The organism is Sphingopyxis sp. 22461 (genome assembly GCF_052044915.1).
Lineage (GTDB): Bacteria > Pseudomonadota > Alphaproteobacteria > Sphingomonadales > Sphingomonadaceae > Sphingopyxis.
Genome location: NZ_JBQENY010000005.1, coordinates 280,143 through 333,166, shown reverse-complemented (window position 1 = coordinate 333,166; position 53,024 = coordinate 280,143). Strand labels below are relative to the sequence as shown.

General features: G+C 62.4%; 38 protein-coding genes and 5 pseudogenes (1 of these 43 only partly in view). 13 read left to right on the top strand and 30 right to left on the bottom strand.

All coding sequences use genetic code 11. The features are described from left to right. Positions 1–13: 13 nt before the first annotated feature. The 3 genes from tnpC to ACTJI5_RS10990 are packed head-to-tail and all read right to left on the bottom strand — an operon-like array spanning position 14 to position 2,341. Positions 14–1,537, bottom strand: a complete 1,524-nt coding sequence (tnpC, locus tag ACTJI5_RS11000) for an IS66 family transposase (protein WP_440859285.1) — start codon at positions 1,535–1,537, stop codon at positions 14–16. A gap of 31 nt (positions 1,538–1,568) precedes the next feature. Beyond that, on the bottom strand, positions 1,569–1,895 hold the full coding sequence (tnpB, locus tag ACTJI5_RS10995; RefSeq protein ID WP_440859286.1) for an IS66 family insertion sequence element accessory protein TnpB: 327 nt from the start codon (positions 1,893–1,895) through the stop codon (positions 1,569–1,571). A gap of 26 nt (positions 1,896–1,921) precedes the next feature. Then, the gene (locus ACTJI5_RS10990; RefSeq protein WP_440859287.1) at positions 1,922–2,341 is read right to left on the bottom strand and encodes a transposase; all 420 of its coding nucleotides are present in this window, start codon (positions 2,339–2,341) and stop codon (positions 1,922–1,924) included. Between the two features lie 59 nt (positions 2,342–2,400). Between ACTJI5_RS10990 and ACTJI5_RS10985 the strand changes: the two are divergent. Beyond that, a pseudogene (locus ACTJI5_RS10985) lies at positions 2,401–2,586 on the top strand (integrase core domain-containing protein); the annotation flags it as partial. A gap of 13 nt (positions 2,587–2,599) precedes the next feature. Here the strand turns inward: ACTJI5_RS10985 and ACTJI5_RS10980 are convergent. The 4 genes from ACTJI5_RS10980 to ACTJI5_RS10965 form a co-directional block, all read right to left on the bottom strand. Continuing rightward, entirely contained in the window at positions 2,600–4,687 is a 2,088-nt protein-coding gene (locus ACTJI5_RS10980; protein ID WP_440860324.1) for an oxidoreductase, read from the bottom strand. Between the two features lie 46 nt (positions 4,688–4,733). Then, positions 4,734–6,032, bottom strand: coding sequence for an NAD(P)/FAD-dependent oxidoreductase (locus ACTJI5_RS10975; protein WP_440860323.1), 1,299 nt, complete (start codon positions 6,030–6,032; stop codon positions 4,734–4,736). A gap of 66 nt (positions 6,033–6,098) precedes the next feature. Next, positions 6,099–6,515 (bottom strand): RidA family protein, encoded by a 417-nt coding sequence (locus ACTJI5_RS10970; RefSeq protein ID WP_440860322.1) that lies wholly within the window; start codon positions 6,513–6,515, stop codon positions 6,099–6,101. 60 nt (positions 6,516–6,575) lie between these two features. Next, positions 6,576–7,715: a tyramine oxidase subunit B gene (locus ACTJI5_RS10965; RefSeq protein ID WP_440860321.1), complete on the bottom strand. Its 1,140-nt coding sequence runs from the start codon at positions 7,713–7,715 to the stop codon at positions 6,576–6,578. A 1,626-nt stretch (positions 7,716–9,341) separates the two neighbouring features. Between ACTJI5_RS10965 and ACTJI5_RS10960 the strand changes: the two genes are divergently transcribed. The 10 genes from ACTJI5_RS10960 to ACTJI5_RS10915 all read left to right on the top strand — a co-directional run bounded on the left by ACTJI5_RS10960 (position 9,342) and on the right by ACTJI5_RS10915 (position 19,270). After that, positions 9,342–10,550, top strand: coding sequence for a hypothetical protein (locus ACTJI5_RS10960; RefSeq protein ID WP_440860320.1), 1,209 nt, complete (start codon positions 9,342–9,344; stop codon positions 10,548–10,550). After that, positions 10,547–10,951 (top strand): RidA family protein, encoded by a 405-nt coding sequence (locus ACTJI5_RS10955; protein ID WP_440860319.1) that lies wholly within the window; start codon positions 10,547–10,549, stop codon positions 10,949–10,951. Before ACTJI5_RS10960 ends, ACTJI5_RS10955 begins: the two co-directional genes overlap by 4 nt. A gap of 108 nt (positions 10,952–11,059) precedes the next feature. Further along, a complete protein-coding gene (locus ACTJI5_RS10950) occupies positions 11,060–12,460 on the top strand; it encodes an aldehyde dehydrogenase family protein (RefSeq protein WP_440860318.1) in 1,401 nt (466 codons plus the stop codon). 67 nt (positions 12,461–12,527) lie between these two features. After that, positions 12,528–13,973: a flavin monoamine oxidase family protein gene (locus ACTJI5_RS10945; protein ID WP_440860331.1), complete on the top strand. Its 1,446-nt coding sequence runs from the start codon at positions 12,528–12,530 to the stop codon at positions 13,971–13,973. Further along, a complete protein-coding gene (locus ACTJI5_RS10940) occupies positions 13,966–14,463 on the top strand; it encodes a c-type cytochrome (RefSeq protein WP_440860317.1) in 498 nt (165 codons plus the stop codon). The genes ACTJI5_RS10945 and ACTJI5_RS10940 overlap by 8 nt, the downstream gene beginning before the upstream one ends. A 135-nt stretch (positions 14,464–14,598) precedes the next feature. Further along, positions 14,599–14,982 (top strand): nuclear transport factor 2 family protein, encoded by a 384-nt coding sequence (locus tag ACTJI5_RS10935; RefSeq protein WP_440860316.1) that lies wholly within the window; start codon positions 14,599–14,601, stop codon positions 14,980–14,982. 133 nt (positions 14,983–15,115) lie between these two features. Further along, positions 15,116–17,143: a 6-hydroxypseudooxynicotine oxidase gene (gene ndpC / locus ACTJI5_RS10930; RefSeq protein WP_440860315.1), complete on the top strand. Its 2,028-nt coding sequence runs from the start codon at positions 15,116–15,118 to the stop codon at positions 17,141–17,143. A gap of 66 nt (positions 17,144–17,209) precedes the next feature. Further along, entirely contained in the window at positions 17,210–17,956 is a 747-nt protein-coding gene (locus ACTJI5_RS10925; protein WP_440860314.1) for an electron transfer flavoprotein subunit beta/FixA family protein, read from the top strand. After that, positions 17,956–18,900 (top strand): electron transfer flavoprotein subunit alpha/FixB family protein, encoded by a 945-nt coding sequence (locus tag ACTJI5_RS10920; protein WP_440860313.1) that lies wholly within the window; start codon positions 17,956–17,958, stop codon positions 18,898–18,900. Before ACTJI5_RS10925 ends, ACTJI5_RS10920 begins: the two co-directional genes overlap by 1 nt. 73 nt (positions 18,901–18,973) lie before the next feature. Beyond that, complete coding sequence (locus ACTJI5_RS10915) at positions 18,974–19,270, top strand: putative quinol monooxygenase (RefSeq protein WP_440860312.1); 297 nt, start codon at positions 18,974–18,976, stop codon at positions 19,268–19,270. Between the two features lie 141 nt (positions 19,271–19,411). Here ACTJI5_RS10915 and ACTJI5_RS10910 read toward each other — a convergent pair. From ACTJI5_RS10910 to ACTJI5_RS10825, 18 genes and pseudogenes are all read right to left on the bottom strand, one after another. Then, a pseudogene (locus ACTJI5_RS10910) lies at positions 19,412–19,580 on the bottom strand (IS3 family transposase); the annotation flags it as partial. Further along, positions 19,574–20,048: pseudogene (locus tag ACTJI5_RS10905) on the bottom strand (TrbI/VirB10 family protein). The pseudogenes ACTJI5_RS10910 and ACTJI5_RS10905, both read right to left, overlap by 7 nt. A gap of 181 nt (positions 20,049–20,229) precedes the next feature. Then, entirely contained in the window at positions 20,230–21,606 is a 1,377-nt protein-coding gene (locus tag ACTJI5_RS10900; RefSeq protein WP_440860311.1) for an amidohydrolase family protein, read from the bottom strand. Between the two features lie 97 nt (positions 21,607–21,703). Further along, positions 21,704–25,321: a hydantoinase B/oxoprolinase family protein gene (locus ACTJI5_RS10895; protein ID WP_440860310.1), complete on the bottom strand. Its 3,618-nt coding sequence runs from the start codon at positions 25,319–25,321 to the stop codon at positions 21,704–21,706. A 40-nt stretch (positions 25,322–25,361) separates the two neighbouring features. After that, the gene (locus ACTJI5_RS10890) at positions 25,362–26,381 is read right to left on the bottom strand and encodes a DUF2891 domain-containing protein (RefSeq protein ID WP_440860309.1); all 1,020 of its coding nucleotides are present in this window, start codon (positions 26,379–26,381) and stop codon (positions 25,362–25,364) included. Further along, a complete protein-coding gene (locus ACTJI5_RS10885) occupies positions 26,381–27,325 on the bottom strand; it encodes a DUF979 domain-containing protein (protein WP_440860308.1) in 945 nt (314 codons plus the stop codon). The genes ACTJI5_RS10890 and ACTJI5_RS10885 overlap by 1 nt, the downstream gene beginning before the upstream one ends. Beyond that, positions 27,322–27,975, bottom strand: a complete 654-nt coding sequence (locus ACTJI5_RS10880) for a DUF969 domain-containing protein (RefSeq protein WP_440860307.1) — start codon at positions 27,973–27,975, stop codon at positions 27,322–27,324. Before ACTJI5_RS10880 ends, ACTJI5_RS10885 begins: the two co-directional genes overlap by 4 nt. A gap of 42 nt (positions 27,976–28,017) precedes the next feature. After that, entirely contained in the window at positions 28,018–30,009 is a 1,992-nt protein-coding gene (locus ACTJI5_RS10875) for a S9 family peptidase (protein WP_440860306.1), read from the bottom strand. 78 nt (positions 30,010–30,087) lie between these two features. Then, positions 30,088–30,639 carry an FKBP-type peptidyl-prolyl cis-trans isomerase gene (locus tag ACTJI5_RS10870; RefSeq protein ID WP_440860305.1) on the bottom strand — a complete coding sequence of 184 codons (552 nt, stop codon included), beginning with the start codon at positions 30,637–30,639 and terminating at the stop codon, positions 30,088–30,090. Between the two features lie 38 nt (positions 30,640–30,677). Then, positions 30,678–32,888 (bottom strand): TonB-dependent receptor, encoded by a 2,211-nt coding sequence (locus ACTJI5_RS10865; protein ID WP_440860304.1) that lies wholly within the window; start codon positions 32,886–32,888, stop codon positions 30,678–30,680. Between the two features lie 187 nt (positions 32,889–33,075). Next, positions 33,076–35,454, bottom strand: a complete 2,379-nt coding sequence (locus ACTJI5_RS10860; protein ID WP_440860303.1) for a TonB-dependent receptor domain-containing protein — start codon at positions 35,452–35,454, stop codon at positions 33,076–33,078. A gap of 143 nt (positions 35,455–35,597) precedes the next feature. Beyond that, a complete protein-coding gene (locus ACTJI5_RS10855) occupies positions 35,598–36,563 on the bottom strand; it encodes a FecR family protein (RefSeq protein ID WP_440860302.1) in 966 nt (321 codons plus the stop codon). Continuing rightward, complete coding sequence (locus ACTJI5_RS10850; protein ID WP_440860301.1) at positions 36,556–37,149, bottom strand: RNA polymerase sigma factor; 594 nt, start codon at positions 37,147–37,149, stop codon at positions 36,556–36,558. Before ACTJI5_RS10850 ends, ACTJI5_RS10855 begins: the two co-directional genes overlap by 8 nt. A 339-nt stretch (positions 37,150–37,488) precedes the next feature. Further along, on the bottom strand, positions 37,489–37,758 hold the full coding sequence (locus tag ACTJI5_RS10845) for a transposase (protein WP_440860300.1): 270 nt from the start codon (positions 37,756–37,758) through the stop codon (positions 37,489–37,491). Between the two features lie 75 nt (positions 37,759–37,833). Next, on the bottom strand, positions 37,834–39,048 hold the full coding sequence (locus tag ACTJI5_RS10840) for a PepSY-associated TM helix domain-containing protein (RefSeq protein ID WP_440860299.1): 1,215 nt from the start codon (positions 39,046–39,048) through the stop codon (positions 37,834–37,836). Between the two features lie 23 nt (positions 39,049–39,071). Further along, positions 39,072–41,213 carry a TonB-dependent siderophore receptor gene (locus tag ACTJI5_RS10835; protein ID WP_440860298.1) on the bottom strand — a complete coding sequence of 714 codons (2,142 nt, stop codon included), beginning with the start codon at positions 41,211–41,213 and terminating at the stop codon, positions 39,072–39,074. A gap of 345 nt (positions 41,214–41,558) precedes the next feature. Beyond that, positions 41,559–41,887: pseudogene (locus ACTJI5_RS10830) on the bottom strand (transposase); the annotation flags it as partial. A 642-nt stretch (positions 41,888–42,529) separates the two neighbouring features. Next, positions 42,530–43,747 (bottom strand): methionine gamma-lyase, encoded by a 1,218-nt coding sequence (locus tag ACTJI5_RS10825; protein WP_440860297.1) that lies wholly within the window; start codon positions 43,745–43,747, stop codon positions 42,530–42,532. A 120-nt stretch (positions 43,748–43,867) separates the two neighbouring features. On the opposite strand from ACTJI5_RS10825, the gene ACTJI5_RS10820 reads away from it, so the two are divergent. Continuing rightward, positions 43,868–44,317 (top strand): Lrp/AsnC family transcriptional regulator, encoded by a 450-nt coding sequence (locus tag ACTJI5_RS10820; protein WP_440860296.1) that lies wholly within the window; start codon positions 43,868–43,870, stop codon positions 44,315–44,317. Positions 44,318–44,326: 9 nt separating this feature from the next. Here the strand turns inward: ACTJI5_RS10820 and ACTJI5_RS10815 are convergent. The 5 genes and pseudogenes from ACTJI5_RS10815 to ACTJI5_RS10795 form a co-directional block, all read right to left on the bottom strand. Next, positions 44,327–44,473: pseudogene (locus ACTJI5_RS10815) on the bottom strand (IS66 family transposase zinc-finger binding domain-containing protein); the annotation flags it as partial. A 106-nt stretch (positions 44,474–44,579) separates the two neighbouring features. Beyond that, positions 44,580–44,804 carry a hypothetical protein gene (locus tag ACTJI5_RS10810; RefSeq protein WP_440860295.1) on the bottom strand — a complete coding sequence of 75 codons (225 nt, stop codon included), beginning with the start codon at positions 44,802–44,804 and terminating at the stop codon, positions 44,580–44,582. Between the two features lie 97 nt (positions 44,805–44,901). After that, the gene (locus ACTJI5_RS10805) at positions 44,902–49,188 is read right to left on the bottom strand and encodes a strawberry notch-like NTP hydrolase domain-containing protein (protein WP_440860294.1); all 4,287 of its coding nucleotides are present in this window, start codon (positions 49,186–49,188) and stop codon (positions 44,902–44,904) included. 135 nt (positions 49,189–49,323) lie between these two features. Next, positions 49,324–51,339: a ParB/RepB/Spo0J family partition protein gene (locus ACTJI5_RS10800; RefSeq protein WP_440860293.1), complete on the bottom strand. Its 2,016-nt coding sequence runs from the start codon at positions 51,337–51,339 to the stop codon at positions 49,324–49,326. A gap of 32 nt (positions 51,340–51,371) precedes the next feature. Beyond that, on the bottom strand, positions 51,372–52,283 hold the full coding sequence (locus ACTJI5_RS10795; protein ID WP_440860292.1) for a DUF7146 domain-containing protein: 912 nt from the start codon (positions 52,281–52,283) through the stop codon (positions 51,372–51,374). 427 nt (positions 52,284–52,710) lie between these two features. Between ACTJI5_RS10795 and ACTJI5_RS10790 the strand changes: the two genes are divergently transcribed. Continuing rightward, a protein-coding gene (locus tag ACTJI5_RS10790) for a response regulator transcription factor (RefSeq protein ID WP_440860291.1) crosses the window boundary here: on the top strand, positions 52,711–53,024 show its 5' portion. It continues 193 nt past the right edge of the window; the window shows 314 of its 507 coding nt (coding positions 1–314); it begins with the start codon at positions 52,711–52,713; the stop codon falls past the right edge of the window.

The following is a 53,024-nucleotide window of genomic DNA, read 5'->3' as shown; positions in this document are numbered from 1 at the left end:
GTAAGCGATGTTTTCAGGCCACGGCGGTCCAGGGCATGAGGTTGCGGACGGCATTGGCGGGATGCCCGTTGGCGAGCTTGGTCAGTATTTCGGTCAGCCAAGTGTGGGGGTTGAGACCGGAGAGCTTGCAGTTTTCGATGAGCGTGGCGATGACGGCCCAGTTGTCTCCGCCTTCATCAGAGCCTGCGAAGAGGGCATTTTTGCGGTTCAAAGCGAGGGGGCGGATCGACCGCTCGACGGCATTGCTATCGAGGTCGACCCGGCCATCGTCGAGGAAGCGGGAGAGCCCGTCCCAGCGAGTGAGCGCGTAGCGGATTGCTTCACCGATCTTCGCTTTGGCGCTGACCTGACGGCTGCGGGCTTCAAGAAACCGACGCAGATCGTCGATGATGGCGCGGCTGCGCTCGCCCCGGGCTTGTTGGCGCTGTTCGGGCGGCGCACCTCGCACCTCGTCTTCGATGGCATAGAGCAAGGCGATGCGGCGCAGCACCTCGGTGGCGACCGGCGATGTGTCGGCGAGCTCGTAGAACTTGCGGCGCACATGGGCCCAGCAGAAGGCGAGCCGAATCTGCTGACGCCGCTTCGCCAGCGCGGCATAGCCGCCATAGCCGTCGACCTGCAGGATGCCCGCGAAATCGCCGAGATGGGCTTCTGCCCGCTCAGCCTTGCGGTCGGCGGCATAGACATAGGCGACCATCGGCGGATCGTTGCCGCCCCAGGGGCGATCATCGCGTGCATAGGCCCATAGCTGCCCGGTCTTGGTCCGCCCGCGTCCGGGATCGAGCACCGGCGCCGTCGTCTCGTCGGCGAACAAGCGTTCCGATCTTCGCAATCGCTCGAGGATGTGATCGCGCAAGGGGCGCAAATACCATGCCGCCCGGCCAACCCAGTCGGCCAGCGTCGAGCGATCGAGCTGGATACCTTGCCGGGCATAGATCTGTGTCTGCCGGTATAGCGGAAGATGGTCGGCATACTTGGAGACCAGCACCTGCGCGATCAGCGCTTCGGTCGGGATACCGCCCTCGACGATCCGCGGCGGTGCCGGGGCCTGCACGACCGCACCCTCGCATGAACGGCAACCGTAGCGCGGGCGGCGGGTGACGAGGACACGGAAGGTGGTCGGCACGACATCGAGGCGCTCGGCGACGTCCTCGCCGATCTGATGAAGCGCGCCGCCACAACAGACACAGGTCTTCGTCTCGACATCGACGATCTGTTCGACCCGCTCCAGATGCGTCGGCAGCGAACCCCGGTTGGTCTTCCGCGGCCGCTGTGCCGGAGCCCCGCTTGCCTTGTCGCGAGCGTGTTCGGCCGCGGCCAAGGCCGTCTCGACTTCCTCGAGGGCAAGCTGGAACTGATCGGGATCGAGCTGTTCGGACCGGCGGCCAAAACGGTGACGCTGCAGGGCGTCGATGATCGCTTGTAGACGCTCGACCTCGGCTTTGAAAATCTTGAGCGCATCGAGCTCGCGAGCCTGTTCGAGGACGAGCGCGCGAAGCGCTTCAACGTCATCGGGAAGGTCGGCTTCCATGAGCATGGAAGCAGTGAATCAGCATGGGAAGGCCGCGTCAACCGGCAATCTGCGGAGCGATCGGGCGGCGTCCGCCATGCACTCGGCGCCAGTCCAGACCTTCCAGCAGAGCGCCAAGTTGTGCCGCCGTCACACGCATCACGCCGTCCTGAATCCCCGGCCACTTGAAGCTCCCTGACTCCAGCTTCTTAGCCATCAGGCACAGGCCGGTTCCATCCCACCAGACCAGCTTGATCCGGTCGGTCCGCTTCGCCCGAAAGACGTAAATCACCCCGGAAAAGGGATCGCCGCCATACTCGGCACCGACCAACGCCGCCAACGCGTCCGGCCCTTTGCGGAAATCTACGGGCCGCGTTGCGATCATGACGCGGGCGCCAGCGCCAGGCCCGATCATCGAGCCGACCGAAGGGCTTGCACCACGGCAGCAGCCAGATCGGCCTTGGCCGTTCGCCCAATCCGGATCACGGCACCATCGATCTCCACTTCTATCGCGACATCGCTGCGTCGGGCGTTGTCGGCGACCACCGGCACGAACATCGGCTCCGCATCCATCGAGCCACGCTGGGCTTCCAGCGCGTAACGAAGCTCGCGGCGCCAGGTGTAGAGCTGGGAGGTCCGGATATCGTGCCGCTGAGCAAGCGCCGTCAGATTATCGCAATGCTGCGCTTCTGCGACGATCGCCAACTTCTGCTCCACGGTCCACGATCGGCGTCGACCGACCGTCCCACTGAACACCTCGAGGCGCCGGGCCGGCTCCGGACTAACTCCAGTGCGCGTGTCCAGTCCGGTCGTTAGCGTCGCGTCGTCCATATCCCCTCTGGTCTGCCTCAATCACGAAACCAAACAAGGTGGGGCCCGAACATCGCTTACGCACGATCCTTGCCCGCTGGGTCGAAGATTACAACACCGAGCGGCCGCGCTCCTCGCTCGGCTACGCCACCCCGGCGGCGTTCGCCGCCGAACTCGAAAAGCAACGGGCGGGGTTAACCCCGCCCGTTGCTTCGCCTGCGCTTATGCGCGACAACACCCCTCGGCCTCTAGTTGCAGCTGGATGAAAGATGGGTCAGGTCAGCGCCCGCTAGCGAGCCGGTCCCAGGCGGTCGCATCGCGGACGAAAGGCTTTTCGATCAGGTAGTTGATATCGCCGATTGGCGTTTGATCCATCTCTCGGCCCACCCGATGACCTGAGTGGACGGCATCGGCAATCGTGCCCGGGGCGAAGCAGTCACCGATCGCGTGGACGGAAAACTTTGGAGGCGTGTCCGCAGTAACTGTACGCAAATCGTGAAGCAAGCCGTCGTTCGGTGAGCGCAGACAGACCATAACCACCGTCACAGCGGGCAATCGAGTTGCTTGGCCGGTATAGTTACAGCGAACCTCCACCTCTTCAGCGCCGATCTCTACCAGATGTTTGGCTGTAACCAGTTTCACGCCGACGTTAAGCAGCGTCTGGTGGACCGTCTCTCGCTCCGATGTATATTTAAGCAGCGGGGAAGGTTCTGGATCAGGTGTAAGAAGTGTAACGTCCAGACCTTGCTTGGCTAGCTTCTCAGCGATGACACCTCCAAGATAATAGCCTTCATCGTCATAGATAACGACCGGTCCTTCAATCGCGTGTCCCGCTATCACCTTGTCGGGAGTGATGACGTGCGACTGGTCCCAACCGTTGACGGGAAATCTGTTTGCTTTGCCGATTCCGTCGCGGTCCCATGTCGATCCTGTTGCGACGACTATTGTTGTGAAGTCGAAATCGCTCACATCAGAAGCCTGAATTTCGCTTCCCATGTAAATGTCGACATTCGCCAGCTTATGAAGCTGACCAATTCGATAATCGGCGACGCGCCGGTAGGTGGACAGGCCGGGCAGCGTCGATTCAAGCACGGAGCGTCCACCCAGAAAATTGCTCCGTTCAGAAAGCGCAACAGAATAGCCGCGCCTTCCCAGCGTGAGAGACGCCTCGAGTCCTGCCGGGCCGCCCCCAATTACGAGGATGCGTTCATCGGACATTTTCGCCGGAACACGCTCCGGGTGCCAGCCACGCCGCCACTCTTCGCCGGTTGTCGGGTTTTGTGTGCAACGAATTCCGCCGCCCATATATTGCATCGAAAGGCAGGTGTTGCAGCCTATACACTCGCGAATATCGTCGATGCGGCCTTCTTCAATTTTCCTTGGCAGAAAGGGGTCGGCAATCGACGGACGCGCTGCGCCAATCAGATCGACCAACCCATTTTTGATGAGCGACACCATGCGATCAGGCGACGTGTATCGCCCGACAGCAACCACCGGCTTGGTTGTCACCTGTTTCACAAAGGCCGTGAAAGGCTCCTGCCACCCTTCGTCGGCAAACCGGGCAGTCATCACATCGAGATTGATGTTCTGAACATTGACGTCCCACAGATCGGGCAATTCAGCCAGCATCTCAACGACCCGCCGACCGTCGCCGCTACAGGTGTAGCCCGCATCGCCAATGCCTTCATCCACACCAAAACGGACGGCAACGGCACAGTCGGATCCGATTTCGTCTTTGGTATCCTCGATCAGCTCGCGCAAAAGTCGGGCGCGATTCTCGATGACGCCGCCATATTCATCAGTTCGCCGATTGACACGCTCCGTAATAAAGTCGCCGGGCAAGCCCATCATGTGGCTTGCGTAAACATATACGATGTCGAATCCGATATCGCGTGCGCGCCGGGCAGCCGCGCGGTGCCATTTTCTGACATCGCTAATATCCTGCTTGTCCATCTGCCGGACGATGGCCGGTACATCCATTGCCGGCCGGGGTGAGGCCGACATCGGGCGCTCTCTGGACATGCGGTTTCCGGCGAGGGCTCCCTGATGGGTCAATTCGCACCCTGCAAGGGCGCCGTGCTTTTGAACCGCCTCGACCATAAGCCGAAGCCCAGGCTTGTCATCGTCGGACCAGAGCCGCTCCCCACCACTGGGGGAAGAATCCGATGACGGATGGATCATACAAAGCTCGGTGTTCACGACACCCCATCCGCCCTCCGCCTTTATCTCGCGGAACTTTGCAGTTGCGTGCGGAGAATAAGTCCCTAGCGCAGTACAGTGCGGAACCTGGTAGAAGCGATTTTTAGTCGTCTTGGGTCCGATTTTTACCGGCTCGAAAAGAATGTCGTACCGTGGATCACATGCCATGCTAAGGTCCCTATTTTCGGTTCGAACTTCGCGCAGATCAGCGGCCCTACGGCTCAAAACGCGCGAAACGATAGGGCTTCGGATCGATGATCGGGGTCGAACCCGTCAGAATATCCGCCGCAAGCTCGCCCGCCGCCGGCGCGGTGCCGAAGCCGTGCCCCGAAAATCCGGAGCAGACGACTAGTCCCGGTATGCCCGAAACATGATCGATTATCGGCAAGGAATCGGGCGTAACATCCACTGTTCCTGCCCAGACTTCAGCGATTTCGGCGTCGTCGAACACAGGCCAGGCCGCGCGGAGGGCGACGAAGGCTTCATTGATTGCGCGCTGATCAGCCGCAGGGTCCTTCGTCCTCATACGCTCAAAGGGTGAAACGCCTTTGGATTTCCAGCGACGAGGCAAGGCAAGGTCGTCAATGAAGTCACGCCCGAACGCGACACGCAGATAACGACCTTGCGACCGGAGAGAAGAGAAGTATTTATGCCCGATGAGCAAATGATCCAGCGTGATCGGTGCTTTAACAGCGCTGCGCTGGGTAATCACAAAACCGCCGTCCGCGCGCTTGCGAAACGAAAAATCCGGTCCGCCAACCGCTATCTCAGTGGGCCCTTCCATGGGAGCGGTGCGGGACACCGAAACGGTAAGCGGCAGTGTCGGAAAGCCGATGCCGAGGTTGCCCAAGAAGCGTCGCGACCACAAGCCGCCCGCCAACAGGACCGTGTCGCAGCTGATTTCGCCGCGTTCGGTAACGACTCCCGTAACCCGCCCCGCAGAGCGGACGAGCGAGCGCACCGCGCAATTCTCGACGATGACCGCCCCCTTGGCCATCGCGGCGCGCGCAATGGCTGACGCCGCGAGCGACGGCTCAGCGCGTCCATCGGATGGGGTATAGATGCCACCCGCCCATTTGGCCCGTCCCCCAGGAACCAATTGATCGATATCACCCGGGGACAGAAGGCGCGAGTCGAGATTGAGAGGTTCCACAGAGCGGATCCAGGCCTCATGAGGCTCCATCTCCGCCTCGCTTCTGGCCAGAAAGAGAATGCCGGCTTCCCGATAGCCGACATCTAATCCCAATCGCTGCGGCATCCCCGCCCAGAGGTGGTCGGATGCGACCGCCAGGGGCACATCGGCCGGAGCGCGGCTCGTCTTGCGGATCCACCCCTGGTTGCGCGACGATTGCTCACCGGCGACCACTCCCTTCTCGAGCACGACAACCGGAATACCGCGCTCACTGAGCGTCAGTGCGGCGACCAGGCCGACAATCCCGCCCCCGATGATGACTACAGGAGCCGAAGACGGGAAGTCGTCACAAGTTAGAACAGGCGCGATATATGGTGCCACGAGGCTATCCTTGATGTGAACCGAAAGATGATAATATCAGCAGCGCGACGGATAACCGAATAAATGCTAAAGATTCTTCACTTTTACATTGCCATTCGAAGCCCCTCGATAAGCGGTGACTTCAATCTCGACCTTGTAAACTGTCGAACTGAGCGGCGGACAGCTTAGGGTCATCGCGGGATCGATACCGCGGAAACGCTCGCCGACCTTGGCCATGACGGCGGGCGTGTCGGAAGGGTCCTGAATGAAGATACGCGAGGCCACGACGTCGCCCAAGCCGGCGTCGACCGCCTGCAGCGCCCGTTCGATATTCGCCAGGACCTGCTCGGTTTGTTCCTTGGCGTCCTCGGGAATCTCCTGAGTCAGAGGATTGCGCCCGGCGGTGTTTGAAACGAAGATCCAGTTATCGACGGATACCAGCCGCGAGTAGCTCGCCACGTCCTCATATCGTGAACCCGTTTTGAGCTTTACAATCTCAACCATATTATCTCCAACTCAGAGCAGAGGCCTTGGGAACCAAAAAGGCGCATTCAGTCCATTGCGTCACCGCAGAACGGGCGTGTCCCAAAGATTGAGCGACTGGCCGATGCCGCGCGCGACTGCGTTGCGATAAACGACGGTGCCCCAGGCAACGTCCTCGACGGGCATTCCGCCAACAGACAAGATGATGATTTCATCGTCATTCTGTCGGCCGGGGGCCTGGCCGGCGACGATGCGACCAAGATCCTCCAGATCTTCTTTCACCATCCGACCTTCGGCGATCATATCCATAAACTTGACGCCGATCATTGGCACCGCGTTATGGGCCGGCTTGGGCAGTTCATCAAACCAGGCTTCGTACAGACCGGTGTTATCGAGAACCTTTCGGATGTCTTTGGCCTCCATTGCCTCGTCAATCTCACACGTTGATGGCATGGCCAGAAACGCCCCTGGCTTCACCCATTCACGCTTGACGATAGGATAGGTCGAAGGATCACCTGCTACGCCTGTATTGCAGTAACTGACCACATCGGAACCGCGAACGACGGCCTCAATCGAGTCAACCACTTCTATGTTTTTGATCTGAGGCATGTCGGCCTTTAGCCAATCGAGAAAGCTATCAAGGCTCGATTTACCGCGCGCCTTGATCTTGATCGTGTCAAGTTCGGGGCAGACAGCAGACACTGCCATGAGCGTTGTTTTGCCCATGACACCTGGGCCGACCAGCCCGAAAACCTTGGAGTCCTTTCGCGCAAGATGCCGCGCCCCCACTCCCGGGATCGCCCCGGTCCGGTATGCCGACAGGAGATTTGCGGACATGAAGGCAAGCGGCGCAGCAGTATCGGCGTCGTTGAGCACAAACATAAGGATCGACCGCGGCAAACCCTTTTCCCGGTTTTCGACGTTAGATCCATACCATTTGACACCGGTAGTCCGAAAGCGGCCGCCAAGATAGGCGGGCATCGCCATGAAACGGCGGTCCGCGGTCGGCTTTGGCATGTCTGGAAAAGGCGAGTTCTGCGGAAACAAAATTATCGCCCCGTGGGAATCGTTGTTTGATCCCGACATACGATAGTCTCCCTGCCACAACAGGCCGAACATTTCCTCCATCGTATCCACACACATGGCCATATCGGTAACGCCGGCCTTGATCATGTCTTGCTCTGACAGATACAAGAAATCTATTTTTGCTGATCCGGTCATGAGTCCACCTTCTTAACTGTCTAAATTGTCATTCGAACATCGGCCCAGAGCGAACATCACTTCCCTGACCTTCAACAACGGCCCCAAGCAATATTCATGCAAGCTTGCGTTGAACAAATTTCCCTAACTGGTGAATACCGCCGAGCCAGCCCAGCCTCTGCACTCCATGATCGGGTAAGCGATTAAACCGTCGGGTATCGACGCCTTAAACCGAGAGCCAGACCAGCCGGCATGAGCAACCCTCCCCTTTTCCGCGCAAAGCGTCTGTTGTTACAGGAAACAGGGAGCCGACGGCATAGCCCTGAATCTTCTGATTCATCGCCTCGTCCGTGCCCAGCGTCGGATTACAACGGGCTTCGCTATTACCCTCAATTGGAGCTAGACGTTACGATGAATCAACGATTGCCATAGACCTGCATATAAATGAGCCGCTTGGCGTAACGACCAACCGGATTCTCAGTTTATTATACAAACGACGAATTTCGAAGCCTGTCAATCTAAAAGTCGACGCTCGACCGGTAGGCGGCCTGCGGCATCCCCTTGGCATGGCTGCCGCATGGAGCAGCAGACGGCCGACCTTATGCCTCCGACGGCGAGCTCACGCGTAATAGGAGGAAAGATTGGGATGAGCTGCGCGAACTCCTGAAAAGCCGCAACACCGTTGTTCGGCAAAGCCATGGATCTGAATTGTGATCCCGGTCAGCGTTTCTCGCGCCGCTCCGACCATCGTTGCGTGATGACGATCTGCGCGGATTTGCTGCACAACTTTTGCGTACAACCAAGCGGAGCCCATTTCTGGAGTACGCATCCAAGGACCTGCCAAAATCAGGATGCGCCTTCCCTGACAATCGGGAGGGCGGTCCGCCAATCCGAGGGCGACCTGCTCGCGTGGCCAAGGCGCATCCTCACCCCTTGGGCCCGCCCTCGCGTCGCGGCAAACGCAAAAGCGGCAAATGAAGTTTACCGCACAGAGAAGTCCAGCCGAACAAAGACGCAATAAATTATCTTTTGACAGAATTATGCTAGTTTTTTTCGGCCTCATGAGACCGTGAGAACAAACCTGTTGCTGCAAATTTCCGGGCACCTCAAAAACGTATATTAATAGTGTTATTTCATATAGTTAGTCCAGATTTAAGATCGCGCCAGCCTCGCCGGTCGCGCCATATATCTTCCCGATAGAAAAATCATCAATCGCATAAATTAGTTGCGAACAGTGACGAAATTGCTACGAATTCAAGGAGCGTGCGGTCGATTCGATTCCACAGTGAAGCCGCAACCGATCTCGCGCACGACCTAGGGAGAACAAATGTACGCCGCGACCGGCCCCATAGACGTCCTGACGAGCGGTTCGCGGCCTCATGCGGACAAGTCTCGTTGGCCCGGGCGTGGCGGCCACAGCGTCGGCGGGATCGGCTGTGGACGGGCCGTCACTTATCCCCAGACTGGCCGCGCGAACAATTCATTTGCCCAACCGCCGAGCTGCAAGCAGTTCGCTGTCCACTATCTGGTCGAAGCCTGGCCCGGATCAAACTGCGACGGGATAGAATCCGACGTGTTGGCGGCTGCCGAAGTCGGTGCTGCTGTGCCGACTCAGGCGTGAACGAGATGGGGGACAAGGCGAACACGATGTCCGGACTTGGCGATAGTCCACAGCAAACGCTCGTAATCGCAGGCCTACTCTACTCTTTTTCGCTCATACTTATCAACATCGCCCCCTTCTTCGTTGGCATGTATGTGGTCCATTTTCAGGTGAGCCTGAGCGCAGCGGGCGTCGTGCAGACGGTGGATCAGGCCGGCGGCTTGCTGGGTGCAGCCGTCGGCTTCGTCCTGATGCCCCGTTTTGGCTGGAAGGGCCTTGTTCTCATCGCTTTGCTCATCGCAGCAGTGAGCAACGCGTTTACCGCGACGGCGGATAGCTATGCCGTGTTATGCGCGGTCCGATTCCTTGCGGGTTTTGGCGCTATGCTGAGCACCACCGTGACAGCCTGCGTTCTTGCGCAGGCGACCGTCCCTTTGCGAGCCTATAGTGCGGGCCTGGCGGCAGGCATGCTCTTGTCCGCGGCGGCGGTTTGGCTGCTTGACGCCCTGCGCATTGCTTACGGCGATGCCATTGCGCTCGGTTCGGGCGCATTGTGGCTCGGCTTCGGCGGACTGCTCGCGCTCTTTCTGCCGCGCCAACTGAGCGGGCCGGTCAATCCTCACGGGGAGGCAGTCACGCCTCGCGCGCCCCACTGCCCGCAGACGGTCGGCAAAACCGCCCTGATCGCGCTTCTCCTTTTCAGTGTGAGCATCAATGTCATATACGTCTTTATCGAGCACTTTGGCTTCGCGAACGGGCTTGCTCGGGGCGATGCCACTAATGCGCTGGCTCTGGGTTTCCTCTTCGCGGCTGCCGGCAGCCTGATTCCGACCATGTTCGGCGTCGCTGGTGGCCATCTCAAGTGGATCAGCATGACAACCCTGATATTCTTTGGTTCGCTGGTCGGCATCTATAGTGCACAAACGACGGTGCTGTTCGCCTTGGCCTTTGGAGTCTGCGCCTCCGCCTGGTGCATGGGCCTCGCATATTACATGTCGTTAATCGCCCAGAACGACCCCGAACGACGATACACGAGAATGATATATATCGTGAACGCTGCTGCACAGTCGATCGGTCCAGCGATTGGTGTGCTGGTGCTAACCCGCGCCACGCCGCCTGCTGTCTTTGCCGTGCCCCCAGTCCCTGCACTGCTCGCGGTGCTACTTGTCGCTATTGCGTTGTCGACCTCGTCCTTCCTTCCCCTTCGTGTTCACTCCCGACCACAAGAGGACTTGTACCCATGGCCTCTGCCATGAAACCCCAGTCGTTCCACCTGATCCCCGACATGGAAAAGGGATATTGCATGTCCGTCGGCGTGCGCGCCGGAGACTTACTGTTCATCGGTGGACTCTTTGCCGTGGACGACGAAGGCAACGCCCTCCATCCCGATGACGCCGCCATGCAGTTCAAGGTCGTCTACGAGCAGATGAACCGTGTACTCGCGGCCCACGGCGGCACGGCCGCCGACGTGGTGAGCGAAACGATTTATTATGGCTGCTCGGCCGAGGAATACAGCGAGCGGCTGGTTCCATACAGGCAGGCCTTCTACCTGGGCTGCAATGGTCCATCGGTGGTTGGTGTGCAGGTCGCCGGCTTCATCGAGCGCGCCATCCAGGTCGAGGTCACGGCCATTGCCTATCTGCCAGTTCGTGCATGAGGGGTGATGATGTCAATCGGTCTGGCCCGAAGCGGCCCGGAAGGCGGCCCAAGAGTCTAGGGTTCGCGCATGCGATCTCGTGTAATTGATATATGAATTGAGTGAACCATGAACGCTTATAAAATGCTCATCGATGGACAACTGGTGGCAGGCGCGCGGACGATTGATGTCGTCAATCCCGCGACGGGCCAACCGTTCACGGCGGCCCCGGTTGCGGATGAAGGCCAGCTCAATGCCGCCGTGGCGGCGGCGCGCCACGCCTTTCCCGCTTGGGCAGCAACATCCTGGAGCGAGCGTCGGGATTGCCTCCTGTTGTTGGCGCAACGGCTTGAGGAAGAGGCCGAGGACTTTGCGCGCTTGCTCGTCAAGGAACAGGGCAAGCCCTTGCCAGAGGCGCGGTTCGAAATTGGCGCCACGGTGCAGGGGATGCGCTATTACGCCAGCGTCGAACTGCCTGCCGAAACGCGAAGCCATGTCAATGGCAGCTACCAGATTGATCGCCGCCCGCTGGGCGTCGTCGCCGCGATCACGCCGTGGAATTATCCGTTGATCTTGGCAAGCAACAAATTCGCTCCTGCCCTACTGACGGGGAACACGGTGATATTGAAGCCTGCGCCGACCACGCCGCTGACGAGTCTTGAGCTGGGCCGACTGGCATCCGAGATATTTCCACGGGGCGTGTTCAATGTCATTGCCGACGAGAATGATCTCGGCCCAAGTCTTACCGGCCATCCCGACATTGCCAAGATTTCCTTCACCGGATCGACCGGAACCGGCAAACGCGTCATGCAGGGCGCAGTCGAGACATTGAAGCGGGTGACGCTGGAATTGGGCGGCAATGACCCGGCCATCGTCCTCAAGGACGCCGATGTGGAGCGCGCGGCCCAAGGCCTCGCCGCTACCGCCTTCCTCAACGCGGGTCAGATCTGTGCAGCGCCCAAGCGTCTTTATGTCGCCGACGAGATTTACGATGACTTTTGTGAGCGGCTGGTCGCGGCGGCCAGAGCATTGAAGCTCGGCGCGGGGGACGAGGACGGGGTCACCATCGGTCCCATCCAGAACAATATGCAGTTCAACAAGGTCCGCGAGATTATCGAAGAAGCGGCGGCCCAGGGCAGGGTTTTGACGGGCGGTCATATCGCCAATCGTCCCGGCTTTTTCATAGAGCCGACGGTGATCGCCGATCTCGACGACGAGGCCCGGTTGGTCGCCGATGAACAATTTGGCCCCGTCGTGCCGGTGCTTCGCTTTTCGGATGAGAGGGAGGCGATCTCGCGGGCCAACACCGGCCCTTACGGCCTCGGAGCTTCCATCTGGTCGCGCGATGTCGATCGGGCACGCACGCTCGCGCGCGATCTTGAAGCCGGAACGGTGTGGATCAATCAGCACGTCGCCATTCAACCCGACATTCCCTTTTCGGGCGCGAAGCAGTCTGGTGTCGGAACCGAAGGCGGTATTGAAGGCGTCCGTGAATTCACGCGCCTTCAAGTAATCAACGCGGCGGCCTGACGAAATTGGCTATCGGATAAGGGAAGAGGGAAATGTCGTGACCACGGATCCAGATAAGAACAATGCCATGGCGAACCAGCCTGTCGACAGACGTTCGCTAATGAGGCTCGGCGCTGCGGCAGCCGGCGCAGTTGCGCTGGCGAGCTGTGCAAAGGAAAATCCCGGACGCGAGGCACGCGACGGCGGCGGCGAAGGCGGCCCCTATGATGTCGCCGTCATCGGCGCGGGTTTTGCCGGCATCACGGCCGCGCGCGACCTTGCCGCCAAGGGCTGGCGCGTGGTCGTGCTGGAAGCGCGCCCGCGCATCGGCGGGCGCACGTTCACCAGTGAGTTTCTCGGCCGCCCAGTGGAATTGGGAGGATCGTCCGTCCATTGGGTACAGCCGCATGTCTTCACGGAAATGCAGCGCTACGGCTTCGACTTCGAAGAAGTGCCTCTCTACGATCTCGACGCATCCTATATCATGACGTCGGATGGAGCCGTCCACAATGTGCCGCCCGCGAAGTTCGACACCCTTTACAACGACGCGTTCAATAGATTCTGCGCCAACTCGCGCACATTGTTTCCACAACCATACAAGCCCTTCGCTAACCCCGAAGTGCTGAAGATCGATGACATCTCGGCGGCTCGGCACCTTGCATCGCTCGGCCTCGATCCGCTGGCGAAAGCGGCATTGAGCGCGGAACTCGTACTCTATGCCGGTGGTCCGCTATCAACATTCAGCTATGCGAGTTTCGTCAAACTTTTCGCTCTCGCAGCGTGGGATCCTTTCACCTTCACTGACTCGGAAAAGCACTGGCATATCGCCAATGGCGGAACGGCGGCATTGGCCAAGGCAATCCTTGACGACAGCAAGGCCGATGTGCGGCTCGGCACTGTGGTCAAAGAAGTCGAACAGAGCGACAAGGGCGTCACCCTCAGGACTGCCGACGGACAAACATTCGAGGCAAGAGCTGCTGTCTTCACTCTGCCTACCTCTGTCTATCCAGACATCAACTTCAAGCCAGGACTGTCGTCCGCCAAACGGGAATTCATCACCCATGGCGATAGTGCCGACGGCGCCACGATGTACATGAAAGTAAAAAAGAACCTCGGTAACACCTTTGCCTTTTGCGATGATCCAAACCCGTTAAACGCAATCCAGACCGAGGAATTCGGTGACGACGGCACGATCCTGAAGGCGACGCTCGGCCGGCAATCGCTGATTGACATGAACGATCTAGACGCTGTCGGTGCGGAACTGCGAAAGATCCATCCCGATGCGGAAATCACCGACATCGCACCATATAATTGGGTCAAGGATCCGTTCTCGAAACAAGCATGGCCAGCCTACAAGGTCGGATGGTTCAAAAAATTCAAAGACATGGCAAAACCCGAAGGCCGCCTGTTCTTCGCCGGCTCCGCTACTGCCGACGGCTGGCACGAGTACATAGACGGCGCGGTGGAAAGCGGAATTCGCGCCTGCCGGGAAGTGACCGAAAAGCTTGCAAGAGAGGATGCGAAAAATGGATAATGCTCATATCGGCAAATATCGACTGGCGTTCTTAGCCGGCCTCGTCCTGGTCGGGACGGCTGCCTGCTCGAAGCCATCCGAACAAAGCGACAGCAGCGGCGCGGAATCCGGCGTCGGGACACCCGCCCCTACCCCGGCCGCCGCGACCGACAGCTATGCTGCGCTGGCCGCCGATGCGGGCCAGGTCGAGGCGGGCAAGAAATTGTTCAGCAACTGCGCCGTCTGCCATTCGGTTGACCCTGCGACGCCATCACCGGCAGGACCGCAACTCATTGCGGTAGTTGGCCGCAAGATCGGCGGCGCGGCGGGCTTTCCCTATTCGCAGGCGCTTGCAAATGCCGACGGCACTTGGACGCCCGAAAAGCTCGACGCATTCTTGAAGGACCCCATGTCGGCTTACCCTGGTACCTCGATGGCCTTCGGCGGGCTCGCGAAGGAAACCGATCGCAAGGCAATGATCGCATATCTCGCGAGCATTCCAGCGAAATAACGCCTCCCCCTTCGCGCAACGAAGCTCCCCCGTGCCAATAGTTGCGCGATCGGGGGGGCGTTATCCCGATCCGTAGATTCCGAAGAGAATCTTCAGCTCCTCTTATGGTAGCGCACCGACAGGAATTTTTTGAGCATGAAAAGCCTATCAGAAATCGTCAGCTCCTTCATGGGAACATTCAACGTCGGGGATTATGAGGCGATGTTGGAATTCATTTCCGATACTGCCGTCTATATCGACCCCAACGGCATCGAACATAAGGGACGCGCCGCCGTTGGCGAGGCACTCGCGCCCGGATTTGCAGTATCGGATAGCAAATCGCACTATGAGGTCACGGCGACGATGATCGACGAAGATCAATCGATGGGACTGGTAACCTGGACTCTGCTCATGACTGCGCCAGACGGAACACAATCGTCGATCGACGGACTGGATATACTCCATGTCCGCGACGGAAAAATCATACTGAAGGACGCTTTTTGCAAGGCGAACGAAATCGCAGTTCGGCAGGTCGCCTGAACCTGCCCAACTGCTCGACGGGAAACATCCCGGAGCCGGGCTATTTTAATTCGCCGATCCCGTTCAGGGCGGGGTTGGTTGTCGGAACGCCGGAAACCGGCATCCGGGCGATCCCTGACTGACCAACGCGCCGATGGAGCGACTTATGCGAGATCCACGCTACGATATCCTCTTTGAGCCGGTACAGATCGGACCGGTCAGGACCAAGAACCGGTTTTACGTCGTTCCGCATGCGATCAGCATGGGGATGTCGTCGATGGACGAGATGGTCGCCTATCGAAAAACGCGGGCCGAAGGCGGCTGGGGAGTCATCTGCATCGAAGAGACGATGATCCACGAAACGTCGGATCACGCCCCCCTCCCGGACCCGTGCCTGTATAATGACAAGCATATCGCGCCAATCGCGCGCATCGTCGCGGCGGTGAAGGAACATGGTGCGCTGGCCGGGGTCGAGCTGGCTCATGCCGGCGCGTCGGGACCGGCAGCCTATTATCGCGAGCATCCGCTGTCTCCAACGGCCAAGTTCCCGCATTATTTCAACAATCCGATTTCCGCTAGAACGATCGACAAGCAGGATATCGCCGATTTCCGGCGCTGGTATCGCGATGCCGCCGTCCGCGCAAAGACGGCGGGATTCGACATTGTCTATGTCTATTGCGCGCATAATCTGTCGTTGTTGCAGGATTTTCTCGACACCCGAACGAATAAGCGAACGGACGAATATGGCGGCGTGTTCGAGAATCGTCTGCGCCTGCTCCGCGAAACGCTGTGCGACGTGAAGGACGCGGTCGGAGACAGCTGTGCGGTCGCGGTTCGTTTCGCCGTGGAGGATCGGCGAAGAGTATCGAACATCACAGCGCAGGAAGACGGCCGCCGGGTCATCGAAGCGCTAGCCGATGTTCCCGATCTTTGGGATGTCAACGTCAGCGATTGGCCGTGGGACAGTGGCAGCAGCCGCTTCTTCGAAGAAGGCCAGCAGGAACCGTTTATAGACTTCGTCAAGAAGGTGACGAACAAGCCGGTGGTCGGTGTCGGCCGCTTTACGTCCCCCGATGCCATGGTAAGCCAGATCAAGCGCGGCGTTCTGGATCTGATCGGCGCCGCCCGCCCCTCGATTGCCGACCCATTCTTGCCGAACAAGATCGATGAGGGGCGCCACGACGATATTCGCGAATGTATCGGGTGTAACGCTTGCACCGCAGAGGTCATGACGTCCGTGCGGATCCGCTGCACGCAAAACCCTTCAGCAGGCGAAGAGCATCTGATGGGCTGGCATCCCGAAAATGTGCCCCCCGCGGACGATCCCGACAAGAACATTCTGGTTGTGGGCGGGGGTCCGGCCGGTCTGGAGGCTGCCCACACGCTTGCCAAGCGCGGTTACCAGGTGTCGATTGCCGATGCAGGATCCGAATGGGGCGGACGCCTTGTGCGCGAGCGCAAGATGCCCCGCCTGAGCGCCTGGGGGCGCGTGGTCGACTATCGCGTCGGGCAGCTTCAGACGATGGCGAATGCGAACATGTATCTCGACAGCAGGCTAACGGCAGAGGACGTCGCCGGATTCGAGGCCGACCACGTCATTGTAGCGTCAGGGGCAACGTGGCGCAGCGACGGAGTTGGCCGCAATCACGACGAGCCGATACCGGGATGCAATCTGCCCCATGTTTTCAATCCCGAAGATATATTGAACGGCAACCTGCCAGCCGGCAAAGTCGTCGTATATGACGAAGATTATTTCTACATGGCCACGGTCGTCGCCGAACGCCTAGCCTTGGCCGGCTGCAAGGTTACTTATGTGACGACTGCGAGCGATCCCGCGCCTTGGACCTTGAACACGCTGGAACTTGTTCACGTCATTAATTCGATGAACGAAATCGGCATCGAAATTGTCGTCGGCACTGCGATCGTCAGCATTTCCGAGGGTAAAGTCACAACCAGCCGCCTGCTCACCGGTGCCGAGGAGGCCCGATCTGCCGATGCGGTGGTGTTGGTTACCGGCCAGGTTTCCGACGACAATCTCTATCACGAACTGGTCAAAAAACGCGACGCCGGGGAAATACCGTCCGTGGAGCGCGTCGGCGATTGCCTTGGCCCCGGACAGATCGCTCAGGCCACCCGCGATGGGCGAAAGGCCGGCATGCAGTTTGGCGTGCATGCACACTGAATAGGCCGACTGAACCCGGTTCAACATAATCCGGGACGTGTAAGCCGCAACATATTGGAGACTTCGATGAAAATCCTCGTACCCGTGAAGCGGGTGATCGACTATAATGTAAAGCCGCGGATCAAGGCCGATGGCACGGGCGTTGACTTGGCCAATGTCAAGATGAGTATGAACCCCTTCGACGAAATCGCGGTCGAAGAAGCGATCCGCCTGAAGGAAAAGGGCGTGGCGAGCGAGGTCGTGGCGGTCTCCGTCGGCCCGGCCAAGGCGCAGGAAACGCTGCGCACGGCATTGGCCATGGGAGCGGACCGGGCGATCCTGGTTCAAACCGACGATGCGGTCGAGCCATTGGCCGTTGCAAAGATCCTCAAGAGCATTGCTGACGAGGAACAGCCCGGCCTCGTCATCCTCGGCAAACAGGCAATCGACGACGACTGCAACCAGACCGGCCAGATGCTCGCAGCCCTGATGGGGCGTCCGCAGGGTACCTTCGCCAGTGAGGTCGCCTGTGAGGACGAACATCTGCTGGTCACGCGCGAGGTCGATGGCGGTTTTGAAAGCGTTCGCCTCGCACTGCCTGCCGTCGTCACCACCGATCTGCGCCTCAACGAGCCGCGCTATGCCTCGCTGCCCAATATCATGAAGGCGAAGTCCAAGCCGCTGGCCACCAAATCGCCCACTGACTACGGCGTCGATACCGCGCCCCGCCTCAAGACCGTCAAGGTTTCCGAGCCGGCGGTACGCCAGGCGGGCATCAAAGTGCCCGACGTCGACGCCCTCGTCGCCAAGCTCAAGGAACTCGGAGTAGCCTGATGTCGAAAATTCTCGTCTGGGTCGAACACGACAACGCCTCCATTAAGGATGCGACCCTCGCCGCCGTCACCGCCGCGTCGCAGATCGGTGAAGTCCATCTGCTCGTCGCCGGATCGGGCTGTGCTGCCGCCGGCCACGCCGCGTCGCAGATCGTCGGCATCGCCAAGGTCTATGTTGCCGATGACGCCGCCTATGCCAACGCGCTCGCAGAAAATATCGCGCCGCTGATTGTGGGTCTTATGAGCCAGCACGACGCCTTCGTGGCGCCCGCCACCTCCAATGGCAAGAATATCGCGCCGCGCGTCGCCGCGCTGCTCGATGTCATGCAGATCTCCGACATCCTCTCGGTCGAAGGCCCCGCGACCTTCACCCGTCCGACCTATGCGGGTAACGCCATTGCGACCGTCGAAAGCTCCGACGCCAAGCTGGTGATTACCGTGCGCGGCACCGCCTTTATCAAGGCGGCGCCGGAAGGCGGCTCGGCCCCGATCGAGGCCGTCGTCGGCAGCGGCGATGCCGGCCTCTCGAGCTTCGTAGGCGCCGAAATCGCCTTGAGCGAACGCCCGGAGCTCACGTCGGCCAAGGTCATTGTCGCGGGCGGTCGCGCCCTGAAGGATGCGGACACCTTCCAGGCGACGATCTTCCCGCTGGCCGACACGCTTGGCGCGGCGGTCGGCGCCAGCCGCGCAGCGGTCGATGCGGGCTATGTGCCCAACGACTATCAGATCGGTCAAACCGGCAAAATAGTCGCTCCGAACGTCTATATCGCCATCGGAATATCGGGCGCCATCCAGCATCTTGCAGGGATGAAGGATTCGGGAACGATCATAGCAATCGACAAGGACGAAGACGCGCCGATATTCCAGATCGCCGACCTTGGCCTGGTTGCGGATTTGTTCGACGCGGTTCCCCTTTTGACGCATACACTCCAGGAAACGAAGTGATCTGGCCGCGATCCGCGAATTTCGGGGATCGCGTCTAGCACTGCAAACTGCGTTCGGATCGGAAGGGGCTGCCATGTCGAAACAGACCAAAATCGTGGCACTGCTGACCGCTCGCCCTGATCGGCTTGAAGATTTAAGGTCGCTCCTTGGGCGCATGATCGAACCCAGCCGGGCGGAAAAGGGAAATCTCCGCTATGACCTATGGCAGGATCAGACGACCCCGCTGCGGTTCGTGCTCGATGAACTTTATGTCGATGAGGCTGCGGTCGCCGCGCATCGCCTGACCCCGCATTTCAAACATTATCTCTCGGTAATCAACGAACTCGCCGACCGCATATCCGTCGTTCTTGAACCAGTCCGGGTGGATTAACCTGGCGCCACTCAATTCTCGGCGTCTCAACCCCAGCGCCTCTATAAACCTGGGGGAGCCTCAACGAACTTGTCTTGCTGCCCACTCACTGATGGGATGGATGTTTCGACATTCACCTGTTGTTGAAGCAGTAGCTCATGCGAGCGTGGCATATTCGACAGCTTCAAAGGATCGCCACGGACCTCTCCGGTGCATCGCCTCGGCCTTGTAAAGGCCATTGATCGTCTCGGCCAAGGCGTTGATGTAGCTGTCGCCGGCCCTGCCGTCCGATGGTGCACCCCTCGGCGAGGCGCTCGGCATATGTTAATGAACGCCGTACGCAGCATCCCCCCGGCGATTATCGACCCGATCCTCGATCCCTGCCCTCGTTGCTTGCACGCCCTGCATTCGATCGAGGCCAATCGAGCGTCCGCCAGGCAATATCAGGCGATCCCAAGCGAGCAGCACACGGATCTGACCCGCCACGACCTCGCCGTCACATTCGCCGAAGAGACGGGCGCCTTGCGATTAGACAGATGCGTCCGGTCGGACTGTCGAACACATTCTGCGAAACCTGAGCGGTGATCCGGCCCGACAAGTCCGAGCGGATTCCCGTGATCAGCGCGGCAGGAATGACCGAGTTAGCCTGGAGGATATAAGGCGAGCCGGGTTCGACGACACGTTCGCTGCTTCCAAGTGAACGCGCGCTACTGCCTGCAAGGACTCTGCATCTGGCTGCCGAGACCCCGTTGGGCGTTGGATTTCGCCGCTTCGGGTTGCCGCAGGGTTTCGGGATCATTGGCGCGGAGGGGCGGATGCGCTCGCTCCCAATAAGATGCGGCTGTGTCGGCAGCTTCGCGCTCCCGCTGCAGACGCAGACACGCCTGCTCGAAATTGGCACTTGATCGTCAGCTGGGCCGATCGTGGCTTGGTTGAAATCGCATCATCTGCTCCCTTCCCAGCCGCCTCGAGCTAGCGTCTTACATCAGACCAACTTTACCGCGCACGGAATTCCGCAACTTCGCAGGGTCGTATCCAATCCCCTGTTTGAATACGACAACCACGTTGCGGATATCCGATATAATTTTTGATGGGTCACCGCTAACAACCAGCAGGTCCGCCTGCTTGTTCGGCGCGATCGAACCGATGCGCTTGTCCCGACCGAGGTAGATGGCCCCGTTGAACGTCGAAACGCGGATCGCTTCGAGCGGCGTAAAGCCGAACTCGACCATCAGCTCGAGCTGACGCGCGTTGCTGTAGCCGGCGACCACGCCTGCCGACGGCACTGCGGGGTCGGTTCCCGCGACGAGCAGGCCGCCCGCCTTCATGAACTGGCGTTCCATGACGGCCGTCTTGCGGAGGCTTTCGGCGGGCAGAACCGGCGCCTGCCCAGCGGGAGTGCCCATCCGGGCCCGATATGCGCGGTGATATTCCTGAATCTGCGGTGCCAGCATGTCGATGCCCGTCTGGGGCGGAATGTCGCGGACCAGGTCTTCCAATGCGGGCAGCGTGGAGGTGACCGCGACGTTGCGCGCGACGAGCGTATCGATCAGCGCCCTCGCCTCGCGGCCGCGCGGATCGACCTTCGCGAGACCGGCAAGCGCGCGCTCGCCGCAGTCGCGTTCGGCCTTGACGTCTACCGTCCCCGCAGGAACCGTCTTTCGCGCCGACTGGGCGGACACAAAATCGGGCACCATGGCAAAACCATGCTCGATATCGTCGATGCCGAGTTCGGCGGCTTCGCGATAGGACACCATGCACAGATGCCCGGTGACCTTCACGCCCTGGGCATGGGCCAGCGCAATCGCGGCCTCGAGCGCGACGCGATTGGTGTAACCATAGGCCTTTACCGAGGTGAAGCCGCTATCGAGCCAGAAATCGAGATATTTCCTTGTGCTTTCGGCGTCGTTCAGACGCGGCGCGCCGAAGAGGTCGAGATAGATGGAAAGATCCATCCATGGCCCGACGGCTTCGCCCTTCTCGATCCGCTCGCGCGCCCTGAGGTCGACATAGGGATTATAGGAGCCCGCGGTGCGGATCGACGTTACGCCGGCGGCGAGATACAGTCTCGGGTAGGAATCGCTGGCGCCGAGCACGGCATTGCCCCCGAACATCCAGAGATGCTCGTGCAAGTGCACCAGTCCGGGAAGGACCGTCTTGCCCGTGAGATCGATGATCTTCGCGCCGGGCGGGATATCGACTTCGCCGTCGTTGCCGACCGCTTCGATATTGCCGTCGCGCAGGATCAGCGTGCGCCCCTCCTGCGCGGGGGCGCCGGTGCCATCGATGACGCGCGCATGGACCAGCGCGATGACCGGGGCGTCTTCGCTGACATAGGGTCGCATCGCTTCGGTCACTTGCGGTCGCTCTGCCCGCAGCGGGGTCATGGGCGCCAGGACCGCCAACAGTGCGATTAATGTCGCGCGACGAAACATCTTGTTCCCCTTTTTTCTGTCATTGCGGGAGGGCATCGGCCGGCCGGCCGAAGCCGCCCCCGCCAGGCGTCTCGATGGTGATCGCATCGCCGGGATCGAGTTCGACCTGATCGGTGCCCGCGAGGTCCATCCGGCTGCCGTTCGCGCGTTCGACCCACTGGCGGCCCGGCTTGCCCGCGTCGCCGCCTTCGAGGCCAAACGGATTTTCGGTGCGCCGCGAGGAAACGATGGTCGCGGTCAGCCGGCCGAGCGCGCGAATGGTCCGGATTGCTCCGTTGCCGCCGCGCCTCTGTCCTTCGCCGCCGGATCCATGCCGAATCGCGAAACGATCGAGCCGGACCGGGTAGCGCAATTCGAGGATCTCGGGGTCGGTGATACGCGTGTTTGTCATGTGCGTCTGCACCGCCGATGCCCCGTCGAACCCCGGCCCCGCGCCCGACCCGCCGCCGATCGTTTCGTAATATTGGGTTTCCGCATTGCCGAAGAGGAGGTTGTTCATCGTCCCCTGCGCGCTCGCGGCCGCCCCCAGCGCGCCGAACACGGCATTGCAAATCGCCTGGCTGACCTCGGTATTGCCGGCGACCACCGCAGCGCCGGGCCGCGGCGCCAAAAAGCTTCCTTCGGGCACCACGATATCGAGCGGCGCCTGGCATCCTTCGTTGAGCGGGATGTCATCGTCGATCAGGCAGCGAAAGGCATAAAGCACCGCGGCGCGGGTCACCGCTGGCGGTGCGTTGAAATTGCCCGGCCGCTGGGGGCTCGTGCCGGAAAAGTCGACGCGCGCAGAGCGCTGCTTGCGATCGATCGTGACCGCGACGCAGAGCAGGGAGCCGTCGTCCATGCGATAGTCGAAACGACCGTCCTCGATCCGGTCGATTACGCGGCGCACATGCTCCTCGGCATTGGCCATGATGAACTGCATATAAGTCTGCACCACGGCCCAGCCGTAACGCTCGACCACCGCCTCGATCTCGCGCATCCCGGTCTCGTTCGCGGCGATCTGCGCCTTGATGTCCGCGACATTGACGTCAGGGCTGCGCGCCGGCCAGGGTCCGCTCGCCAGCAGCGCGCGAAACTCCGCCTCGCGAAAGGCCGCCCCGTCGCGCAAGAGGAAGTCGTCGATCACCACGCCTTCCTCGGCGAGCGCAACCGAAGTCGCCGGCATCGAGCCGGGCGCGGTCCCGCCCACGTCGGCATGATGTCCGCGATTGGCGACGAAGAAACGGATTTCCCGGCCATCCGGCGAGAATATCGGCGCAATCACCGTGACGTCGGGCAAATGCGTGCCGCCGCGAAACGGATCGTTGAGCGCGATCATGTCGCCCGGCTTGAGCGCTCCGCGCCGGCTGGCGATCACCGTGCGGACGCTTTCGCCCATCGCGCCCAGATGGACCGGCACATGCGGCGCATTGGCGACGAGATTGCCCGCGCCGTCGAACAGCGCGCACGAAAAATCAAGTCGTTCCTTGATGTTGACGCTGGTCGAGGTGCGCTGCAGCACCGCGCCCATCTGTTCGGCGACGCTCATGAAGATATTGTTGAACAGTTCAAGCATCATCGGGTCGGGCGCATCGCCAATCTCGACCCGGCGCGTTCCTGCCGCACGCTCCATGCGGCGGAGGATGAGGTTGCCTGCCGCGTCGACTGCGGCTTCCCAGCCTTGTTCGACCACCGTGGTGGCAAGCGGTTCGCGTATCCGCGCCGGCCCGGCGACGATATCGCCGGCGAGCAGCGCTTCGCGGTCATAGACCGGCGCGTCATGCGAAGCGCCGCGGCTCCACAAGGACGCGCGCCCCGCGACGGGGACAGACGCGCCCGCCGCGCGGCGCGCCAATGGCGTGCTGGCGACGGGCTGACCCGCCAGCACGGCCTCGACTTCGATGCTTTCGATGAAGAGACCGCGTTCGGGCGTAGCGAAGCCGAAGCGCCGGCGGTGCGCGGCCTCGAATTCGGCCCGCATCGCCGCGATCGATCCGAACGCCACGTCGAGCGCGGTATCGGTGCCGGCATAGCGCAGCAGCGCGCGGCTGGTCATGGTCACGTCGGCCGCGCCCAGTTCGCGTACGAGCATGGCGCGCGCCTCGTCGGCAAGCGTTTCGGCGAGGACCGTAACATCGGCATGCGAGGCCGCATCGAGCGCCCGTTCGACACCGCTGCGGCGCAGTTCGCGCTGATCGGCAAGTCCCATGCCATAGGCCGAGAGCACGCCGGCGAACGGATGGAGCAGCACCTGGGGGATGGCGAGTTCCTCGGCGACGAGGCAGGCATGCTGACCGCCCGCGCCACCAAAGCATTGCAAGGTGAAGTTCGCGGCATCGTGGCCGCGACTGGTGGACACTTCCTTGATCGCGCGCGCCATGTTGGCAACGGCAATCTGCACGAAATCCTCGGCCAGCGCGCGCGGATCGACCGGACTGCCCGTCGCGGCGGCGACCTCTTTCGCCAGTATCGCGAAACGCTGTTCGACCGCCTCCCGATCAAGCGGCTCGTCGGCGTGCGGGCCGAAAATCGCGGGGAAGCTATCGGGGCTGATCTTGCCCAGCATCAGATTGGCGTCGGTGATGGTGAGCGGGCCGCCACGGCGGTAACAGGCCGGCCCGGGATTCGCCCCCGCGCTTTCGGGTCCGACGCGCAGGCGGGCGCCGTCGAAATGGAGGATCGAGCCTCCGCCCGCCGCGACGGTGTGGACCGCGATCATCGGCACGCGAACGTGCGCCCCCGCGATCTCGGCATCGATCACCCGCTCGAGCGCGCCGGCATAGAGCGCCACGTCGGTGGAGGTTCCGCCCATGTCGAACCCGATGATGTGGTTAAAGCCCGCCGCTTCGGCGGTGCGGGCGGCGCCAACGACTCCGCCCGCCGGGCCGGAGAGGATGGCATCCTTGCCGCGGAAGCGATCGTGGCCGGTCAGCCCGCCATTGGATTGCATGAAAAAGAGCGGGGTGTCGCCGACCTGGCCCGCGATCCGGTCGACATAGTCGCGCAGCACCGGAGACAGATAGGCGTCGATCACGGTCGTCGAACCGCGTGCAACCAATCCGGCGAGCGCGCTGACCACATGGCTCGCCGATATCTGTGTAAAGCCGGCCTGCCGAGCGAGTTCGACCAGCCGCAACTCGGTGGCCGGATATTTCCAACCATGAATGAGCGCGATCGCGCACGCCGTCAGGCCTTCGTCGCGGTGCCGCGCCAGCATCGCCAGCGTGGCCGCCTCGTCGAGCGGTACGATGGTGCGTCCATCGACATCGATGCGTCCACCGACTTCGGCGACCCGATCGAACAGCGGCGTGGGCAAGCGGATGTCGAGATCGAACAGGCGCGGCCGGGTCTGGTTGCCGATGATCAGCAGGTCGCCCAGGCCCTGGTCGACGAGAAGCAGGACCGGTTCGCCCCGGCGTTCGAGCAGGGCGTTGGTGGCGACGGTCGTGCCCATGCGGATGGAATCGATGGCGTCCGGCGGTAGCGGCGCGCCCTCCGGCAGCCCGAGCAGCTGCCGGATTCCCGCGGTCGCGGCGTCGGCATAGCGCTCGGGATTCTCGCTCAGCAGCTTCGCCGACGCGAAGCCGCCGTCCGGGCGCCGCGCGACGATATCGGTAAAGGTCCCGCCGCGATCGATCCAGAACTGCCAGTTGGTCATGATTTGGTTCCTGCAAGAATTCGCGCGTTGCCGATCGCGGTCATGCCGACGCGGCGCCGTTTTCGACGGCTTCGAGCGCGAGAAGGGCGAAGGTGGCGAGCCAATGTTCGCCCATATAATCGGCCGCCAGATAGGGGAGCGCCGCCGCGAGATGGCCGTTGGCCGCGGCATGTGCGCGCGCGATGATCCTGTGATCGCGCGGCAGGCGCCCTGCGAGCGTGCGCCAGCACCAGGCACGGCTGAGGTTGAGCCCGTCGAGATGCGCGATCTTGCCATCGCTTCGGTCCGACACGATGACCGGCGTGAGCAGCACCGCCGGTTCGCCGTCGCCGATCGCCGGCAGGAAGCCGTCGAACCAGCGCGCGAACGCGTCGGCGGGCAGGACTTCGCTCATCAGCAGCGCTTCGGTCAGCGCCGGCGACAGGAACTCGTCGCCGCCGGGCTCCCAGGCCTGGCACGCCCGGTCGGTCGCAAACCAGCCGTGCGCCCGCTCGTCAATCAGTGCCGCAAGTGCGGGATCGTGTACGATTGCCCAACGCCGGGCGAGAATGAGCGCGAAGGCGATATTGTAATGCGTGCCCACGCGCAGCGGATAGGTCAGCCGCGGCAGGAAATCATGGAAGCGCTGCGCGAACGCCCGCGCCAGCGGCTCGAGCGCCGCCGCCCAGGACTGGCCACCATGCAAAGCGAGTTCCTGATGCAGCGCCAGAAGCCAGGCCCAGCCATAGGGTCGTTCGAACCCCTGCGCGCCCGGCCGGTCGAGATAGGCCAGTTCGCCGGCTATCTTTTCTGGCACGAGCATCGCATCGGCCCGCTCGCGGATTTCGGATGCTTGCGGCATCGCCGGAAACAGCCGCAGCAGGCGCATCACCTGCCACCAGCCGTGGACGCAGCTGTGCCAGTCGAAGCTGCCGTAAAAGACAGGGTGCAGGTGCGACGGCGGCTGCAGGTCGGCGGGGCCGGTCAGCACCTGGTCGAGCTTGCTGGGATATTCGCGGCCGAGATGGCCGAGCGTGAGCCCGGCGAATTGCGCGGCGCGATCGATCGTAAGCTTGTCCATCAATGAGGGAACCCGAGCGCATAGAGGATGAGGATGTTCGCGGCGAGCATCGCGAGTGCAGTCGGGACCTGAGCGCGGATCACGCCATATTGGTCGCGCAGTTCGAGCAATGCCGCCGGAACGAGGTTGAAATTCGCCGCCATCGGGGTGAGCAATGTGCCGCAAAATCCGGCGAGCATGCCGACGGCGGCGACCGCGGCGGGATTGCCGCCGTCGGCATGGACCAGCAGCGGTGCGCCCATCGCCGCGAACATCACCGGAAAGGCAGCGAGCGCGTTGCCCATCAGGATGGTCAGCACCGCCATGCCGATCGAATAGATAGCCACCAGCGCCAAGAGGCTGCCGCCGGTCGGGACATAACCGATCAGCTCGCCCAGAACCTCGCCCATGCCGGTCAGCGCAAAGACGGTGCCAAGGCTGGCGAGCATCTGCGGCAGAAGCGCGGCCCAGCCGATGCCGTCCATCAGCCGCAGGCCCTCGCGAAGCGGGGTTATCGGCCCCGCGCGAAACCACGCCATGCAAAGCACGAGCGCCAGGACGGCGCCGAGCGCGAGCGCGACGATCGTTTCCTCTCCCGGCCGGACGAGGTGCGGGACGTTCCAGAACAGCAGCGTTCCCATGATCGCAACAATTGGGATCAGCAGCGCCGGTCCGAACAACCGGTTGCCGTGCCGCACGGCCTCATGCTCGCGCACGGCGCGATCGACTTTGACCTGGCCGGCGGGCGCCGTCAGGCCCAGCCCGCCAACCGCGGCGATCGCGACCGCGAGCACGCCGTTGGAGGCATCGCTAAGATAGTCGCCGAGCAGAAAGCTGGCGCCGAGCAACGCCCAGAGGAGCGCCGTGCCGAGCCGCTTGCTATCCCGCCGGTCGATGAGCGTCAGCGCCGCATAGCCGGCGAACATCAGTCCGGTCATGACATAGACATGGGGCAAGCCGATCATTTGCGGCGGCCTTTGCGATCGAGCAGGAGCAGCCGTCCGCCATGGATGATCAGGGCGGCGATCGCCGTCGGAATAGCCCACATCGAAAGCGCGAGCGGTTCGACTTTCAGGCCATAGCCCTGCAACACGCCGACCATGAGAAGGATCGAGCCGATCGCGAGGAAGATGTCCTCGCCAAAGAACAGCCCGATATTGTCGGTCCCCGCGGCCATCGCCTTGGCGCGGTCGGTGTCCGCCTCTTCCCCATCCTGCGCCAGCGCGGCTTCCTCCACCATCGGCCCCAGGATCGGGCGTACCATCGTGACCTGCCCGCCCAGCTGGGTCAGGCCGACGGCGGACGAGAGTTGCCTCGCGATGAGGTAGAAGAACAGGAGCCGGCCCACGGTCAGTCCGCGCAGCCGCGCCACAATCTGACGCGCGCGCTCCTGGATGCCATGGCTTTCGAGCATGCCGATCACCGGTACGACCAGAAACACGATCATGACGAAGCGGTTGGTGTTGAAAGCCTTGCCGAAGGTCGCGAGCAATTCGGCGGGCGGCAGGCCCGAGGCGGCTCCGGCGGCGGCGGCCGAAACGAGCACGACGAGCAGCGGGTTGAACCGCAAGACGAGTCCCGCGACGAGCACGGCGATGGCGAGGAGCACAAGCATCGTGTCAGTTCGTCATCGGCAGAGATAGCGTCATTCCGCCCATCATTTCCGGCCCATATGACGGTCGAACCAGGCGATCGTCCTTTCGAGCACGTCGATCTGGTTTTCGCGTTTGGCGAACCCATGGCCTTCCCCGGGATAGAAATGCGCGTCGACGGCGCTGCCCTGACGCCGGAGGACGTCGACGACCTGCCGCGCCTCGATCGCGGGAACCAGCGGATCATTCTCGCCGTGCAGGACCAGCAACGGCGCGCGGACCTGGTGAAGATAGGTGAGCGGGCTCGCGCGGTCATAGACCTCCGGATTCTTTGCCGGATCTCCGATCAGCCCCTCCTGATACCGCCGGTTCTGCGGCGCGCCCTGCTCCCACATGGTCCGCCAGTTGACGATGCCGAACAATTCCACGGCCGCCGCCCAGCGCATGGGCGTCTTCGCGATCGCCATCATGGTCATGGCGCCGCCATAGGAGCCGCCAGTGATGCCGACCCGCTTCGGATCGACGTAGCCGGTGCGGATGAGGAAGTCGGCTCCGGCGACGACATCGGCAAGATCGCCGCCGCCAAGGTCCATGCGGTTGGCATCACGAAAGTCCCGGCCGTAGCCCGTCGAGCCGCGGAAGTTCGGCGCCATGACGATATAGCCCCGCGAAGCCAGCGCCGCGGCGGTGCGATCGAATGCGTCGGTGGCCTGGCCGGTCGGACCGCCATGCGCGATGACGACCGCGGGGTGGGTTCTGTCGCGCTTCAAATTGTAGGGCATCCAGAGCACCGCACTGATGACGGTGCCGTCGCTGCCTGGGTAGCGAATGATCTGCGTCCGCGGCAGCCCGCTCAGCGCGCCGCCGAGATCGGTCACGCGTCTGCTGCGGTTCGCCTCCAGATCATAGATCCAATAGTCCATCGGGTCAGAGCCCGACGTATGCGCAAACAGCAGGCGGCGCCCGTCGGGCGAAAAGCGCGGCAGGCCGGTCGTATAGCCTTGCGAACTGCTCACCCCGCCGGGCAAGCGCAAGGTCCGCGATTGGCGACTGGCGACATCATGGAGCGAGACGATGTCGCGTCCATCGGCATTGGTCGTCACGATCAGCGATCGGCCGTCGGGCGAGAATCGGCCCGCGGTCTGCTCCCATTCGCTTTGGGGCAGCGCGATCGTCTTGCGTGCCGTCACGTCGATGATGATCGCTTGCCTGACGCCTGCCTCGTTTTCGAGCGAAGCACTGACCAGGCGGCCGTCGGGGGAAATGTCGCCGGCGCGGGCATAGCGGCCGGGCGGCGTCAGGCGCGTGGCCTCGCCGGTCGCCACGTCCACGAGATACAGTTCGCCAACGGTCAGGCTCCAGTCGAAGCGGTTGGCGAGAATATAGCGATTGTCCGGGGAGACCGCGACCGGCATCCACTGGACACCTTCGGTCGTTTCCTTCGTCAGCGACCGCACCTCGCGGCTGGCAAGGTCCAGGACTGCAATATCGTAGGAAGGCGATTTCGCGGGGCGCCGTGCAAAGGCGACGAAGCGACCATCGGCAGAGGGCAGCCCCGCGGTTTCGCTGATATCGTCGGTCGCGGTGAGGTTGACCGCATCGCCGCCGCCGACGGACAGGCTATAAAGGTCGAAGATCTGGCGGCCGTCCTTGTCGCCCGCGAACAGGATGGTGCGGCCATCGGGCGCTGCCTCGACGCCGCCCTCGCGCATGCCGCTATCCGACAGCTTGCGCGGGAGGCCGCCATCGACCGGCCTCGACCAGATATTCATGCGTCCTTCGCGGTCGCTGTTAAAGATGATCGACTTGCCGTCGACCGACCACACAGCGGATTCCGACCGCGCCGTGGTGAACAGATCGTCGACCGAAACAGGCTTCGCGTCGGCGCTGCGAGGCGATTGAAGGCTTCGCGGGGATGTCAGGGCGCGCTGCGGACCCGCGACGGTCTCGGCGATCGAGGCCGTGGCGGACAAAGCCAAGACCAGAGCAATGCCGGTCCGCAATATCCGGTTCGACACCCTGCGGGATGGCCGAACCGGAGCGAGATGGTCGATCATGTTCTTCAACCCCTTTTGAATATCAATATCGCCAAGACCCGGATGCAGGGCGCCGGCGATCTCTGTCGCGCGTCTGGTTCAGCCTCGTTCGGGAGTCTCGGCGGCGACCAATATGATGTCGAAGATCATCACCGCGCCGCCGGGAACGGGCCCCCTGCCTTTGTCGCCATATCCCAGCGCGGACGGGATCACGAACCGCCAGGTTTCGCCCGTTCGCATCATCGCCACGCCTTCCCGCCAGCCCGCCACGACACCGGAAAGCGGCACTTCGACCGGCGCGTCGCCGGGCGAGCGGTGGAATAGCGTTCCGTCGGCAAGCCGCCCGACATAGCGGGCCTTGACCCACGATCCCGGCGCGGGTCGTTCGCCGTCCGTTGCGGAGCTTTCGCGGCGAAAGCGCAGCCCGCTGGCGTTTTGATGCCAGCCAGGCGTTGCGTCGATCTTGGCCAGGAAGTCTCTTTGCTCCCGAAGCCAGCCGGCGCCGCGCTGTTCGCCTTCCTTCAGCCATTCGGTATCGGGTTTCGGTATCTCATGCGTGAACTCCGCCGGCTCGCCCGCCGCCTGCGCGAGGGAGGAAGCGGCGAAGACGAGCGACAGGGCCATCATCCCCGCAAGGAGACAATGTGCCACCCCGTTCGCATTGCGTCCCCCTCGCGCCCTTCGCACGATCAAAAACCGATGCGCGTCGTCAGCCCGATCGTGCGCGGCTGGCCGGTGACGTCATAGGAGGTGCCGCCGAGCGAACGGAAATAGACGATGTCGGTGTCGAAGAGGTTGGTCGCGAAGAGCGCAGCAGACCAATTGTCGCCCTGCACGCCGATCCGCGCATTGGCGGTAGCATAGCCGTCGAGCACCAAGGCGCGCGGCCCAACCCCCGAAAAGCCGTTCCAGCGCTCGCCCACATAATTGACTTCGCCGCGCACGAAACCGCTCATATTTCCGCCGAGCGGCCGCTCATATTGGCCGCTGACGTTCCACGACCAGTTCGGGCTGAGCGGCAGGCGGTCGTCATCCCGCGCCTGCGTCGCCGGGGCGGCGTCCTTGATCCGCGCATCGGTGTAGGAGAGTGAAGCGTTGAGCGTGAGCCCTGTAACCGGACGCACGGCGGCCTCGAGTTCGAACCCCTTGCTCGTGGCCTTGCCGGCATTGGCGATGAATCCGAATCCGCAAGTGAGCCCGACCGAGCTCTGGATGTCGGTCCAGTCGATATAATAAGCAGCGGCATTCAGTGTCACCCGTCCGTCGGCGAGCGTGTTCTTGGTGCCAATCTCGTAGTTCCACAGCCGGTCGGGTCCATAGGAGGTCGGCGCCGAGCTATACCCGAGAGCCGCGAGATCGGCGCCGCAGGCAGCCTGCGACAGCGTATAATTGGGTCCGCCGTTGCGGTAGCCCTCGACGGCCTGCGCATAGATCAGGTTGTCGCGCGTCGGCTGAAATTTGAGCAGATATTTCTGTGTGAACGACGATTTGTGCGCGCGCAGCACCTGGCTCGTCGTCGTGCCGCCGTTGAGAAGGCCGCTCGCGGTGCTCAGGGTGTTCTGGTCGACGTCGAACACCCGGATTCCTGCCGTCGCCGCGAGGCGATCGGTGATGTTGTAGGTGAGTTCGCCGAAGCCCGCGATCTGCCGCGTCCGTGGCTCGGTTCTCGAAATATAGAATTCGTCGGCGGTGATATTGCCCATCGTCGAGGGCGCCTGCGAGAAGTCGAAACTTTGCGGGATATCCGTCCTGGCGTCAGAATAGAAAGCACCGACCAACCACTCGATCGGGCGATTGCCGGTCGAGGACAGCCGCACCTCCTGCGTGAATAGCCGGAAGTTCCCAGGCGTGGTAACGGCGAGACCTTCGTCGGCGCCAAGCGTTATCCCGCCGAAAAAATTCACCAGCGGTCTGAGCGCTGTGGTTGCGTCGATGTTGTTGACGCTATCCTTCTTCAGATAGTTGGTGGCCGACACCAGCGACATAGCGTCGAAGTCCTGCTGGATCGCGAGGCTATAGAGTTGCGATTGGGACTCTCCGTTCTGGCGGAACACCCGCCCGGTTCGGAATTTGCCAAGCAGGGTATCGGCGAAGGCCGGGATCCCAAGATTCTCTTTCTGGTAGAGGACGCCAAAGGTGATCGACGTGTCGGGTCCGGGCCTAAGGAGAAGCTGCGCGCGCGCGTTGATCTTCTCGACCGTGTTTCCGTCCTTCTCGTTCCGGATGACATCGTCGATCCACCCGTCGTCCTTGCGATATCCACCCGATACGCGCAGCGCCACCAGGTCCTGTGCAATCGGAACATTGAGCATGCCGTCGACGCGGCGATTCCAGCCGCCGTAGCGAGTGTCGGAAATCGTCGCCTGCGCCGATGCCTCGAAGACATCGAGACGGGGCTTCTTCGTGATGACGCGCACGGTGCCGCCCATCGAGCCCGAGCCGTAGAGCGTGCCCTGTGGCCCCTTGAGCACTTCGACGCGCTCGACGTCGTACAATGCGGGGTCGAGGGTCGGCTGGCCGCCCTCGGTGATCGGCGCTTCGTCGATATAGATGCCGGTCAGCGGATCGGTCGCGCCGAAACCGTCTGAAATGCCGCGAATGATGATGCGGCTGGAGCGATAGCCATTATCGCTGAAATTGACCCCCGGCACGGTGTTGAGATAGTCGCGATAGTCCTGCGCCCCCTTGGCGGCCAAGGCGTCGCCGTCGAGCGCGGCGATCGCAGCCGGAACGTCTTGCAGCCGCTGTTCGCGGCGCAGCGCGGTGACGACGATGTCATTCTCGCCGTCGGTCGCAGCTGCTTCCTGCCCCTCCTGGGCAAAGCTTTGCACCGGCGCGAGAGCCAAGGGGATGGCGACGCTTGCAAGCCACGCCAGTTTCCACATTTTTCGGTCCGTCATTCAGTCCCTCCCTTGCCGCCCGTCGGTCGCGCGCCTTCCGCGTGCCGACCGGTCGTTCAGAGTCCATGACGAACGACGTCAGGATTTCCGTCGGGCGGAGGGAAATTTATTTCGGATTTCGCTGGGCGGCTGCCGGGAGCTACCGAAGGCGCTGCTCCCGGCCCATCCGGAGGGCGTCCACCAGACCTCAGAATTTACGCGAGATTCTCACCGCGAGCGTGCGCGGCGCACCGACATAATCATAGACCGGGGTACGCCGATAGATTGTGCGCGTGTTGGTGAAATTGTCGACGAGGAATGTGGCGGACCAGGTCGCGATGTCGATGCCCGCGCTCAGGCGCAGCGTCGTGTAGGCGGGCATTTCGAGGAGTTCGGTGCTCGCCGGCGCGGGCGGGCTCCAGCGCCTGCCGACGTGATTGACTTCCAGCCGGGCAAAGGGCGTCGCCTGCGCCGCGCGCCATCGGTAGGTAGCCGACAGATTCCAAGACGACCGCGCGACGAAAGGGAGCGGATCGCCGACACGGACTTCCGCGAAGGGGATCGACCGCGTGCGGCGCGCGTCGAGAAAAGAAGCCGACGCATCGAACCGCAAGCCCGGCAAGGGTTCGGACGCGATTTCGATCTCGGCACCCTTGCTTGTTGCCCGCCCGCCATTGATCGTGAAGGGAAAACCGCAAGGCAGCACCTGCGCGGCTTGCATATCGCGCCAGTCGGCGAGATAAACAGCGCCGTTGACGATCAGCCGTCCCCCGAGCAGGCGGTTGCGGATACCGATTTCATAGCTCCAGAGGCGGTCGGGTCGGTACGAGACCGGCGCCGTGTTCAGTCCGATCGCCGCGAGATCGGCGGCGCAGAGATCGAAAGGGACATTTCCGGCCGGGCCGCCGTTGCGATACCCCTGCGAAGCCTGGGCATAGACGCTGCGGCCTTCCGCGGCTTCGAAGCGAAGCTGGTATTTCTGGACGAGCGACGAGGTCGAAACCTTTTGGCGAAAAGATAAGGGGCCGCCGTTGAGCAGACCGCCGGCAATGCCAGTGCCGGTCTGGCTGATGTGCGCAAAGCGCAGTCCGGCGACAGCCGACAGCCGCCGCGACAGGTCGAAGCTCACCTCCCCGAACAGGGCTTGCTGCCGCGCGCGATAGGTTTGGGCTAGCGAGAACAAGCCTGCGTCCCCCGCTGCGGCTGCGAGCGAGGGCGCCTCTGACAGGTCGAAAAATTGATCGAAGCGGAGGCGGTCGTCGGCATAAAAAACGCCCGCGAGCCACTGTAGCCGTCCCTCGCCGCGTGACACGAAGCGCATTTCGTGCGTGAAGCGCCTTGATAGTCCCGCGAAATCGACCCCCGCGCCCTCGCCGGGGCCCAGCGTTACGCCGATCGCGGCCGCAAGCAACGGCGTCAGCGTATTCGCCGTCCGGCTAGCAGTGCGCTTGCGCAAGAGACTGCTCGCCGAAACGAGCGAGACGCTGTCCCAGTCGCGGGAAAGAACAAGACTATAGAGATCGGCTCGTGATGCCTCGGCTTGCCGGAAATTGCGAAATGTCTGCCCCTTGGGGAGATCGCGGTCCTCGAACGACGGGGCGTCGGCGTCGCGTTCCTGGCGATGCATCGCGAATGTGGCCCGCAAATCGTCGCCGGGTGCCCACAGGAGTTGCACCCGCGCCTGACGGATGTCGACGGTGTTGGCGTTGCGATCGCCGCGCGCGGTCTCGTCGATCCATCCCGCGTCATGGTCGCTGCCGACCAGCGCCCGAAACGCGAGCCGTCCCGACACAATCGGGAGATTGATCACACCATGCGCGCGATAGCCCATCCCGCCGCCGCGCGTCGCATCGGCCACCGCCTCGACATAGCCTTCGGCCTCGTCGAGATCGGGCTTTCGCGTCACCAGCCGGACCGTCCCGCCCATCGCGCCCGCGCCATAAAGGGTGCCCTGCGGCCCGCGCACCACCTCGATGCGTTCGAGATCGAGCGCACCGGGATCGAACGATGCCTGGAATGTCTCGGTCACTGGAATTTCGTCGAGATAGATGCCGGTGACGGGATCGCCGGTGCTGATCCCATCGGACACGCCGCGCAGGAATATGCGATTCGCGCGCAACGTATTTTCCGTATAGCCGATACCGGGGATCGTCGTCAGATAGTCGCGCGTGCCGCTGCGAATCCCCGACTGCAGCGCATCGCCCTGCAAGACGGTTATCGCCGCCGGAACCTCGCTCAGCCGGTCCTCGCGCCGTAGCGCGGTGACGATGATTTCCGCGGGCGGGCTTTCAGCCGGGGGCGGGGCACGCGGCGGAGCAGGCGCGCGGACGACCGGGCGGCGCGGCGGCGGCTTGCGCGCCGCGCGCGGACGCAAAGCGGCAGTACGTCCGTCGTACGACGCTATTTCGAGGCCCGTACCGCGCAGCAGCCGGACAAGTGCGGCCCGAACTGGCATCGTACCGCGCACGGGCGCGCTCCGTTTGCCCCGCGTCGCGGCCTCGGCAACCAGTATCTGGATACCGGACTGGCGCGCGAAGTGGCGAATGGCGGCCGCCGCGTCCTGCGCCTCTATATTAAAGCTGCGCATGTCCTGCTGCTGGGCGGCGGACGGGACGCCCGGCGTGATGCAAAAAGCTGCGACCGCGATTGACCAGCGCCTCGCCACCGATTCCGTCCATCCTTTCCGGTCACCGCGACCGACGGCCCGGCGACATTGCCCGTTTCGCGGACTCACCGCGTCGTTTCATGCGCCCCCGGCCCATAGATGCGCAAGGTCGCTCCCGAATCGACGACGCGCGCACCAAGCGCGTGGCGCACCGCTTTCGCGAATGCCGCGGGCTCGCGCATCCGAAACTGCCCGACCATCCGCTCCCTCGCGAAAGCGGGATCGGCAATGACAATCTTGCGCGCGTTGTACCGGTTGAATTCCGCCGCGGCATCGCCGAGCGGCATGCCATCGAGCATGATTTCGCCGCGCCGCCACGCCAGCGCGTTTTCAACGTCCTGCGGCGCCGCGATGACTTGCGGCGGCCGGCCCGCGGCGGCGACGACCCGGGTGCCCGCGGACGCCTTCACCCGTTCGCGCTCATATCCCGCGACCCAGCTTTCGACGGTCCCGTGGGTGACGAGTATCTCGACCTCGCTTCCCTTACGCCGCACCGAAAAGGCCGTGCCCAAGGCGCGAACCCGCACATCGCCGGCTTCGACCTCGAATGGCCGCGCGGCATCCTTCCTGACCTCGAACCATGCTTCGCCGCGAGCGAGACGCAGATGGCGCGCGCTCTCCGTCATCGCCACGCGCAGCTCGGTATCGGTGTTGATACTCGCGGTCGATCCGTCGTCGAGCACCACCTCGCGCACTTCACCGAAGCCGGTCAGGTAATCCTCGCCCGCCGACCCGAAAAGGAACAGGCCTGCGACGCTCGCAGCCAGTGCCCCTGCCCCGCCGCCGATAAAAAGCTTCCGCCGCGAAAACATCGTCGGCGCACGGGCGTCCGCTTCTTCCTCCAGCTCGTCCGCAGTTCCCGAGAGCGCCCGGCCGCGATTGAGAAAGCTTAAGGTGGCTTCGGCCTTCAGGAAGTCGCCGGGTCGCCGAGAATCCTCGGCGAGCCAAGCGTCGAGTTCGGCCTGAAACGCGGGGTCGTCGCCCATTCTTTCCCGGCGCACCGCCCACGCGGCGGCATCGTTTTCAGTCATGCCGCTCATGCCGGGCCTTGTCCCCGCCGCGTAGCTTGAACGGGCGCCGGGGCGCGACGTCGGTAGCGCCCTCATCCTCGAGCGCTTTCATGACCAGGCGCAGTCCGCGGATCGATTGCGCTTCGACGACATTCTCGGTCACGCCCAGACGTTCGGCGACCTCCCTTTGAGGAAGGCCGTCGATCCTGCGCAATTCCATAACCCGTCGACATTTGGCCGGAAGTTCCTCGATAAGCCTACGGACCCGTGCCAGATCGCGCCGGGCCGAAACCACGCGCTCGGGCGATGGTTCCTCATCTACGACGTTCAGCACTCCGATTTCCGTCACACTGTCGATCCGAACGACGCGCGCGCGCCGCAACTGGTCGATGAAGATGCTCGATACTGCGCGAAAAAAATAGGCGCGGCCGTTATCGATGTGCGCGATGCTCGAGAGCGCCGCGACCCGGCAATATGCCTCCTGGACGATGTCGTCGATCGCGGCGTCGGACGGCACCCGCTTCCGCAGCCATCTGCGGACATCGCTTTCGTGCGGCAGCATCTGGCTGCCGACCCAGGCGACGATCTCGGCACGCCCCTTGTCCAATGCATCTCTCCATATCGAGCGCGGAAGGGTGACATAGCGCCGCACGGCTTCCCGGAGCAAGCCCCCGAGGGGCGATAGGGTTACGTCGAAATGCGCCTCGAACCCGCGGGCGCTACTGACTCCTGATCATCTCCCGAAATCGATCAGCGATCATCATCGCTGCTACATTCGATATGACTAAGTGTTTCGTCCCGGGATGTGGTTATGTAATATTGTCATCATCGCAGTGGAGGAACTCATTGGACAGGTTCTACATGGGTGCGCCTAGACGCACGCGATTTGAGGCGAGCTACAGCGACCGCAAGCTTCGGTCGCGAGCTTCTTCATTAACTCGATGAGTCAGATTCGCCCGTGCCGGTTGGCATGGTGGATTACTGCCATCGCGTCGACGATGAGCATCCGATGCAGATATCGGTTACCCGCACGCAAGAAGCCGTCAAGCCGTTCCTTGCTAATGTTGGAGTTCTGGCACGGGATCAAGCCGATCCACGCAGCAAGGTCGCGGCCCGTCTGGACCATGCTCAGGTCGGCGACACTGGCAGCGAAGGCGCTGACGAACAGTGACCCGACACCGGCATACACGACGGCTTCGCGGACTGGCGCAAGCATCGAGGTAAGGCCGTCCAGCGAGCGCCGCGCCCGGATTGAACGCCCGCTGCCTTAATCAATGGGTGATCAAGCCATTTAACCCTTGTAAAACATCCAGCCGATCATCGCCGCGCCAGTCGAAACGAGCAATGACGAGAGCCATCGCCAGCTACTCATTCCTAGCCATACTCCGGATACAATCGGCCTCCTTGCAACCGCCACGCGGGCGCTGTGGGCGACGCGATGCGAGTAAATGGCCGCGCCCGACAAGGCGAGGCCGGTCATCGACAGCCCAAACAGGAACCAGGGAATGCGCGTCCAATAGCCAGCAAATGTTCCGAAATGCAGCGGATCGGCTAGTTCGGAAACGCGCTGATGGACACCAAGATCGCTCCCGTCGCTCGTCATGGCCACGCGCGCCGACGCCGCATCGACCCACACGGCATTTGCGCGAGGCCGTACCAGCCATGCGCTTCGCTGACCCTGAAAGATGAAGGCTCCCGATTTGTCATCGGGAAACTGCACGGACTCGATTACGAACATGGGGTCGGCGCGCCGGGCTGCCGTGAGGCTGGCACTCAACCGACCCGCCGCATCGGTCGCCACACCCCCCGACGGCAAAGCGGCAGTCTTGCTCGCGGGTTCGGGTAGGTCGGGCGCGTCGCCGCCGAGTTGCTCGACGAGATACCAAAAGCCGGTAAGCGCGATCAACGCGACAAACCAGAGACTCCACACTCCCGCCAGACGATGAAAATCGCCCCATGAGGTCCGCACATCGCGCCAGCGGATCGGTTTGAAGAAGCCGCGCCACCATTTGCGATAGACAACGAATGAGGTGACGAGGCTGATCATAAGCAGGATCGACAGCGAGCCGACGATGGGCACACCATATTTGACCGGCAGGTTGAGGTGTCGGTGCAAGTTGCGGAGTACACGTTGGGCGTCGACGAAACCCTGCTCGCCTTGCACTTTCCCCGTGGTCGGATGCACATGGAGATAGCCGCGGGTGTCGTCGGTGCGCTCGATCGCCACCCTGACGGCAAACGCGCGCGCAGTTGGCCGGGCGATATAGTTGATCGTCGCGACGCCGGGATAGCGGGCGGAATTCTCGGCGATCAGATCCCACCGCGGCGGCCCCTCAACCGAGGACGGCGCCACGCGCAGCGTCGGGTGGAGCAGCCAGTCGATCTCGGCGCTGAGCACAGCGAGCGTTCCGGTGAACAGGATAAACGCGAGGAACAGCGAGAGCTTGAGGCCGACCCATTGGTGCACCACCCACCATAGCCGCCGACCGCCGGCCTTCTTCTTCACGAGGGGGACGGCCGCTGCGGCGGTCAGAATTTATACCCCACTTCTACAAAGGCGGATCGCGGCTCGCCCGGGAAATGTCCGCCGCGGTCGTTGAAACCCGAGGCGGCGTATGTTTTGTCGAGGATATTGTCGATGCGCAGCCGTACGTCCCATGGTCCACGGCTCCAGGTCACCGATCCATCAAACACGAAATAGGGATTGATACGCTGGTTCGAGAGGCTGATGCGTTTCGACACATAGTCGCCACCGAGCGCGAACGCCAACCCCGTGCTCGGGATCTGATAGCGCGTCCAGAAGCCAAGCTTGTTCTTCGGCGCATTGGCGAAGCGGCCACCCGGGACGACGTTGGAAATGCCGCCGTTGGCACTCGTCGTCGACTGGGTGACCTTCGTGTCATTATAGGCGTAGGTCAGGGTTAGCACCCAATTGTCGGTGATATCGGCAGCGATATCGACGTCGATGCCCTTAGAAACGACTTCACCGAAGGCGACGCTGTTGTCGATTCCATCCGACGGCGTGTTCGTGTCGCCCCCCGGGTCGGCCTGCAGCAGATTCTGCCGCTTGATCCTGTATGCCGACAGGCTGCTCTGGATTCGTCCGGCCAGCAGCGCTGTCTTGATCCCGCCCTCGATCATGTCGCCGGTAGTCGGCGGAAACGGCCCCCCTGCCCGCGGATCCTGCGCCGAGGCCGATTGCGGCTCGAAGCTGGTCGCATATTGAGCGAACAGCGACAGATCGTCGCGCACGCGCCAGACGAGTCCGGCGCGGTAACTTTCGTCGCGATCCTTGAACCGCGTCCGCGTGCCGCTCGCTGCAATGCTGACATCCTCGAAGCTGTCGGTGCGAATGCCGGCGACCGCGACCAGCCGCCCGATTGTGAGTTCGTTAAGCAGGTAGAAGCCGTTGCGCTTCGTATCGGTGTAGGTGGTCGTCGGCGCCTGCAGATCATATGCTGCAGGATCGCAGGCACGATAGACGGGATTCACGAAATCGAGCGGGCACGGCAGCCCGGCGACTGCCGTGGCCCTGCCTGTCAGCGACGTCGCGGTCGAGGTCGCATCTTCGCTGCTATAGTCGAATCCCGCCAGAATGCGGTTGGAGACGCGGTCCGAAATCTGCGCCGACCAGACCGCGTTACCGCCGAACGACCAGCTCTTTGTCCCGCGATACTGGTCGCGATATTGACGCGCGACCGCGTCAAAGCGCCCGTCGGTATCTCGGTCGAGCAATGCGATCGGCTCGTGATATTTCTGCTTCTCCGACGCGTCGATGTGGCGGCCCGCAATATCGATCTTGAGATTGTCGGTTGGCTCGAACTCGAGCTTCGCCTGGAGCGCGGTCGAACGAAGATCGAGGAAGTCGCTCGGCTCGTTATGGTTCCAGCGCCGGTCGGCGAGGAAATGACCACCGGCATCGACCGCGATGCCGCGCAAACGATTGGCTGCCAGATCCTGCTCGATCCGCCATGCCTGCGTCGTAAGCTTCGCGATGCCCAAATCGAAGGTCGCTCCGGCATCGAGCAAAAGCGACTTATTGTCCGCGAACTTGCGGGGCAAGTCGCGATCCTCGAAGAAGGCACCGCCGCGCAGCGAAATTGCGTCGTTTACCGGACCCGTCACCTCGACCTGCCCGCCATAGCGGTTCTCGGTTCCGGCGACGAGCTTTGCCGACGCCGAGAAGATCTGTGACGGCTTCTTGGTTACATAGTTGAAAAGGCCGCCCGGCGCGGTTTGGCCGTAGAGCATGCCTGCGGGGCCCTTCAGAAATTCTACGCGCTCGATGTTGAAGAGCTGCGGGACCGCGAAGCCGATATAAGGATCGCCGCGCAACCCGTCGTAGAAATTCTCTTGCTGGCGGAAGCCGCGGGCAGTCACGCCAGCGTAGGAAAAGACGCTGACGCCCGAGATGTTACGATAAAGATCCTGCGCGTCGCGTGCGCCCTGATCCTCGATCAACTCGGCCGTCAGAACGGTGATGGACTGCGACGACGCGAGAGGTTCGGTCGGCATCTTTCCGCTTGCCGTCTCTTCGACGCGGTAGAGCTTCGCCACGCGCCCGGTAACGATGATCTCATCACCCGCGTCGTCAGCAGCTTCCTCGGCAAACGCATTCGGCGCCAGGGCCGCGGCCGAGGCTGACAGGCCCAGCGCAATCTTGCGAATCATTCTCACTTCCCCTTTTCGGCTGCGCCGGTAGCGCAGTTGAGAATGGTTCGCAAGATTGCGAAGCTGCTGGCGCAATTGGACACTTCCAAACAGGCGGCTTCTACCGCTTGCGGACTGTGGTCTGTGGATGGCTCCCGCAGGTCGGACGCAGTCGTCTGTCCGGCCTGTTGATGCAGTCAGTGCAGACTGCTGACCCTGACGGGGTCGGCGCACGAGGTCTGATCGGCTTTGCAGGCTTTTACGCCTATGACAGAACTTGAGTTGTCCTTGTTCCGGGTCCGACCGATTTTGCCATCCTCGCGCTCACAACTTCGTGAAGCTGATCTTCTCAGCTAAGCTCCTGATCTATGCTGCCGCCGACATAGGCGCATGCCCGCGTTCGGAGACGCCGCCGCCCGCAATGACCTCGCGTGCGATCCGCGCCATTTTGTTAGCGATAGCGACCGAAACAGCGCGCGCCGGCTTTCTGACGAGCAGTTCGACAAAGCCCGGATCGACCGTGCTGGGTTTCTCCTTGGCGTATCGGACCAGCGCGCTCGCGGCGACGATCAGGAGCTGCCACAGATACTGTCGCCCATCTTGGTAATGCGCTCTAGGCGTTCCTTGCCACCACTGGAACTCTGCCGCGGGGCAGCCCCAGCCCAGGCGGCGAACTGGCGCCCTGACGAGAACTGCCAGCACGGCGACGACGTCGGTCGCCTCGGCCGGCAGATCGAGCCTGGACTCGCCGTCGACGATCCGGCGGCATCCATGGCGCCTTCATGCGGCGATACAAAGTCCACTTCGAACCCGTGCATCACAAATATATGATAAGGCGGCGCAACCTCCCATAGATTGTTGCGCGCATCGGTCTTGTCCATATCCGCTGCATCCTGAACATTGGAGGCTATGATCAAGATTTTCTTCGGCTTTTCGGCCGCAAGCGCAGGCGTCGTGGACGATATGATTGCCAGAGATAGGGTTAGTTTGCGAAAAGTCTTCATGGCGTGCGCCTGAGCGGCCCGAGTTAGGCAATTTTGGCGAAGACTGGCAGCTTCAAGAATTGCACCAATGCGGCCGGTGGCATCGCTGGACTGCGCGCTTCAAACTCGACCAGCTTGGATCCCTTTAACTGGTGCATGAAACCGGGCCAGTTCGGCGGCGTGGACAAATTCTAGCCAGTATCTGGCGGCGGCGATGTGGACCATGGATAGGAAGCTCTCGCGAATTGGTCGTAACGTGTGGCGATGGCGGGGTTGATTTTCAGGCGACCAAAGAACCGCTCGATCTGGTTGCGCGACCTGTGCCAAGACCTATTCGACTGGACGCCGTAAGATTTACGCAGCGCGACGGGACGGTTTTTCACCGTGCGAAACTGCATCCAGAGCTTGAGCAAGGTCCGCGACGATATCGGCTTCCGCCTCAAGCCCGATGGAGAGGCGGAGCAGCCCCTCGCTGATGTCGTGAGCCGCCCGCTCCTCGGGCGTGTAGGTGGAATGGGTCATCGATGCTGGATGCTGGATTAAAGATTCTGCATCCCCCAGCGAAACAGCCCGATGAATCATTTTCAACGCGTCCATGAAGCTTTTACCTTGTTCATAGCCACCGGCGAGTTCGAAAGCGATCATTCCCCCGGGCAAGGCCATCTGTCGTTGTGCGATTTCATACTGCGCGAAACCCGGCAGGCCAGGATAGTGAACCGCCGCGACCTGAAATTGCTCCGCGAGCCATTGGGCAACAGCGTGGGCGGATGCGCAATGCCGCTCCATCCTCAACTCGAGTGTCTTTAACCCTCGCATAACCAGCATCGCGGTAAACGGGCTCATCACGGCGCCGGTCATGTCCTTAAGACCGTCGACTCTGACATGAGCCATCGCCTCGCCGCTGCCAGCGACAAGGCCCCCGACCAAGTCGCCGTGCCCGCCGAGATATTTGGTCGCAGAGTGCACCACGATATCGGCGCCCAACTCGATGGGACGGGTAAGCGCAGGCGTGGCGTAGGTGTTGTCGACGACGACCTTAGCTCCGAATCGCTGGGCCACACGCGCCGTCGCCTCAATGTCGACGAGGCGCATATTGGGATTTGCGGGTGTTTCAAAATATACAATTTTCACGCGATCGCTCATCGCGGCCTCGACAGCGGCTTCGTCAGACATATCCACATGGGTTATTTTGATACCGAACTTCGCAAGCCCCCGCCGGAAGAAGGCGAAGGTGCATCCATAAAGCGTACGGTCTGTTACAATTTCATCGCCCGGCTGAAGGAAAGTCCACATAACTGCAGCAATTGCGCCCATCCCTGACGCGGTCGCAAGTCCAGCTTCCGCCCCTTCCAGCGTCGCGATGCGCTTTTCCAGAAGGTCGAGTGTAGGGTTGGAGATGCGAGAGTAGAAGTAACCCTCTCGCTCTCCCGCGAAGATCGCCCCGCCATGTTCAGCACTTTCGAATGCGAAGGTCGACGTCAAATGCATGGGCGGTGTTAGCGCCCCCTGGTTCTCGGCAGGGTCATAGCCGTGGTGAATGGCGCGGGTTGAGAAACTAGGCAGCAGGCTCATCGATAACATTCCTTGCACAGGAGCACGCCGCTATTATATCGCAAGAACGACGCAATGTTTTGCCAATCATTGCTCATTTACCCCGTTTTGTTGGCACATTATGCCACTATGGAGGCTTTTGTGGACAAAAAGGATCGCCAGATTTTACGCGAGTTGCAGCGTGACGCCCGCCTTACCAATGCCGAATTAGCCGAACGCGTTCACCTGTCGCCGAGTCCATGTCTGCGCCGCGTGCGCAACCTCGAAAGCGCGGGGGTCATCAGTCGTTATGTCGCGATCGCTGACCGAAAGGTGGCTGGATACGGGCTCACAGCCTATGTTCAGATTACGCTATCTCGTCACGAGCGCGATACGGTGAACGCGTTCGAGCAACGGGTTCGCGAGACGCCGGAGATTCTGGCATGCCATCTGATGACCGGCCCGTTTGATTATCTACTTGAGATCGTAGTCGAGGGCCTTGAAGCTTATGAGGCACTGCTGCGCACCAAGTTGCACACAGTGTCCGGCATCGCGACGATCAATACCAGCATTGTCTACGGGACAATTAAAGACACGGAAGAATTACCGTGACGAGCACATGAACGTGGTTGGCACCACATCGAGGCGCACGGCGATATCCTCGCCGATCTGGTGGAACGCACCGCCGCAGCAGGGGCAGGCATTGTCCTCGATATCCACGACTTGCGCGATCCGTTCGAGATGCGACGGCAGCGAGCCGCGGTGGTCTTGCGCAGGCGACAAAGAGCGGCGGGCCTTCCGGCTCGGCATCGTCACCTCCCCCTTTTCACTTCGGCAGGAGCGCCCGGTGTGAACCGAACCGTGTGCCGACCGTTCAATTGATCTGCGGTGGCCCCTCGGCAGCTGCTTTCACCATTATCGCCCAGGAACCGATATAGGCGGCCCGGTTGTGATATTGGGACCCGGCATCACGCGTCATTACCGCGACCCCGCCAAGCGTGTTGGCGAGTTCTTCGGTGGAGCAGACACCTCCGCGTTCCAATATTCCGCCGATCGCGGCCAGAACCGTTCCGATCGCTTCGCGAGCATCGTCATCCATAACCAGTCTCCTTCGATCGAAGCTTAGTTCAGGCTCGGTCCGGATGCCAATGCGCCGCCCGATGCAGCTAAGCCATCGGAGAGCATCGCTGGCGTCATCAAGTGATCGTTTTGCCGGCAATGATCGCCGCGAGCAGGTCGGACGCGTCGGCAGCTGGCAGAAACAGCCGCGTCCGGTAACGGATGACCTCGCTGAACGCGCCGCGCGCTTTCAGCCATTCGCGATCCTGCGGCCGGAAGTCCCTGATTTCGAAGCGGCGGCTGTCGTTGACCATGGCCGTGACGAGGCGGGCGCCATGGAGGCCTGGTATCAGGGCGCCGTCGCCGTGACGAGCCACGTCGATCAATTCGTCGGGCGTGAGCTCGATCGAGGCTGCGAGCCCAAAGGCAGATTCGAGCTTTTCAAGGTCGGCGGGACTGATGATGCGTCCAAGGATCGATGTCTCTGCGGCATCGTCGATACGCCAGACGCGCACATCATCCTGCGGCAGCTTGTTCCAGACCGGAAGGAGCAGCCCGGTAGCGACATTGATCGTCTCGACATCGACCTTCTCGATCGCCTCGGCCACTTCGGCTTCCCACAAGGCTTCAAAGCTGTCACGGCCGATTTCGGTCCAGTGAGTGTGACGGAGTTCGTCGACGCGGAGGCGGCTCGAACCGGTGGGGCGGACGAGCACGCGCATCGCGACGGGCCGGCCTTCATCGTCGGTGATCGACCAGGCTGGCGCCGATAGTGCGACACGGCCCGAACGGCCGTTGCGAAGCCAGGCGATGCCGTCGGTTCCGCTCCAAATTTTCTGAAGACGCGCCCACCCCGTCACATGGGGTTTGAGGTGGAGTTCGAGGCGCAGCAGCCGGGTCTCCGCGCCGCTCACCGGATCAGTGCGCAATATGATGTCGGAAAGCTGGGTGATCCGCTCGGCACGGATGGTTTCGACGCCGACGTCGAGCGTGCCGGCTTCGCGCGCCGCGTCGACGCGGGTCTGGATGAGACCCATATATTCCTCGAAGATCGCATTCTGCGTCGCGATCCGCAGCGCAAGGATGCGATTCAGCCAGCGCTGGATTGGCGGCAGCTTATCGAGCAATATGCCATGCTCATCGACGAGCTTCAGCCCGGTGATGATCTGGAAATGTTCAAGCCCCGTGCTCGCGAGCTTCCCGGCGTGGAGAAGATGATACCATTGGGTGAGCGCCTCGCGTGCATATCCGCTTTCGAGATTGTCGGCGGGATCAAAGAGATTCTGCCCGCCGGTCTGGCGCTGGCCGCGGGTGAGCGCGCCCAGGCTGTCGAGGCGACGCGCGATCGTGCTGATGAAGCGGCGTTCGCCCTTGCAGTCGGTGGTGACGGGGCGGAAAACCGGCGGCATCGACTGATTGGTGCGATGCGTCCGCCCGAGACCCTGGATCGCGACGTCGGCGCGCCAGCCAGGCTCGAGCAGGAAATGGATGCGCCGCTTCATTGCGCTCGGGCAGCCGAGATCAGCATGATAGGAGCGGCCGGTCCCGCCCGCATCTGAAAAGACAAGAATCGGCTTGCGGCCCGACATGAAGGCATCGGTCTCGGCGATGTTCGAGCTCGCGCTGCGCCGCTCGAGCTTCTGCTGGCCGTTTCCGTCGACGACGATACGCCGTGACCGGCCTGTGACCTCAGCGACCACGTCGGTCCCGAAATGGGCGATCAGATAATCGAGCGCAGCCGGTACTGGCGGCATCGAACAGAGCCGTTCGATGAGATTGTCGCGCGCCGCGATCGCTTCCTGACACGGGACTATATTGCCATCGCCATCGACCATCGGCTCGGAGCGGACCGCTCCGTCGCTAGCGCGGAAAGTTCGCATCTGGCGCGTCGGAAAGGCAGTCTTGAGATAATCGATCAGCGTGTCGAGCGGCGAGATATCGATTCTCAGGTTCGCACGCTCATTAGCCGAGAGGTCGGCGAGGCGGCGATCGAGAATCGCCTCAGCGGTGGAGACGAGCTGCACGACGGCGACGTGACCAGCGCCCAGTTCATCCTCGATCGCGCGGACGACTGTCGGCATTTTCATCGCGATCAGGATCTGCGACCAGAAACGCTGTTTGCTGCTTTCGAACCGGCTGAGCGCCGAGCCCTTGGCCATGGCATTCAGCGTGTCTCCCGACATGCGGTCGACGATGCCCGAGGCTTTCAACACCTCGTCGAGATGCTGGTGCACCACCTGCCATGCGTCAGCATAGGCGTCGTAAATGTTGACCTGGTCGGGGGTGAGCTTGTGTTCGAGCGGATCATATTCGACGCCGGCGAAGCTCAGCGCCCGTGCCGAATAGAGGCCCATGGCCTTGAGGTCGCGTGCGACGATCTCCATCGCGGCGATGCCACCGTCGTTCATCGCCGCCAGAAAGTCGGCGCGAGCTGCAAAAGCGGTCCCCACCCCCCACAGTCCGAGCCGCGAGGCATAGCTCAAATTCTCAGGCTTGGTAGCGCCAGTGGCAGATACATAGACGACGCGGGCGCGCGGCAGAGCATTCTGGAGACGGACGCCCGCAAGCCCCTGCTCCGAGCCCTTGGCCTCCCGATATTCGTCCTTGGTCCCGGCCGCATTGCCCATCGCATGGGATTCGTCGAAGAGGATCACGCCCTCGAAAGCTGGCGCCGTCCAGGCGAGTATCTGCTGAAGGCGCGAAAGCTGATCGTGGCGCTGAGAACGCAGCGTTGCATAGGTGACGAAGAGAATGCCGCTCGCCATGCCAATCTCGGATCCGAGCGGAAAGGCATCCAGCGGCTGGATATCGATCGGCAAGCCGCCGAGCGCAGTCCAGTCGCGGCGTGCATCTTCGAGCAGGGCCGCGCTCTTCGATATCCAGATCGCGCGCCGGTTGCCGCGATTCCATTGGTCCAGAATGATCGCAGCGCCCTCGCGCCCCTTGCCGACGCCGGTGCCATCGCCGACGAAATAACCCATGCGATAGGCGTGGCCGTCCGGGTCTGCGCGAAGCTGATCGCCGGCCTCATTGGGAAGATAGCGTCCCGGCAGGTCGCGCGAGAAGGCGTCGCCGGCATAGATGATCGCCTCGAGCTGTGCATCGGATAGAGCATCGCGCGCGCTGGTCTGGAAGTGCGGCGCATAGCTCGGCTCAGGCGGCAGCACAGAGGCCATCGCGAGGGATTCAACGAGCGCGTCAGGATGGGGCTTGGCATCCGGTATGTCGATGTGGGCAAGGCGCCACGGCGCATAGATGCCGATCGCCTCGCCGGCGGGAAGCGGCGCATTGCGCACCGAATAGGCGAGCGGCTCGGCGGGATGGTCGTTTGCGGCGATGCGCGCCGGCGTGATAATCCGGCGCTTGGCGATGCCTGCAAACAAAGAGCCGGGCGAAGGCGTGAGCGCGGGCCGGATGGTAGTGACGACCGCCGGCGGCGTGGGTGTCGGATCGGACGGGAAGAGACGCGGCGGCAAGGCGAGAATGATCGGCAGCGCTGCTTCGATGGTTTCGACCGTATGACGCTCGGTTTGACCAACCCAACCCTTGTCGAAAACGATCAGGCGGACGGCGATGCCCGTGCCATGCTTGACATAGGGACGGCCAAGGATCGTGATCTCGACGCGCGGACGGGCAGTCTCGGCGACCGAGAGATAGCCCGAGGCGCCGCTGCCGTCGTGCGCAAAGCCCGGCGACATGATCGCGGCGCAGCGGCCGCCGTTGGAGAGCCTGAGCAGCGCCGAGCGCAGATGACGCGCGCCGGCATGACGATCCCCGCCCCGCCCCTCGCTGCGGCTGAAGGGTGGATTGACGAGTACGACCGTTGGTTGGATCGTGGATGGAAGCCGATCATGGATAAACTCGGCATCGTGCGTCGTCACGTCGCGGTTCGCGACAAGGGCCAGGAGTGCGGCGCGGTACGGGTCGCGCTCGTTAAGCGACACCGTGGCGCCCGCAGCGATCGCATGCGCCGCGAGCATGCCGGTGCCAGCCGATGGTTCGAGAACATGATCGTCGGCGGCAATCGCAGCGGCGCGGGCGGCGAGCCATGACAGAGCGGCCGGCGTGCTGAACTGCTGCATGTCGACCTGATGCTCGCTGCGATAGGTCTGGGTCGGCAGCGCCTTTTCGTAAGCGAGGAGGCCCGCGAAAACCTCCGCCGGATCCCGGCCATCGGCCCGCACGGCCAAATCCATCGCCTGTGCTGCTTCGAGCGCGTCATAAGCGTCGCGCATCGACCAGCATCCGTCCGCATCGGAACCGCCGAACGCTTCCGACATGAGCCGTTTGAGCAGCGAGCGGGTGACCGACTGTGGAGCGTTGAGCCAAGTCTTCAGCGCGACCGCCACACCGTGAAGGCGCTCGGCCTTTTCGCGGATAACGGAATCATGGTCTTGGGCGAGCTTGAGAAGCGGTAGGGTCATCGGAATCTCCTGAACGATCGCCGGGAGCACCTGCCTCCCGGCAACCGCTTCCTTCCCCCTCACCTCCGATCGGATGGCAGCAGGAAAAAGGGGGCCGCGACGGATGGCCGCGGCCCCAATCCGAAGACGAAGCGATCAGGCCGCGTCGGCGACCGGAACCTCCTCAGCCTCTTCGTCTGCCGTCCCTTCGTTGGTGGCCGTGTCCGCGATGGATACCTCCGCATCGTTCGCCGGCACGGGATCGGGATGCTTGAAGCGCATCGCGTCGGGCACCCAGGCGATGGCCTGCTCCTTGATGTCGGCTTCGACGATGATGTTGCCGACGAAGAGCTGCTCGGCCGAGCTGGCGAGCAAATCCTTCTTCGAGGCGCCATAGCGCTGGCGCAGCTCGCTGCCGCCGATCTCCTCGAACAGATCGAGGATCGCCGTCTTGGTGAGCCGCTTGAAATAATTCTTCGCGGTCGGACGCCACCAGGCAGCAACGTCGATGCCGAGCTTGGCGCCGAGATGATCGATGAAGCCGCTGCCGACGCTACCGGTTGGTGCCGCGTGCATCGTCCGGGCGACCGCCCAGCCGAGCCAGGCCGCCCGCGCCTCGTCGTTCAGCGCACAGAAGGCATCGTAGCGCCCGGTCACATCAATCTCGGCGTCGATCCAGCTGCGATCGAGACCGGCATCGAGCTTTGCGCATTCCTCGGCGGCGAGAGCCCCGCTCTCGAACCCGATCTCGAGCGAGGGTGCGGTGTTAGCGCTGAGTTCGCTCGCGAGATTGCTGCGCCCGTAACGCTGGAGCGCACCCTCGACCATGATGAAGGTGCCGACATCGAGCGCGAAGCGTGGATCGCTGGCGATATGGAGGCGAAGCAGTTCAGCTTTCATCATCGCAAGCTCGTTGGCGAGGCGCTGACTGATCGCGGGCCGGCTCGAACCGTTCCCGTCCTCAGCCTCGTCGTCGTCAGCATCGCCGTCCCCGACATTCTCGTCGACCGCTTCGGGAATGACATAGAGTTGCTCATGGATGCGCGGCTCGCCATCTTCGCCGATCACGACATAAGCGAGCGCAGCCGCCTTCTGCTCGTCGCTCACGACGGGCTGGCGCGCCTCAATGCCGTGCAGTTCGGTGTGCAGATCGCGGTAGCGGGCCTCGTCGTCGTCGGTGAGCCCTTCGCCATCCTCGATTTCCGCGGCCGCCTCGATGGCTTCCATCTCGGTCTGAATCTCGTCGCGCCGAGCCTCCTGCTCCTCGGTGAGCGGTGGCACGTCGCCACAAACCGGGCGGAGCCCCATGGTGTCGGTATAGGTCACTCGCGTCGCGGGCAGCACCCGGATATCGGCAAAGCCTTCACGCGCACGGATCTCTTCGGCCGCCGCGGCGAGTTTTTCCTCCGCGAGCCGGTCGACAAGGTCGCCGTCGAGCCAGTTTTCGCTTTCGCGATCCGAGAAGAGATCGGAATCGATACGGCCACCCGCCTCGACATAGGCTTCGCGGCCGATGAACACGGCTTTGGGATCGGCACCGCGATAGCTGCCCGACGCCAGTTCGTGCCGGATGCTGTAGACATCGCGGCCCTGATAGGTGTCGTTATACTTCTCGAAGACCCGGAGCTGCCGAACACTATCCGACGTGCTGGCATAGGCCTGCGCGACCTCGAGCGAGATCACGCCCTTGCGGAGCGCCTCGAAGATCGGGTCTGCGAGATTGGCAAGCCGGACGCGGCCTAGCACGAAGCGTTCGGTCTTGCCGAAGCGCGCAGCGACCTGCGCCGGAGTCTTGCCTTCCTTGTCGATCATGTTGTGAAAGGCGGTGCATTCGTCGGCCGCGGTCATGGGCAGTTTCTGGTTCTCGGCCAGGCTGAGTTCGATCGCGTCTTTTGCATCGGGCAGCACCATCACCGGGACACAGAAATCCGCGGGCAGTTTTCCCTTCTCGATCAAGCGGTGGACGCCCGCGAGCCGGCGGCCACCACCAAAGATGCTGTAATGCTCCTTCTTCCGCTTGACCGGCGTGCCGATCAGATTCTGGAGCACGAAGCCGGCCCCGCCGATCAGCGCTTCGAGTTCGGCGTCGGCGTCGGGATCGCTCTCGGTGCGGACATTGAGGTCCGAAGGCACGCAGTTGCGGGCAAGCGCGTAGACAATAGGATAGTTCATGGATGGTCTCCTCGCGGCGGAAGCCCGACCATTCAGGCCACCTGCCGCCGCCCACCGCTCCCTCCTCCCCTTTCCATCCGGAGCGTGTCGTTCCAGTCGTTGAGACCGTGCCAGGGCCAATCGGCGTCGATGCGACGGCCCGGCATCGTGTGCGCTTCCGTCGCAAGCGGGATCGCGAGATGTCCGGCGACGTCATTGTCGGGAAAGAGAAGTAGTCGCGTTACCGATCGGGGGATGGCGATATGGGGAAAGCGTTCGCTGCCGAGAGTTGCCCAGATCGGGATGCCCAGGAGGATCATCGCGGACATGGCGGTTTCAATGCCTTCGGCCAGCCCGAGCGTGTCGGTAGCGGCCGCCAGCCGGACGGCCCCGGCTCCAGGGCGACCCAGCAGCCGGCGCGGTTTGCCGAGATCGCGAGCGCGGCGTCCACGCGCATCGAGAAAGGTCCGTTGGATGGCGAGCAACCCGGAATCGTCTGTGACCGCGGCAATCAGCGCGGGCCGGAATATCGCCGCCGCCTTCTTGCCGAGCGGCGTTCGGTCATTGAAGCGGAGGCTTGCCGGGCAGATGTCGATAAACCGGTTGCGCAGATAGGTCTCAGCGAGCGAGCCGCCGGTGGAGCGGCTTCCGCTCCATAGCTCCCGCGCGCGCATTCTGAGCCATTCATCGAGTCCCTCGTTCGGCGATGCGCCCGATCCCGTGACTTCGAGGGAATGGGGTTCGAGCTGGCGGATTGCTCGCAACACATCGCGTCTGTCACAGCCCGCGAAGCATTTGAACAAGAGACGGCTTCGACCGACGCGAACCGAAAGACTGGGAATTCGGTCGGCGTGCGCCGGGCATCGACACATACCAAAACTGCCATGCCAGGTGCCGCCGAGCCGATGGACAAAATTAGCTCCCACAGACTCCAGGTCGCGGTTGCCGATTGCAGCGATAGGCATGGAAAATCTCACAGCTAAACCCCGCTCGAAAATCCACGCCCCCCTTTTCTCTTGCGCTCCACGGCCTGGAGCCCGGTTCGTTCGTTCGGGCAGAAAGGCGACGGCCGCACCTCGTGGCGCTCTCGGTGAAACAAGAATGCCGCGATGACATGACGCCTGAAGGCCGACGAGCATCACGCGATCGGCGACGGGTCGGCCACCGAGAAACAAGAATCAGTGTATCTTCCGAAAGAAAATCAAATCGTTGCAAGGTTGTTCGGGAATTCCAGTCCGACTACTCCCGTGTTAAGTTGGTCTCTGGAAGAGTCGCACACCGGCTCCATTGGCGGAACGCACGAGGAAATCGCCGGGCGATTCCGCCAGGATATTATGCTTGGGTCTGGAAAAAGGGGTGTTGTTTTGGAGAGCGTAAGGGGCTCGCCTTCACTTGGAGGCAAGCTGTACGATTTTGTCTGTTAGCGATGCTATAGAGCTGACCCACGAGCTCTGTGAGCGCCTGACACCTCGGCAGCGCGAATGCCTCCGCCACGTCTATCGGCTCAGAACTTCCAAGGAAATCGCCCTGGAACTGGGCTTGGGCGTGGGCACCGTTGACACCTACATCAGCGAGGCTGTCGCCATCCTGCGCGCCCGGAATCGCCGGCACGCAGCTGAACTCTTTCATAACTTTGAGGATGACCCGGCATCCCCCCGGAAAATGGAGGGGGAATATACCGGGGTAGGCAGGGGACGCCCCGATGA

Excerpts from the sequence above, each read along its gene's own strand:
- tnpC (WP_440859285.1), bottom strand. The coding sequence starts at position 1,537 with ATGCTCATGGAAGCCGACCTTCCCGATGACGTTGAAGCGCTTCGCGCG.
- tnpB (WP_440859286.1), bottom strand. The coding sequence starts at position 1,895 with ATGATCGCAACGCGGCCCGTAGATTTCCGCAAAGGGCCGGACGCGTTG.
- ACTJI5_RS10990 (WP_440859287.1), bottom strand. The coding sequence starts at position 2,341 with ATGGACGACGCGACGCTAACGACCGGACTGGACACGCGCACTGGAGTT.
- ACTJI5_RS10980 (WP_440860324.1), bottom strand. The coding sequence starts at position 4,687 with ATGGCATGTGATCCACGGTACGACATTCTTTTCGAGCCGGTAAAAATC.
- ACTJI5_RS10970 (WP_440860322.1), bottom strand. The coding sequence starts at position 6,515 with ATGGTTGAGATTGTAAAGCTCAAAACGGGTTCACGATATGAGGACGTG.
- ACTJI5_RS10965 (WP_440860321.1), bottom strand. The coding sequence starts at position 7,715 with ATGACCGGATCAGCAAAAATAGATTTCTTGTATCTGTCAGAGCAAGAC.
- ACTJI5_RS10960 (WP_440860320.1), top strand. The coding sequence starts at position 9,342 with ATGTCCGGACTTGGCGATAGTCCACAGCAAACGCTCGTAATCGCAGGC.
- ACTJI5_RS10955 (WP_440860319.1), top strand. The coding sequence starts at position 10,547 with ATGAAACCCCAGTCGTTCCACCTGATCCCCGACATGGAAAAGGGATAT.
- ACTJI5_RS10950 (WP_440860318.1), top strand. The coding sequence starts at position 11,060 with ATGAACGCTTATAAAATGCTCATCGATGGACAACTGGTGGCAGGCGCG.
- ACTJI5_RS10945 (WP_440860331.1), top strand. The coding sequence starts at position 12,528 with ATGGCGAACCAGCCTGTCGACAGACGTTCGCTAATGAGGCTCGGCGCT.
- ACTJI5_RS10940 (WP_440860317.1), top strand. The coding sequence starts at position 13,966 with ATGGATAATGCTCATATCGGCAAATATCGACTGGCGTTCTTAGCCGGC.
- ACTJI5_RS10935 (WP_440860316.1), top strand. The coding sequence starts at position 14,599 with ATGAAAAGCCTATCAGAAATCGTCAGCTCCTTCATGGGAACATTCAAC.
- ndpC (WP_440860315.1), top strand. The coding sequence starts at position 15,116 with ATGGAGCGACTTATGCGAGATCCACGCTACGATATCCTCTTTGAGCCG.
- ACTJI5_RS10925 (WP_440860314.1), top strand. The coding sequence starts at position 17,210 with ATGAAAATCCTCGTACCCGTGAAGCGGGTGATCGACTATAATGTAAAG.
- ACTJI5_RS10920 (WP_440860313.1), top strand. The coding sequence starts at position 17,956 with ATGTCGAAAATTCTCGTCTGGGTCGAACACGACAACGCCTCCATTAAG.
- ACTJI5_RS10915 (WP_440860312.1), top strand. The coding sequence starts at position 18,974 with ATGTCGAAACAGACCAAAATCGTGGCACTGCTGACCGCTCGCCCTGAT.
- ACTJI5_RS10895 (WP_440860310.1), bottom strand. The coding sequence starts at position 25,321 with ATGACCAACTGGCAGTTCTGGATCGATCGCGGCGGGACCTTTACCGAT.
- ACTJI5_RS10890 (WP_440860309.1), bottom strand. The coding sequence starts at position 26,381 with ATGGACAAGCTTACGATCGATCGCGCCGCGCAATTCGCCGGGCTCACG.
- ACTJI5_RS10885 (WP_440860308.1), bottom strand. The coding sequence starts at position 27,325 with ATGATCGGCTTGCCCCATGTCTATGTCATGACCGGACTGATGTTCGCC.
- ACTJI5_RS10880 (WP_440860307.1), bottom strand. The coding sequence starts at position 27,975 with ATGCTTGTGCTCCTCGCCATCGCCGTGCTCGTCGCGGGACTCGTCTTG.
- ACTJI5_RS10875 (WP_440860306.1), bottom strand. The coding sequence starts at position 30,009 with ATGATCGACCATCTCGCTCCGGTTCGGCCATCCCGCAGGGTGTCGAAC.
- ACTJI5_RS10865 (WP_440860304.1), bottom strand. The coding sequence starts at position 32,888 with ATGACGGACCGAAAAATGTGGAAACTGGCGTGGCTTGCAAGCGTCGCC.
- ACTJI5_RS10860 (WP_440860303.1), bottom strand. The coding sequence starts at position 35,454 with ATGCGCAGCTTTAATATAGAGGCGCAGGACGCGGCGGCCGCCATTCGC.
- ACTJI5_RS10855 (WP_440860302.1), bottom strand. The coding sequence starts at position 36,563 with ATGACTGAAAACGATGCCGCCGCGTGGGCGGTGCGCCGGGAAAGAATG.
- ACTJI5_RS10845 (WP_440860300.1), bottom strand. The coding sequence starts at position 37,758 with ATGCTTGCGCCAGTCCGCGAAGCCGTCGTGTATGCCGGTGTCGGGTCA.
- ACTJI5_RS10835 (WP_440860298.1), bottom strand. The coding sequence starts at position 41,213 with ATGATTCGCAAGATTGCGCTGGGCCTGTCAGCCTCGGCCGCGGCCCTG.
- ACTJI5_RS10825 (WP_440860297.1), bottom strand. The coding sequence starts at position 43,747 with ATGAGCCTGCTGCCTAGTTTCTCAACCCGCGCCATTCACCACGGCTAT.
- ACTJI5_RS10810 (WP_440860295.1), bottom strand. The coding sequence starts at position 44,804 with ATGGATGACGATGCTCGCGAAGCGATCGGAACGGTTCTGGCCGCGATC.
- ACTJI5_RS10805 (WP_440860294.1), bottom strand. The coding sequence starts at position 49,188 with ATGACCCTACCGCTTCTCAAGCTCGCCCAAGACCATGATTCCGTTATC.
- ACTJI5_RS10800 (WP_440860293.1), bottom strand. The coding sequence starts at position 51,339 with ATGAACTATCCTATTGTCTACGCGCTTGCCCGCAACTGCGTGCCTTCG.
- ACTJI5_RS10795 (WP_440860292.1), bottom strand. The coding sequence starts at position 52,283 with ATGCCTATCGCTGCAATCGGCAACCGCGACCTGGAGTCTGTGGGAGCT.